The sequence below is a fragment of the Kitasatospora sp. MAA4 genome, assembly GCF_029893355.1.
Lineage (GTDB): Bacteria > Actinomycetota > Actinomycetes > Streptomycetales > Streptomycetaceae > Kitasatospora.
Genome location: NZ_JARZAI010000018.1, coordinates 1 through 56,544, shown reverse-complemented (window position 1 = coordinate 56,544; position 56,544 = coordinate 1). Strand labels below are relative to the sequence as shown.

Genomic DNA, 56,544 nt, shown 5'->3' with positions numbered 1-56,544 from the left:
GTCATGGCCGCGCAACTCTCCGACCAGGCCCGAGCACTTCTCGACGGCAGGAGCTTCGCCGTCGTCGCCACGATCCAGCCCGACGGTGGTCCGCAGGCCTCGGTGGTCTGGGTGAAGCGCGACGGCGACGACATCCTCTTCTCCACCGTCCAGGGCCGCCGCAAGCACCTCAACCTGCTGCGGGACCCGCGGGTCTCGGTGGTGGTGAACCCGCCCGAGGACCCGTACACCTACCTGGAGGTCCGCGGTGAGGCGACGCTCAGCACCGAGGGCGGCCGGGAGTTGATCGACGAGCTGTCGAACAAGTACATGGGGAAGGACTACGGCTTCGACGGGCCGGAGGCCGTCCGGGTGGTCGTCCGGATCACGCCGTCCAAGGTGGCGGGCAGCATCTGACCAGCAGGCGGAGCGAGAGCGTCCGGTTCGCCACGGAGGGCAATCCCGACTCTTTCTCCCGTCACACGGGCGCAGCATCGGCGAAGCAACCCGGGCGCAGCCGCAAATTCGTGACAGCCCCGCGACTCAAACGTCGCGGGGCACTGCCTGCTTCCCACTACGCTTGACGCTGTGAGCCTTCGCCTGTACGACACCAACACCCGCCAGGTACGCGACTTCGTCCCGCTTGTACCGGGTTGTGTCTCCATGTACCTGTGTGGCGCGACCGTCCAGGCGGCCCCGCACATCGGACACATCCGGTCCAACCTCAACTTCGACGTGATGCGCCGCTGGCTGACCTATCGCGGATACGACGTGACGTTCGTGCGGAACGTCACCGACATCGACGACAAGGTCATCCAGAAGGAGCGCGAGCTCGGCACCCCGTGGTGGCAGATCGCGTACGCCAACGAGCGCGCCTTCAACGACGGTTACACGGCGCTCGGCTGCAAGCCGCCGACCGTGGAGCCGCGTGCCACCGGTCACGTCCCCGAGATGATCGAGATGATGCAGGGACTGATCGCCCGGGGCCACGCGTACGCGGCCGACGGCAACGTCTACTTCGACGTCAAGTCCTACCCGGACTACCTGGAGCTCTCCAACCAGAAGCTGGAGAACCTGCTCCAGCCCGAGGGCGAGGGCGAGACCGGCAAGCGGGACCCGCGCGACTTCGCGATGTGGAAGGCGGCCAAGCCGGGCGAGCCGAGCTGGCACACCCCGTGGGGCAGCGGCCGTCCCGGCTGGCACCTGGAGTGCTCCGCGATGGCGCACAAGTACCTGGGCAAGGGCTTCGACATCCACGGCGGCGGGCTGGACCTGATCTTCCCGCACCACGAGAACGAGATCGCCCAGTCCAAGGCGTTCGGCGACGACTTCGCCAACTTCTGGGTGCACAACGCCTGGGTCACGCTGAGCGGCGAGAAGATGAGCAAGTCGCTCGGCAACTCGGTGCTGATCTCCGAGATGGTGCAGCGCTGGCGGCCGATCGTGCTCCGCTACTACCTGGCCGCTCCGCACTACCGCTCGATGATCGAGTACAGCGAGGAGTCGGTCCGCGAGGCCGAGGCCGGCTTCGGCCGGATCGAGGGCTTCATCCAGCGGGTCGTGGAGCGCTGCGGCGCGGTCGAGGCGGCGCCCGAGGTGCCGCTGGCCTTCGCCGAGGCGATGGACGACGACTTCGGCGTTCCGCAGGCGCTGGCCATCGTGCACACCGCCGTCCGGCAGGGCAACAGCGCGCTCACGGCGGACGACAAGGAGAACGCGGTAGCGCGTCTGGCCGAGGTCCGTGCGATGCTCGGAGTACTGGGTCTCGACCCGCTCGACCCGCAGTGGTCCGGCGAGGACCGCGGCGAGGACCTCCACGGGGTCATCGACTCGCTGGTTCGCCTCGTGCTGGACCAGCGGCAGGCGGCCAGGGCCCGCAAGGATTTCGCCACCGCGGACGCCATCCGCGACCAGCTCGGCCTGGCCGGGCTGGCGATCGAGGACACCCCGTCCGGCGCACGCTGGACGATCAACAACCAGTAATCCCTCGGTGGAGGGGTGAGGGTGGGCCGTACCGGCTGATCAGTCGGCTGGTACGGCCCATCCGCATGAGGCAGAGCATGCCGACGACCGTGTCGCGGTCGGGCGTGACGGACAGACAGGAAGAACAGCCATGGCCGGCAACAGCGCACGCAGGAACCGACGCAACCCCGGATCGAAGAAGGGCGCGACTGTCGGCACCGGCGGCCACAGCCGGAAGGCGGTCCAGGGCAAGGGCCCGACCCCTCCCGGTGAGGCGCGCAAGGGCCACCCGAAGCAGCGCGCCGCCAACGCGGCGCTCAAGCGCGAGCGGGACGCCAAGGCGCGGGCCGGCATGCGCCGGGCCGGCGGCGGCGGCCGGGGCGGCCGCGGCGGCGCGGGCGCGGCCGAGCTGGTGGTCGGCCGCAACTCGGTGGTCGAGGCGCTGCAGGGCGGCGTGCCGGCGACCGCGCTCTACGTGCTGCAGTTCATCGACACCGACGACCGGGTGCGCGACGCCTTCCAGGCCGCCAACGACCGCGGCATCCCGCTGATGGAGGCCCCGCGCCCGCAGCTGGACCAGATGACCGGCAACCTCAACCACCAGGGCCTGGTCCTCCAGGTCCCGCCGTACGAGTACGCGCACCCCGAGGACCTGCTGGGCACGGCCGCCGACCTCGGCGAGGACGCGCTGATCATGGCGCTGGACGGGGTCACGGACTCCCGCAACCTGGGCGCCGTGGTCCGTTCCGCCGCCGCCTTCGGCGCGCACGGCGTGGTCATCCCCGAGCGCCGCGCGGCCGGCATGACGGCCGGTGCCTGGAAGACCTCCTCCGGCGCGGCCGCCCGGCTGCAGGTGGCCCGCGCCACCAACCTCACCCGCGCCCTGGAGGCGTACCAGAAGGCCGGTCTGCTGGTGGTCGGCCTGGCCGCCGACGGCGAGACCGAGATCGGCGACCTGGAGGCGCTGACCGGCCCGGTGGTCATCGTGGCCGGCTCCGAGGGTAAGGGCCTGTCCCGGCTCGTCGCGGAGACCTGCGACATCCGGGTGCGGATTCCGATGCCGGGCCAGACCGAGTCGCTGAACGCGGGCGTCGCCGCCGGCATCGTCATGTACGAAGCGGCGCGGCTGCGGGCCAAGAGCTGATTATTGGCCCAAGGGCTGACTGGTTCCGCCCGTAAGTGACGCAAAGAGTCATGATCTCGTACGAGAGCTTGCGGAACCGTCAGCCACGCCCGGCACTTGCACCCGGGAGAGTGTCCTAACCGGGTGTCACCCGGTTAGAGGGGTGTGGACACCAGAACACCTTGGCGCCCAAAGCAGGGCGGAGCGGCAGGGATAGACCCAGAGCCCGGCCTCAGCACCGTCAAGGTGCCGAGCGACCCGGCCCGGCTGAGCAGCACCCAGGTCAGCTTCCGGGTCAGAATGCCCGTGCCGGCGACCCCGATGATCCAGGCACCGCCGCTCTCGACGGCGCCCTACGCGGACGCCTTCGGGCGGCCGTACGCACCACTGGCCTACGCGGGCCGACCCGGGCTCGTCCGGGTCGGCGCCGCGGACACCGCGGCCGGGGCCGTCGCGGGGAGCGCCGTGCTCTCCGGTGGCGGGCTCGCCGGCGGCGCGCCGCGGCGCAAGGCCAGGGTCACCGCCGTCACCTGGAGCGGCCAGACCGCGCCCGGCGACCTGGCGGCCACCCAGCTGCTGGACGCCGTACGGCTGAACACCGTGCCGAGCCCCGCCGGGGCCTCGCTCGGCGGGGGCGGCCTGGCAGAGCCGGGCTCGACCCAGCTGTTGGAGCCGGTGCCGGGCTGGGACTCCGGGCCCGGCAACGGGTACGGACGCGGCTCGGTGCCGCGCCAGCCGAACGCCGCCTCGGGCAGCTCCGGCTCGTCCGGCACGCTCAGCGGAGCCGGCCGCAAGCCGGCCCGTCCCGAGCCGGTCGGGTGGAGGCCGGGCGGCGACCAGCCGCAGGCCGCGGCGCCGGCGCCGGCGGCCGAGTCCAGTCGGCACGCGCGCTACCCGGGCCGCCGGGTGGACCTCGGCCTGGTGCTGCTCCCGCTGCGCCTGCTGCTCGGCTCGCTCACGGTCTACGAGGGCTTCGCCAAGCTCTGCGACCCGGTGTACTTCGACGGCGGCCAGCGCGGCTCGATGATGCGCTGGCTGGCCTCGCTGCACCCGTGGAAGGTCGCCCAGCCGCTGCTCGACTTCGCCATGGCGCACCCGGTGGGGGCCGGCCTCGGGGTCGCCTTCACCGAGATCGTGGTGGGCGTGCTGTCGCTGCTCGGCCTCTGGCAGCGGTTGGCGGCCGCGGCCGCGATGCTGCTCTCCGCCGCGCTGCTCTTCACGGTCAGCTGGCGGGCGGTGCCGGTCTACGACACCCCCGACCTGATCTTCCTGGCCGCGTGGAGCCCGCTGCTGATCGCCGGAGCGCCGTTCGCTTCGCTGGACGGGCGGCTCGCCCTGGAGGCCTGGCGGCGGTACGGCACGGACGCGCCGAAGGCGGTCCGCCGCCGGGTGCTGCGGCGCGGCACGGTGGTCGCCGCGGTGGTGATCGGCCTGACGATGCTGCTCGGCTCGATGCTGGGCGCCGCGGTGCGTACCGGCGGCCGTCCGCAGCCGCTGCCGGCCAAGCCGCCGACCGACTTCGGCACACCGCTCTGGCCGGCCACCGGCGCGCCGCACGCGTCGGGCAGTGCGGCGCCGTCGGCTGCGCCGTCCTCGTCCGCGCCGGCCTCGCCGTCGCCCTCCGCGTCGGCCTCGCCGTCCTCGCACAAGAGCGCCAAGCCGCACACGTCCGCCGGGACGAGCGGCGCGGGGGGCGCCGATGCGACGGGCAACTCGGCGAGCCAGGGCGGCGGTTCGTCCTCCGGGACGGCTCCGGGCTCCTCGGGCTCGTCCGGGAGCGCGGGCACCTCGCCCGGTTCGGGCAGCGGCAACCGGGCGCCCAAGCCCAGCCCGAGCGGTGGCGGCGGGCTGATCGGCGGGGTGCTGGGCAGTGGCCCGCCGGCCGTCCAGCTGCCCACGCTGGGCCTGCAGGCGACGCCTGCGGCCGCGCGGCCGGTGGTGTGATCCGTGTGATCCGGAGCCGGTAGCAGCCGGTAGCAGCAGAGCGGTGGGGTTCCCCTCGGGGAGCCCCACCGCTCTGCTGTGCGCTGTCTCAGCTGCCGGCGGCCTCCTGGCTCGCCTGGCTCGCGGCCAGCTCCTTGGCGGCCTCGGTGAGGTCCTTGGCGGTGTCGATGGCCCGCCAGTAGACGCCCTGCGGGAGCTGGTACCCGGCCAGCCGCTTGGCGCGGGCGAGCTGCGGGAAGGTGGTGCGCTCGTGGTCGCCCACGTCGGGCAGCAGCTCGGCGAAGCCGGCGCTGAAGACGTACAGGCCCGCGTTGATCAGGAAGGGCGAGGGCGGCGCCTCGATGAAGTCCAGGATGTTGCCGAACTGGTCCGTCTCCACCGCGCCCCACGGGATCCGCGGGCGGGCCAGCGCGAGCGTCGCCAGGGCGTCGCGCTCGTGGTGGAAGGCCGCCATCTCGCGCAGGCTGAACCTGGTCCAGATGTCGCCGTTGGTGGCGTACCAGGGCTCCCCGGGGCGCGGCAGGGCCTTCGCGGCGAGCTTCAGCCCGCCGCCGCGCCCCAGCGGCTCGGCCTCCACCACCGTGCTGACGTTCAGTGGGAGGTCGGCCTGGTCCAGCCAGTCCTGCAGCACCTCGGCCAGATGGCCGCAGGAGATCACCACGTCCTTCACGCCTTCGGCTGCGAGCCAGGCGAGTTGGTGCCCCACGATCGGCGTACCGGTGCCGGGGATCTCGACCAGCGGCTTGGGCCGGTCGTCGGTGTACGGGCGGAGCCGCGAGCCCTGGCCGCCCGCGAGGATAACGGCCTGGGTGACGGTGGGCGCGGTGGTGAGGTCGTAGCCGGTCATGCTTGGCAGGATAGGCGCCCGGGGGTTCCGGGGAACGGTAGTTGAGCCTTCGTCAGCCGCCTGCGTCAGCCCGCGATGCCGGCGGCGAACGAGCCGTCGCAGACCGGGCGGGCGAAGGATCGGGCCCGCTGCACGTCGCCCTGGTACTGCTTGACGGCGGCCCGGCCGAGATCCTCGGCGAGACCGGTGCAGAACGGCGTCAGCGAGGGCTGCTCGCGCATCGTGCGGTCCAGCAGGTCCAGCGCGGAGCCCGCGCCCTGCGTGCGCAACTCCTCCATCAGGTCGGCCCGCAGCGCGTCCTGCGGGGCCAGGCCCTGGTGGTCGGCGGAGGTCGGCGCGGCCGCGGTGCGACCGATGCCGCCGTCGCCGCTGGAGGCCGCGACCACCTGCTGGTCCAGGGCGATCGGAGGCGCCCAGGGGACCCGGGTGACGGCGAGCGTGCCGGTGGTCACGAGGATCACGGGCAGGGTGAGGGCGATGGTCTGGCCGATGCGGCGCACGAGCTGCTTCACGCCAGTGAGAGTAGCGCCGGGTGAGGGGTTGAAGACACTCCGTCACACGGACGAGTGACGTGACGAAGCCCCGCCGGAAACCTGTCCGACGGGGCTCCGTTCGCCTGGCGCTCAGCTGTTCGCGCCCGGCGCCGGTGTCACGCGCTGAGGCGGGCGCCCGAGCTGCTGGAGAAGACGTGGGTCTCGCCGCCGGTCGGGACCACGTGGATGGTCTCGCCCTTCGCCGGGATCTGCCGGCCGTGCACGCGCACGACGATGTCCTTGTCCTCGCCGCCGATCTTGGTGGTGCCGTAGACGAAGCCGTCCGCGCCGAGCTCCTCGACCACGTTGACCGTGACGGCCACGCCCTCGATGCCGCCCTCGGTGACGATCTCGAAGTGCTCCGGGCGGATGCCGACGGTCACCGTCTTGTCCAGGCCCGCGCCGGCCAGGTGCTCGCGGTCGATGTTGATCACCGAGCCGCCGAACTTCACGCCGCCGTCCACCAGCGGAACCTCGACCAGGTTCATCGCCGGCGAGCCGATGAAGCCGGCGACGAAGAGGTTGGCCGGGCGGTCGTACATGTTGCGCGGGGTGTCGACCTGCTGGAGCAGGCCGTCCTTGAGCACCGCGACCCGGTCGCCCATGGTCATGGCCTCGACCTGGTCGTGCGTCACGTACACGGTGGTGATCCCCAGGCGGCGCTGCAGGCCGGCGATCTGGGTGCGGGTGGAGACCCGGAGCTTGGCGTCCAGGTTGGACAGCGGCTCGTCCATCAGGAAGACCTGCGGCTCGCGCACGATCGCCCGGCCCATCGCGACACGCTGGCGCTGACCGCCGGACAGCGCCTTCGGCTTGCGGTCCAGGTAGTCGGTGAGGTCCAGGATCTTGGCGGCCTCTTCGACCTTGGTGCGGATCTCGGCCTTGTTGACGCCCGCGATCTTGAGCGCGAAGCCCATGTTGTCCGCGACGGTCATGTGCGGGTAGAGCGCGTAGTTCTGGAACACCATCGCGATGTCCCGGTCCTTCGGCGGCAGGTGCGTGACGTCGCGGTCGCCGATCCGGATGGCGCCGCCGTTGACGTCCTCCAGCCCGGCCAGCATCCGCAGGCTGGTGGACTTGCCGCAGCCGGACGGGCCGACCAGGACGAGGAACTCGCCGTCCTCGACGTGCAGTTCCAGCGCGTCCACGGCGGGCTTGGTGCTGCCCTGGTACAGCCGGGTCGCCTTGTCGAACGTGACAGAAGCCATGATGCTGCTCTCCTTCACCGGCAGGAACGTGCCGGACGATCCGAGTAAAGGGTGGTTGGTGCCTGCGCCGCCCCGACAGTGGTCTGAACCATCGCCGAGCCGACTCCGGCCGAGGCTACCCGCCACTTCGTGCGATTGTCAGCCCCCGGTCGCCCTCCAATCCCGCATCAGTCCGATCACGACCCCACCCGCCCCACCCATCTGCCGCCACAGACCCCACCCCTCCCGGTAGACTTCCCCCGGTGCGTCACGGCCCGCTCGGGCGGCCGCCGGTGCCGCCATGCCTCCTTAGCTCAGTTTGGCCAGAGCAACGCACTTGTAATGCGTAGGTCGTCGGTTCGAATCCGACAGGGGGCTCCAAATCGGACATTGAGGGCGCGTAATCGGCGGTCACCATGACGTCGGTGTGGGTGGCCCAGTTGCGGATCTCCAGGGCGTCGAGCACCTGGCGGGTGTAGCGCTCCACGCTCTTGGCGACCGGATCGTTCGGCGCCAGCGGCTCGTCGTAGTCGTAGATGATGTTGCCGCCGGCGAGCCGGATCTTGTAGTACCGCCAGATCTCGACGGTGTGGTGCCTGCCGTCACGGCTGACCGTGTTGACGAAGTATTCGTCGCCGTCCAGGAACTCCTGGGCGAGCACCACCGTATTGGCTTTCCCGTGGCGGTCGGCGCTGGTCATGATGTTCTCGTGGGCGACGCGCACCTGCTCCGGTGACGAGCACGCCACGACACCCGCGCATCCGGCGCGGCTACCTGGTGGTGGACGGCGAAACGCCGGAACTCGCCCACGAACGGATCGCCCAGGCGCGGCAGGATCTCGTCGCCGACATCCGGCCCTCCCGAGGATGAAGCAGGGCCCGCGGTCAGCCGATCCGGGTGACGCCGCGGGGCCCAACCGGCGGCGCGCCCGGGCACACTGGAGGCTTCGTCCCCGGGAACGAGGAGCAGCCGCCGATGTCCAGCCTCCGCCACGACGGGAACGGCTTCACGCTCGACGGGAGACCCCTGCGGATCCTCTCCGGCGCCCTGCACTACTTCCGGGTGGTCCCCGAGCAGTGGGACGCCCGGCTCGCGCTGCTGCGCGCGATGGGGCTCAACACCGTGGAGAGCTACGTCGCCTGGAACCTGCACGAGCCGAGCCCCGGGCGGTACGACTTCGCCGGGCGGCTGGATCTGGAGCGGTTCGTCGAGACCGCCGCCCGGCACGACCTGTTGGTGCTGCTGCGGCCCGGTCCGTACATCTGCGCGGAGTGGGAGTTCGGCGGCCTGCCGGCCTGGCTGCTCAAGGACCCGGCACTACGGCTGCGCTGCACCCATCCGGGCTATCTGGCGGCCGTGGACCGCTGGTTCGACGTCCTGCTGCCCCGGCTGCTCCCGCTGCTCGCGGAGTCGGGCGGTCCGGTGCTGGCACTCCAGGTGGAGAACGAGTACGGCAGCTACGGCAATGACGCGCAGTACCTGCGCCACCTCGCCGACGGGCTGCGCCGGCGCGGCGCGCAGAGCCTGCTGTTCACCTCCGACGGCCCGGCGCCGGCCATGCTGCGGGCCGGGACGCTGCCGCAGGCGCTGCCCACCGTCAACTTCGGGGACCGGGTCGCCGAGAGCTTCGCGACGTTGCACGCGCACCGGCCGGACGCCCCGCCGGTCTGCATGGAGTACTGGAACGGCTGGTTCGACCAGTGGGGCGAGCCGCACCACACCCGGGAACCGGCCGACGCCGCCAGGGTGCTGGACGAGCTGCTCGCCGCCGGCGCCTCGGTCAACCTCTACATGGCGCACGGCGGCACCAACTTCGGCTACCTGAACGGCGCGAACCTGGAGGACGGCCGACTGCGGCCGACGGTCACCAGTTACGACTACGACGCCCCGATCAGCGAATCCGGGCGCCCCACCGCCAAGTTCTGGGCCTTTCGCGAAGTCCTGGGCCGCTACACGGAGTTGCCGCCACCTCCGGAGCCGGCGGCGCAGTCGCTGGAGCCGCAGGTGCTGGAACTCGGCGCGCCGCTGCCGCTGTTGGAGCTGGTCGAGCGGCTGGCCGAGCCGGTCCGGTCGGCCATGCCGCCGGCGATGGAGGAACTCGACCAGTCGTACGGCTTCGTGCTCTACCGGACGAGGGTCGACGGCCCGCGCGAGGCGGCGCCGCTGGTCGTCGACGGGCTCGGTGACCGGGCTCAGGTCTTCCTGGACGGCCGACCGGTGGGGGTGCTCGACCGCACCGACCCGGAACTCGGCTGCGAGCTGTCGGTCCCGCCCGGCGGCGCTCGCCTGGACCTGCTGGTGGAGAACCTCGGCCGGGTCAACTACGGTCCTGCGCTGCTGGATCGCAAGGGCATTACGGGCGGTGTCCGGCTCGGGCAGCAGCTGCTGATGGACTGGCTGGCCTACCCGCTGCCGCTGGAGCAGCCGCCGCCGGCGCAGGAAACCCCGAGCAGCGGAGCCGACCTCGCCGGGTTGCCGGTGCTGCGGCAGGCGGTGCTGGAGGTCGACCGGCCGCTCGACACCTTCGTGCTGACCCAGGGGCACGGCAAGGGCCTCTGCTGGGTCAACGGCTTCCTGCTGGGCCGCTACTGGGACATCGGCCCGCAGCAGACCCTCTACCTGCCGGGCCCGCTGCTGCGGCCCGGGCGCAACGAGATCACCCTGCTGGAGCTGCACGGACCGCAGCAGGACGGCCTGCCGCTGGTGGCCGAGCCGGTCCTGGACCGGCTGGCTCCGGGCCGTGCGGCAGTGGCAGAGTGAAGGTGTGAAGATCGGGTGGATCACCGTGCCGACGCCCCTGCCCTCCGGGCCGATGGCGGTCGGCGTCACCGACCTGGGAGTGTGCGCGGCGCAGTACGTGCCGTCCGCGCAGGCCGGTGCCCCGCGCTGCGCCGACGAGCGCCGGGTGGCGGCCGTGTTGGGCCGCTTCGAGGAGTACTTCGCGGGCGAGCGCCGCGACCTGGGACTTCCGCTGGACCTGCGGCTGGCGACCGGCCCGCACCGGGTGGTGCTGGAGACGCTGCACCGCACGGTGCCGTACGGCGAGACCGTCACCTACGGCGTACTCGCCGCCCGCAGCGGGGTGTTCGAGGAGGCCGCGGACAGCCCGGGCCTGGCGGCCCGCACGGTCGGCCAGATGATGGGCGCCAACCCGCTGGCCCTGCTGGTGCCGTGCCACCGGGTGGTGGCCGCCGACGGCCTCGGCGGCTTCGGCGGCGGACTGGTGGGCATGGACGTCAAGCGCTGGCTGCTCACCCTGGAGGGCTGGCTGCCGCCCACCCTCGACTGGAACGGACCGCTGTGAGCCAGGGCGTGTCAGGCACGCCCTACGCGGGGACGGGCACCCGCAGCTGCTCCGGAAGCACCGCCTGGACGCCCGAGACGAGCGTGTAGTCCGCCCCCACCGCGAGCGGCTGGATCGGCTCGACCCGCTCGCCCAGCGCCAGCCGGACCGCGGCCCACGGCAGGTTGAGGCCGCAGCGCGACAGCTGGTGCAACCCGCCGGACGGGCGGGTGTTGACGTCCAGCAGCACCGGTCGGCCGCGGTGGTGGCGGAACTGCACGTTGGAGAGGAATGCCACGCCGAAGTGCGCCACCAGCTCCCGGGCGGGCGCCAGGTAGGCGGGGTCCAGGGTGAAGCCGCGCCGCCGTCCCTGCTTGGTCCGCCCGACCGCGGCGATCGGCTCGCCGTCCGGCGTGGCCAGGCAGTCGACCGAGACCTCCGGGCCCTGGAGGAAGGGCATCACCAGCCAGTCCACCGCCGCGCCGGCGCCGCTCAGCGCCCGCAGCACCTGGTCCAGCGGGACCGTCGGATCGGGGCTGCCGTCCAGCCGGTCCAGGGTGAACGGCTGCCGGGAGAGCACCCGGAACCCCTGGCCGCCCGCGCCGGCCACCGGCTTGAGGCAGGGCTTGTCGCCGGCGGCCTCGATCCGCTCGACCGCGTCCACCAGCTCGTCCGCGGCCCGCACCCGCCACCAGGGCGGCACGGGCAGGCCGGCGGCGGCCATCGCGAGGTAGCCGTCCGCCTTGTTCGCCAGTGCTGCCACCGCGTGCGGCGGCGGGGTGGCCAGTGCGGTGCCCAGCGCGGCGAAGGCGTCCCGGTGCAGGCCGATCGCGTGCTGGTGCAGCCGGGGGACGAAGACGTCGACGGCGTTGCGGGCGCAGAACTCCAGCGCGTAGGCGGTGTACGCCTCGGGGGAGAGGCCGTCCGGTTCGAGGGCGGCGTGGTCGGCGGCGGCGAGCACGGGGGAGTCGGGGTCGGTGTGGGTGGCGAAGACCGTGACCGCCCGACTGTCCGGGTTCGACCGCAACTGACCGATGAAGAAGACGTTTTCGGCGTAGGTCCGGTTCAGCCAGACCCGTACGGGCGCGCGCATGGCGGTCTCCCTGCGGAGCGAAGTGGTGGGCGGAACTGTAGCGGGCGGCCGGTGGGCTCGACACGTCGGGCCGGAGGCCGGGGTTCCGCGCGGACCTGATCGTTCCTCATCAACTAGTGACAACTTCTGTCTGGATATGCAGATATTTCTCGAAGGTCTCCAAGGGAATCGCTCAGAATATCCAGTCATACTAATTACCCCGACTCCCCAGTCACCCGAACGAGTGATTGTCTGATCGGCATTCGGGCGTCACGCTGATCACAACAACCTGAATCTTCTTGGGGGGAGTCCGGGCATGACGACTGAGACCAATGTGGGTATTCCCGCACAGGGCGGCCAGCCGCAGGGCCAGCAGCAGCTGAGCCTGGGCACAGCAGCCGCCAAGAACCTCGCGACCACTACCAAGTCCGAGCCGCAGATGCAGGGAATCAGCTCGCGCTGGTTGCTGCGGATGCTGCCCTGGACACAGGTGGCCGGCGGTACGTACCGGGTCAACCGCCGACTGAGCTACGCCGTGGGGCGGGGCCGGGTGAGCTTCGTGAAGACGGGCTCCTCGGTGCGCGTGGTGCCGCCCACGCTCGGCGAGATCCCGGTGCTGCGCGGCTTCGAGGACACGGCACTGCTGGAGGAGCTGGCGGCCCGCTTCGCCCAGCGCGACTTCCAGCCCGGCGACGTCCTGGTCCAGGCCGGGCAGCCGATCAACGAGATCTTCCTGATCGCGCACGGCAAGGTCAACAAGGTCGGCACCAGCAAGTACGGCGAGCAGGCCGTCGTCGGGGTGCTGGCCGACGGCGACCACCTGGGGGACGAGGCGCTGACCGAGGCCGACGGCGTCTGGGCGTACGGCGTCAAGGCCGCCACCTCCGGAACCCTGCTTGCTCTGCCCTGGCCGGCCTTCCAGGAGCTGGCCGACCGCTCCGAGGCGCTGCGCGACCAGGTTCTGCAGTTCCTCGCCGACTCGCAGCAGTCCCAGAACAAGCACGGCGAGCGGGAGATCGAGCTCGCCGCCGGCCACGAGGGCGAGCACGAGCTCCCCGGCACGTTCGTCGACTACGAGCTGGCCCCGCGCGAGTACGAGCTGAGCGTGGCGCAGACCGTGCTTCAGGTGCACAGCCGGGTCGCCGACCTCTACAACCAGCCGATGAACCAGATCGAGCAGCAGCTGCGGCTGACCATCGAGGCGCTCCGGGAGCGCCAGGAGCACGAGCTGATCAACAACCCCGACTTCGGCCTGCTGCAGAACGCCGACTACGACCAGCGCATCCAGACCCACTCCGGTCCGCCGACCCCGGACGACTTCGACGACCTGCTCAGCCGCCGCCGCGGCACCAAGTTCTTCCTGGCCCACCCGCGGACGATCGCCGCCTTCGGCCGCGAGTGCAGCAGCCGGGGCCTGTACCCGGACTCCATCGGGCTGCACGACGAGCAGGTCCCGGCCTGGCGCGGTGTGCCGATCCTCCCGTGCAACAAGATCCCGATCGTGGACGGCCACACCAGCTCCGTCCTCGCGATGCGTGTCGGCGAGGACAACCAGGGCGTGATCGGCCTGCACCAGACCGGCATTCCGGACGAGTACCAGCCCAGCCTCTCGGTCCGTTTCATGGGAATCAACGAGAAGGCGATCATTTCCTACCTGGTCAGCGCCTACTATTCGGCCGCCATTCTGGTGCCCGACGCCATCGGCGTCCTGGAGAACGTCGAAATCGCCCGTCCCAGGGACTGACGGAATCCCGGTCCGCCGCTTCGGGTGATTCCCGGGGCGGCGGGCGAATTCCGACACCATCAGCCGCCCGCGCGTCGCGGAGCCCGGGGCGGGGTCCCGCGGCGCGCGGGCTTCCTTGACGTCCACATCTGGGGGGACCAGCACGATGGGCACGCACACGCTCAGCCGCGACAACCACGACGGGCGCCCGGGCACGACCGGCGAGGAGCGCACGGCAGCCGAGATCCTGGCCCGGACCCGCGCCGCCGTCGACCCCGTCCTGCGCACCGCCGTCGACTCCATGCCGCAGTCGATGGCGCGGATCGGCGCCTACCACTTCGGCTGGCGGGAGGCCGACGGCTCGCTCTCGGAGTCCGACCCCGGCAAGGCCATCCGCCCCGCACTCGTGCTGGCGGCCGCCCAGGCCTGCGCGTCGGCGGTGCCCTCCGCGACGGCGGCTGAGCCGGGCGCCCGCCCGGCCGCGGTGACCGCCGCCGCAGCCGTCGAGTTGGTGCACAACTTCACCCTGCTGCACGACGACGTGATCGACCGCGACGAGACGCGCCGCCACCGGCTCACCGCCTGGCGGGTGTTCGGCTCGACCGAGGCCATCCTGGCCGGTGACGCGATGCACTCGCTCGCGATGCGCACGCTCGCCGAGGACCCGCACCCCGCCGCCGCCGCCGCGATGCGCCGGCTCGCCCAGTGCGTGGTCGAGCTCTGCGACGGCCAGCAGGCCGACTGCGCATTCGAACAGCGCAGCACGGTCACCCTGGACGAGTGCCTGGCGATGGCGGAGGCCAAGACCGGCGCGCTGCTCGGCTGCGCCTGCGCGATCGGCGCGCTGTACGCGGGAGCGGGCGAGGACGCCGCGCGGGCGATGGACGCCTTCGGCCGCGAGATTGGCCTGGCCTTCCAGCTGATCGACGACCTGATCGGCATCTGGGGCGACCCCGAGATCACCGGCAAGCCGGCCGGCGCCGACCTGATGTCCCGCAAGAAGTCGCTCCCGGTGGTGCACGCGCTCTGCTCGGGCACCGAGGCCGGCGCGGAGCTCGCCGCGCTCTACGCGCTCGACCGGCCGCTGACCGACGAGGAGTTGCACCGGGCCGCCGACGCGGTGGACCGCGCGGGCGGCCGGGCCTGGGCGCAGGGCGAGTCCTGTGAGCGGATGGCCGCGGCGATCGAGCAGCTCGCCGCGGCGGTGCCGGAGCCCGAGGCGGCCGACGAACTCCTCGTCCTGGCCGAGTTGGTGACCCGACGCAACCACTGAAGGACCACCACCGAAGGACCGCCCTACATGAGCTTTTCGGACATATCCACCGTCCTGATCGTCCTGGTCGTCCTGGCCGTCGGCCTGCGGCTGCTCCAGCGCTTCGTCCCGCACCACGTGCGCGAGGCCCACAACGACGTCGCGGGCTTCATCTTCGCCGCGGTCGGCGTGCTCTACGCGGTGCTGCTGGGCTTCGTCGTGATCACTGTCTGGACGAACAACGACGCGGCCCGGCAGACCACCTTCAAGGAGGCCGACGCGCTCGCCGGGATCTACTGGATCTCCCGGGACCTGCCGGCCCCGGTCGGCCCGCAGCTGGAGCACGAGACACTCGCGTACGCGCAGACCGTGATGACCACCGAGTGGCCGCTGATGTCCCACCACGAGAGCACCCCGGCCGCCACCCAGCTGGTCTACCAGATCCGCGACACGGTCTTCTCGATCAACCCCGTCGGGGACCAGCAGCAGGTGCTCTACGAGCACGCGGTGAGCCACGTCGAGGACCTGGCCTCGGAGCGCCGCGCCCGGCTGAACCAGGTGGACGACGAGGTGCCGGTGCTGCTCTGGGTGGCGCTGGTCCTGGGCGCGGTGCTCACGGTCGGCTTCACCTTCCTCTTCGGCCTGCCCAACACCCTGGCGCACACCCTGATGGTGCTGTCGCTGGCCGGTCTGGTGGTGCTCTCGCTGGTCGTCATCAAGGAGTTGAACTTCCCGTTCGCGGGCAGCGCCGCGGTCAAGCCGACGGCCTTCCAGGTCTTCCTCGACCGGCTCCCCCCGCCGCGCTGACGGCGGCCCGGCCGACCGGGCGCGCGCACGCATGGCGACATGCTGATCACCCGCTGTGCACGTAGCATCCACCTGTCATCACCTTTGGCGACCGGTGGGAGCGAACGCATGGCTGGCGACACCTGGGACCCGGCCGAAAGCGGCCTCGGCGCGACCAGCTTCACACCCACCGGGCTGCCGCCGGACCGGCGCACCCCGCCGACCCCGGAGGCCGCCCGCCGGACCGCGGCGGAGGGCTGGATCTGGGGCTTCGCCCTGGTGGAGAACTACCGCACGATGTACTCGCAGGCCGTCGACGAAGCGGACCCCCGCTTCGTCGGCGGCTTCGGCACGTTCCGGCACTACCCGCAGCCGTCCTCCCCGACCGACACCGACGTGCTCGCGCCCACCGGCGACACCTCGTACTCCTGGGCCTGGCTGGATCTGCGCGCCGAACCGTGGGTGGTCGAGGTCCCGGCGACCGAGCGCTCCTACCTGCTGCCCTTCCACGACCTCGACACCAGCTACGTCGGCTTCGTCGGCACCCGTGCCACCGGCTCGCAGGCCGGCCGCTACCTGGTCGCCGGCCCGACCCAGGCCGTCGCGCACCCCGCCGCCCCCGAGGGCTTCGACGGCGTGCTGCACGCGGGCAGCCAGCTGGTCGGCATCGTCGGCCGCACCCACCGGGCCGGACCGGAGGACGTCCCGCAGCTGCACGCGATCCAGCAGCAGTACCGCCTGCTGCCGCTCAGCGCCCATCTCGGCACCGAACCGCCGCCCGCGCCCGCCGAGCCCGTCTGGCCGCTCTGGCGCGAGGAGGCCCTGGACACCATCGAGTTCTTCGGCTTCCTGGACTTCCTGCTCGGCTTCTTCCCGGTGCTGCCCGGCGACGCCGACCTGCGCGGCCGACTCGCCGAACTCGGCATCGGCTCCGGCGACTTCGAGCCGTCCGTACTGCCCGCCGCGGTCCGCGAGGCGGTGCAGCAGGGGATCGCGGACGGCCGCGCGCAGCTGAACCGGGCGGCCGCCGCGGCGCACGGCTCGGAGGGCCTCTACGGGACCAGGGCGCAGCTCGGCACGGACTACCTCAGCCGGGCGGTCGGCGTGCTGAAGGGCCTGTACGGCCTGCCCGCCGATCAGTCCCCGCCGCACTGAGGCCGCCGCGTCACCAGTCGTTGTCCCACCGCCGTAAGGACCCCCGCATGCCCGAGCACGACCACGTCGCCCTGTCCGCCCTGGCCGCCGACGCCTACGTCTACGGCTACCCGCTGGTCTTCGACCTCAGCATGGTCGACCGCTTCCTGCGCGAGGGCTTCGGCTCGGTCCGGCCGGTCGCGCCGAACCGTTTCAGCCACGGCGACAAGCTGGCGGGCCCGCAGGACGACTTCGTCTCGGTCAACAACGACACCGTCTACTCCGTCGCCCAGTTGGACCTCTCCGAGGGCCCGCAGGTGCTGCACGTCCCGGACTTCGCGGGGGCCTACTACGTGCTGCAGTTCGTCGACGCCTGGACGAACAACTTCGCCTACGTCGGCCGCCGCGCCACCGGCACCGCCGAGCAGACCTGGCTGATCGTCCCGTCCGGCTGGCACGGCACGCCGCCGGACGGGATGCCGGTGATCACCTCGCCCACCACGGTCGCCAGCATCGTCGGGCGCAGCGCCTGCCAGGGCCCGGCGGACCTGGCGCGGGTGGCCGGGCTCCAGCGGCAGCTGACGCTCAGCGCGCTGGAGCCGGGTGGCGTGCCCGCCGGGCTGCCGCAGCCCGATCCGGCCGTCCCCGAGGAGCTGCGCTTCTTCGAGCGGCTGCGGCTCTGGATGGCGGCCTTCCCGCCCGCCGCGCCGGACGTCGAGTACCAGCAGCGGTTCGCGCCGCTCGGCCTGCTCGACACCGGAGCGTCCCCGTACACCGCGGCCCACGCCGACTGGGCGGACGCGCTGGTCAGGGGCCTGGCTGCCGGGAAGGAGCGGGTCGAGGCGGCGACCAGGCCGCCCGAGGGCCAGCCGGTCGGCGACTGGAGCGCCAACCTGCACCTGTTCGACTACAACATCGACCACCTGGGGCCCGGCACGGTGGACGACCCGCAGTGGCGGATCCCGGACCGCCGCGCGGCCTACCTCACCCGCGCCGTCGCCGCCCGCGCCGGGCTCTGGGGCAACCACGCCTACGAGGCGGTCTACGCCAGCACCTTCGCCGACTCCGAGGGCAAGCAGCTGACCGGCGCCCACGCGTACACCCTGCGGTTCGACGACCCGCCGCCGGTGGAGGCGTTCTGGTCGGTCACCATGTACGCGCTGCCGGACTACTACCTGGTGGCCAACCCGATCGAGCGCTACTCGATCGGCGACCGCACGCCGGGCCTGGTGTACGCCGAGGACGGCTCGCTCACGCTGTACCTCCAGCGCGAGCGGCCGGCTACCGAGGCCACCGCGGCCAACTGGCTGCCCACCCCGGAGGGCGAGTTCCGTCCGATGATCCGCCTCTACCAGCCGAAGTCCGCCGTTCTGGAGGGCGCCTACCGCCTACCGCCGATCCAGGCCGTTCGGCAGGTTTGACGACTTCTCATGCCGGATCTGCAACGCGACGGCTCTGCGGGGAGTCCGGTGGGTAGGGACTGTTCAACGGGCGGGCGCTGAGGAGGCGGTAGCGGTGGGCGTGGCGGACGAGGCGGTCGGTGCGGTCGAGGGCGGCGGAGAGGACGGCGGCTTCGAGGCCGTGCTCGACGGGCTGCTCGGCTGGGCGGAGGCGCTGGAGGCGGGAGCGGAGGCGGACGGGCCGGACGTCGGGGTGGCGCTCGGGCTCGTGCTGCTGCTCGGCCCGCTGCTGGCGCTGCTGCCGGGGCTCGGCGTCTCCGAAGGGGTGTTGCTGGCGCTGCCGCTGGGGTTCGCGCTGGCGCTGGGCGTCGGCGACGCGGAGGTCGGGCCGGACGAGGGCGTCGGGGTCGCCCCGCCGCCCTCCAGGGTGACCACGGCCTCGGACGGGGGCAGCGCGATCTGCGCGGTCCAGTGATCCTGCGGGGCGCGGTCGTCGTCGACCGTGACGGTGACGGTGATCCGCTGGCCGGGCGCCAGGCTGCCTGAGTCGCGGCTGAGGCGCAGCCAGTCGCAGGTGGTGACCGCCTGCCAGGCGAGGGTGCCGTTGCCGGTGTTGGTCAGGGTGAGCACGGTACGGGCGCCGTACGGGGTGGCCTCGACCGTCAGCTGCCCCCCGGCGGGGGAGGCGGGCGGCAGCGGGGGTGCCGGCTCGGCGGTCAGCTGCGGGCTGCCCAGCGGTACGGCGTCGGCGGACGCCACCGGGACGGCGACCCCCTGGACGGCCGGAAGCAACGTTTCTGCAGACGCGGAGTGGACCAGGGCCGCCGAGAGGCTGCCGCTGCGGCCGCCGACCGCGGGCGCGGCTGCCACGGTCCGTCCGGTGCCGGGCAGCGGGACGGCTGCCACCGCGCCCTCCGGCTGCCCATCGGGCCCGCTCCCGTCCACCCGGACCGCGGAGACCGTGGCGGCGGCGTCCGTCCCGCCGCCGTCCCGGTGCGCCACCCAGAGCGCGACCAGGGGTGCCGACAGCACCGCGGCGAGCACTCCGGCGGCCACGGCGCGCTGGCGGACGAGCACGGTGCGCCCGTGCAGGTCGCCGCCCGCGCGGTGGCGGTCCAGCAGACCGGGGGCCCGGTGCCGGGGAAAGCCGCGCTGGTCGAAGTGGACGGGCCGGGGCTCGGGTGTCCCTGCCGTCCCCGCCGGCTCCTGGATGGGGGCGCCGATCACCTCGAGCCCTGACAGCCCGGCGAGCCCCTCGTCCAGCTCGCCGGCCACCCGCTCGGCGGTCCCGCGGCAGGTCGGGCACTCCACCACGTGCCGCACCAGCTCGCGGCGCAGCGCCGGGCTCAGCACCCAGTCCCGCCAGTGCTCGGCCCCCGGGCCGCCGAGCCGGGCCAGCTCCGGGCAGTTGCCGACGCCCAGCACCAGCAGCGCGCCCCTGGTCCGGCCGACCTCGGCGCCGCCGTCCGCGAGCAGCTCCTGGGTCGCCTCGACGCTCAGGCCGAGCACCGCCGCGACCTCCAGCGGGGTCAGCCGGTGGCGGACCGACAGCTCCAGCGCCTCGCGCTGCTCGGCCGTCGTCCCCGCCGCCTCCGGCCAGGCCAGCGCGGCCAGCTCGTCCTGCCGTCGGGCCGCCTCGCCCGGCGCGGGGCGCACCGGCACCGCGAGGCCCTCGGCCAGCCGTCGCATGCAGGCGTACCGCGCCAGCGAGTACAGCCAGGCCCGCAGCAGTCCGGGCGCGGCCAGCCGCGAGCCGTTGCGCAGCGCCAGTTCCCGGGTCTCGTGCACGGCGGCCAGCGCCGCGTCGTGCTCGCAGAGCACCGAGAGGCAGTAGGTGAACAGGCCGTCGGCCAGCCGCCCGTAGGCGGGCAGCACGGTCATCGCGACGTGGTCGGCGGACTGCTGTTCCAGGGCCCGGCCCTGTGCTCTGCTGGTGTTCACGCCTTCGACGGTAGAGAGCCGCGGCGGGCGGCCCCGGCGGATCCCGGCCCTTGTACTTCTTTCGGGTAACAACACCGACCACCGACTGACAAAGCGGTGGCACGGCGTTGTCGTACCCACCCGCTACGGTGGGGCCCATGGCAGCCCGTACCGCGAAGACCACCGCCAAGCCCCGTCCGGCCTACCGCTGCACCGAGTGCGGCAACCAGCTGCCCAAATGGGTCGGCCGCTGCCCGGAGTGCAACGCGTGGGGCACGGTGGAGGAGTACGGCGCCGTCCCGATCCGGACGACGGCGGCCGGCCCGGTCAGCGCCCCGGCCCGGCCGATCGGCCAGGTCGACGGCCAGGTGGCCACCGCCCGCACCACCGGCGTCAGCGAGCTGGACCGGGTGCTCGGTGGCGGCCTGGTCCCCGGCGCGGTGGTGCTGCTCGCCGGCGAGCCCGGCGTCGGCAAGTCCACCCTGCTGCTGGACGTCGCCGCCAAGGCCGCCACCGCCCAGCACCGCACCCTCTACGTCACCGGCGAGGAGTCGGCCGGCCAGGTCCGGCTGCGCGCCGACCGGATCAACGCGCTCTCCGAGCACCTCTACCTGGCCGCCGAGTCGGACCTCGGCGCCGTGCTCGGCCACGTCGACCAGGTCAACCCCGGGCTGCTGGTGCTGGACTCGGTGCAGACCATCGCCTCCGCCGAGCTGGACGGCGCGCCCGGCGGCACCGCCCAGGTCCGCGAGGTGGCCGCCGCGCTGATCCGGGCCTCCAAGGACCGCGGCATGGCCACCCTGCTGGTCGGCCACGTCACCAAGGACGGCTCGATCGCCGGCCCGCGCCTGCTGGAGCACCTGGTGGACGTGGTGCTGAGCTTCGAGGGCGACCGGCACGCCCGGCTGCGGATCATCCGCGGCATCAAGAACCGCTACGGCGCGACGGACGAGGTCGGCTGCTTCGAGCTGCACGACGAGGGGATCTCCGGCCTCGCCGACCCGTCCGGCCTCTTCCTGACCCGCCGTGACAAGGCCGTCCCGGGGACGTGCCTGACGGTCACCCTGGAGGGCCGCCGACCGCTGGTCGCCGAGGTGCAGGCGCTGATGGTGGACTCGCAGATCCCCTCCCCGCGCCGCACCACCTCCGGCCTGGAGTCGCCGCGGATCGCGATGATCCTGGCCGTGGTCGAGCGGCACGGCGGCGTCAAGCTCGGCAAGCAGGACATCTACACCGCCACGGTCGGCGGCGTGAAGCTCTCCGAGCCCTCCGCCGACCTGGCCATCGCGCTGGCCGTGGCCAGCTCCTCCTCTGACACTCCGCTGCCCAACAACCTGGTGGCGATCGGCGAGGTCGGCCTGGCGGGCGAGGTCCGCCGGGTGACGGGAGTGCAGCGCCGACTGGCCGAGGCGCACCGGCTCGGCTTCACCCACGCGCTCGTCCCGCCGGATCCGGGCAAGGTGCCGCGCGGCATGAAGGTGGTCGAGGTGGCCGACATCGGCGAGGCCCTGCAGGCCATTCCGGGCCGCCGCCGGGCCGCCGCGAAGCCGCGCGACGCCGCCCGCAAACCGGCCGCCGTGCCCGCCCCGGCACCCGCGCCGGCCGCCTACCCCGAGGAGCTGATGGCGGGCTGGGAGCCGGTCGACTCGGACGAACTGGCCTGACCGCGGCCCCGGCGCGGCGCCCGCACCGTAGACTTTGCCTGTCCAGCACCAAATCAGGCAGTTTGCGATCGAGGGACCGGGGCCACGGGCCACCGCGGCGAGCGGACCGGGCCGGCCGGAGGAGTCACGTGGCAGCGAGCGACCGGGTGGAGAAGTCCCCCCGTGAGGAGGCCCTGCTCCGCGCCTCCCTCCAGGCCATCGCGCCCGGTACGCCCCTTCGGGACGGCCTGGAGCGGGTGCTGCGCGCCAACACCGGCGGCCTGATCGTGGTCGGCTTCGACAGGACCGTCGACTCCCTCTGCACCGGCGGCTTCGTGCTGGACGTCGAGTTCACCGCCACCCGGCTGCGCGAGTTGTGCAAGCTGGACGGCGCGGTGGTGCTCGACAAGGACATCACCAAGATCGTCCGGGCCGGTGTGCACCTGATGCCGGACGCCTCGATTCCCACCGACGAGACCGGCACCCGCCACCGCACCGCCGAACGGGTGAACAAGCAGACCGGCTTCCCGGTGGTCGCCGTCTCGCACTCGATGCGGCTGATCGCCATGTACGTCAACGGCTCGCGCCGCGTCCTGGAGGACTCCACCACCGTCCTCTCCCGCGCCAACCAGGCGCTGGCCACCCTGGAGCGCTACAAGCTGCGCCTGGACGAGGTGGCCGGCACCCTCTCCGCCCTGGAGATCGAGGACCTGGTCACCGTCCGGGACGTCACCGCCGTCGCCCAACGCCTGGAAATGGTCCGGCTGATCGCGGCCGAGATCGCCGGGTACGTCCTGGAGCTCGGCACCGACGGCCGCCTGCTCTCGCTCCAGCTGGACGAGCTGATCGCGGGTGTCGAACCCGAGCGCGAACTGGTCGCCCGCGACTACTTCCCCGAGCGCGCCGCCAAGCGCGGCCGCACCGTCCCCGAGGTGCTCGCCGACCTCGAAGCCCTCACCCACGCCGAGCTGCTGGACCTCCAGACGGTCGCCAAGGCGATGGGCTACTCCGGCAGCCCCGAGTCCCTGGACTCCGCCGTCTCCCCGGGCGGCTACCGCCTGCTGGCCAAGATCCCGCGCCTGCCCAACACGGTGATGGAGCGCCTGGTCGAGCACTTCGGCGGCCTGCAGAAGCTCCTCGCCGCCAGCATCGACGACCTCCAGACCGTCGAGGGCGTCGGCGAGACCCGTGCCCGCTCGGTGCGCGAGGGCCTCTCCCGCCTCGCCGAGTCCTCGATCCTGGAACGCTACGTCTGACCCTCCGCCGCCTGTGGAGAAACGGTCCCCCCAACGGCCCAACGGCCTGGCGCAGTAGCCACTGCGCCAGGCCGTTCGTGTTGTCAGTGCCGGGCCGTCAGTGCCGGGCCGTCAGCGCGGGGTCGTCAGCGCGGGGTCGTCAGCGCCGGGCGAAGAGGCGTACGAAGTCCGCGGTCGCCGAGCCGACACCGGTGACGTCGTCGTAGCCGGGCGCGGTCCTCAGCGAGCCGTCCCGGTCGAACTGGGACAGGTAGACGTCGATGCCGGACGGGCTGTAGCTGTCCGGTATGTGGGTCACCGCCCAGGGCTCCTGGCCGGCCGGGGCCGGCACGATGTCGCGGATCGCCGCGGTGTTGCGCAGCTTGTAGATCAGCGGGTTGGCGAAGCCGAGCGGGTGGCCGGCGGCCTGGGCGGCGTCGGCCTCCAGCGCGGCGACCAGCGGGGAGGAGCCGCTGGTGCCGCCGCCCATCTCCTCGTGGTAGGCGCCGCCCGGGGTGGTGAAGCCGATCAGCCAGCCGGTGGCGGGGTCGGCGTCGGCGGCGAGGTCGGGCAGCACGCGGTGGGCCGCCGTGCTGCCGCCGGAGGTCGCCAGGGTCGAGGGGACCACGTTCTTCTGGTACCAGGGCTCGCTCACCAGGCTGCTGGGTCCGCCGCCGGACCCCATGAGGAACTGCCCGGGCGGCGGGGTCAGGTACCCGGTGCCCTGCGGGTCGAGCTGCGCCGCGTTGGTGCCCCAGCCGAGTTCGCCGGCCACCTTGCCGTCCTTGCCGATCTCCAGCGTGGTGCCCCCGACGGCGGTCGCCCACTGGTCGGACGCCGGGAAGATCACCATGTGCGGGGCGCCCGCGCTGTCCCCGGACGCGCCGTCACCCTCGTCGCCGGAGGCGTAGTCGAAGCCGATGCCCTCCAGGGCGCCCTGCTGGAACATCTGGTCCCAGGCCGCCACCGTGGCGGGCGTCGTGCCCTGCTCGTTGGTGGCGAAGGAGTCGGTCACCACGTCCGCGAGGTGCTGGTCCACGATCCGGGTGTGGGCGTCGAGGTACTGCAGCGAGCCGCCGGCGTCACCGCAGTCGGCCCCGACGTAGACCACCTTGGCGTCCGGTGCGGCGATGTGGACCGTCTCCACGTCCAGCGGTTCCTCCGGCGCGTTGTCGGAACCGTGGCAGGAGGCGGCGAAGTTCGGGCCGAAGTTCTCGCTGTACTGGCCGGGGGCGAAGCCGGGCACGCCGTGGGCGGCGAAGAACGTGTTGGCGTCGGCCTCCATGGTGGGCAGCGAGCCGTCCAGCACGACGGCGACCGTCCGGCCCTTGCCGGTGTACTGGCTGTTGGTCACCCCGTAGGCGTCGCGCAGCTGCTGCGGGGTGTAGCCGCAGACCTGGTCGATGGCGCTGGTGCGGCCGTTGACCGCGGGGATCGGGGAGCTGCTCTGGCCCCACCACTGCGAGCAGGGCGGGGTGGTGGGCGCTGCGGCCAGGGGCGCTGCCGCCCGGGACATGGCGGTCCGGGGCGCGGGGGCCTGAGGCGCCGGTGTGGCGGGGGTCTTCGGAATGGTGGGGTTCAGGTCGTCCAGGCCGATCACCGTGCTGATGTCGTGGCCGAGCGCGGCCGGCACCGAGGCCCCGCTCACCGGGTAGACCATCCGGGGAGGAAACCCGGCCACCCGGGCGTAGGCGTGCAGCGAGGTGGCGAAGGCCTGCTGGACCTGGTCCACGGTCGCGGTGACCGCCAGGTAGTGGGCGGTGGTGCCGGTGACGTGCATGCCGAACCCGCTGAGCCAGCTGCTGACCTTCGCCGTCTGGGCCGGGGTGGTGCCGTAGCGCTGGTCGAACTGGGCGGGCGTCAGATAGTGGGCGTAGTCGTGCCCGGCCGGGTCGGAGACCTGCCGCGCGGCCCTGGCCATGCCGACCGGGTCCTTACCGTCCAGGTAGACCCGCAGCGACATCCCCCAGTCGCCCGGGGCCGCACCGGTGTCCACCGGTCCGTTGCTGCCGCCGCCCGAGAACCAAGCGCCCGTACTGGACGGCAGATCGGTGCGCGCCGGGCTCGCGGCCTCGGCGGCCGGTGCCGCCATACCCGTCGCGACCAGGGCGGCGGCGGCCGCGGCGGCGGCCAGCCGCCCGGTCCGAAGCCGCCGTGCGGCGGGGGAAGTGGACTGCTGGGACAAGGCCACACGCTCCATCAGTAGGCGTCGGGCCGACCGGAGACGGACGGCCCGGCAGCCGGACCACCGGGGCACACCCGGCGCACCACGACCGCTCACCCGGATGGGACGTGTCGAGGAGACGCTTCGGTCGCAACCGAACAGGCCCTAACCGTCCAGGCGGGTGGAGGTGCGGGCGGGGACGGGGCCTCCGGCGGGGCCGGTGAGTTCGGCCTGGACGAGGTAGTTGCCGGCGGGGGCGGGCGTGGTGTCCGTCGGGGTGGGGCACTGGGGCTTGCTGCGGGTGCGGTCCCAGACGAAGGTCTCGGTCAGGGCGGTGGCGGGGGTGATCTGCACCCAGCGGCCCTGCTTGTCCGTGACGCAGTCGGCGGAGGACCAGATCCGCTCGCCGCTGGCCGAGTTGACGGTGATCGCGGAGGCGGCCTGGCTCAGGTCGACGCGGCAGGGGGTGCCGGAGGCGTTGCGGACCTTGAGCTCGAAGGTCGGCTTCTCCTTGGGCTGGTAGGCGTTCTGGGTGCCGGCCAGTTCCAGGGTGAGCTGGGAGGCGGTGCAGACCGGAAGGGCCATCACGTCACCGGTGTTGATCGGCGGGGCGCCGCCGGCGGTCGAGCCGGTGCTGCCGGTGCCGGTGCCGCCCGAGGCGCCCCCGGTGGTGGTGTCCGTGCCGCCGGTGGTGTCCGAGGCGCCGGTCGGGGCAGCCGTCGGGTTCGTGCCACCGGTACCGCCGACCGAGGTGCCCGTACCGCCGCCGCCGGTGCCGCCCGGGTGGGTGCTGATGGCCGGGCCGGTCGGGGTGGCGCCGGGGGTGATCGAGGTGACCGCCGAGGGGGCGGGTGCGGGGTGTGCGCTGGTGGGCTTCGTCCCGCCGCCGTCCTGACCGAGCGTCAACCACGCCACCAGGAGGGCCACCACCGCCACGGCGGCGAGCATGACGAAACGCCGCCGCCAGTAGATCGAGGCGGGCAGCGGTCCGACGGGCTGACGCAGAGAAGGCACGATCAAACTCTACGAGAGTCGGAGCACCGCCTGACGCAACAACACCATCCTCGGGCACCTTCTTTCACATGATCCGCCATTTGGTCCGTCCGAGCGAGCCTGTCGACACACCCGCCCGTCCGGCGACTGTGCGAGGATCGGAGGTGCTATGCCGACCGTTACCCGCACCCCCGCCCCGCTGCTGCACTCCATCGTTCTGGACTGGTACCGGGAGAACGCCCGCGACCTGCCCTGGCGCACCCCGGACGCCACGCCGTGGGCGGTGCTGGTGAGTGAGTTCATGCTCCAGCAGACTCCGGTGAAGCGGGTGCTGCCCGCCTACGCCGCATGGCTGGAGCGCTGGCCGACGCCGGCCGCGCTGGCCGCCGACGCGCCGGGCGAGGCGGTCCGGATGTGGGGGCGGCTGGGCTACCCGCGCCGTGCGCTGCGGCTGCACGCCGCCGCGACCGCGATCACCGAGCGGCACGGCGGCAGCGTCCCGGACGATCACGCCGAGCTGCTGGCGCTGCCCGGGGTCGGCGAGTACACCGCCGCCGCCGTGGCCTCCTTCGCGTTCCGCCAGCGCCACGCGGTGCTGGACACCAACGTGCGCCGGGTCTTCGCCCGTGCGGTCAGCGGCGTGGAGTACCCGGCCCAGGCGACCACCGCGGCCGAGCGCCGGACCGCCGGCGAGCTGCTCCCGGCCACGGCGGCCACGGCGGCCGAGTGGGCGGTCGGCGTGATGGAGCTGGGCGCCCTGGTCTGCACGGCCCGCAGCCCCGAGTGCGGCGGCTGCCCGCTGCGCGCGCACTGTGCCTGGCAGCAGGCCGGCCGACCGCCGTACGAGGGTCCGGCCCGGCGCGGCCAGACGTACGAGGGCACCGACCGCCAGGTCCGCGGCAAGCTGCTCGCCGTCCTGCGCGACGCGCACGGCGAGGTGCCGCGGCACCGTCTCGACGCCGTCTGGCCCGAGCCGATCCAGCGGGCCCGGGCCCTGGACGGCCTGGTCGCCGACGGCCTGGTGGAGCCGGTCGCCCCGGGCGTCTACCGCCTCCCGCAGTAGGGGTGCGAACGCCGCTGCCCCGCCCGGACGGATCCGGGCGGGGCAGCGGCGTCAGGGGCGGGGGCGGCTCAGATGGCCGCCGCCTCCATGGAGCTCTCGGACTTCGGGCCGCCGCGCAGCGGGATGTCCCGCAGGAAGACGGCCGCGGCGATCGCGATCACGGTGATCCCGGCGCCCCACAGGAAGACCGAGTGGATGCCGTTGGACACCGCGTGGTGGAACGCGTCCTGGAACCCCGCCGGCAGCTTCTTGATGGTGGCGGGCGTCAGCTGCTGGGTGTCGCCGCCGCCCGTGATGTGGCGGGCCGCCATGGTCGAGGTGACCTGGTGGTTGAAGAGCGAGCCGAAGAGCGCCACGCCGAACGAGCCGCCGATGGTGCGGAAGAGCGTCGCCGTCGAGCTGGCCACGCCCATGTCCTTGAGCTCGACGCTGTTCTGCGCCACCAGCATGGTGATCTGCATCAGGAAGCCCATGCCCGCGCCGAGCGCGACCATGTAGCAGCTGGAGGTGAAGCGGGTGGTGTCGGTGGACAGGGTGGAGAGCAGCAGCGCGCCGCCGCCCATCACCGTGGTGCCGATCAGCGGGAAGATCCGGTACTTGCCGGTCTTGCTGACGATCTGGCCGACCACCAGCGAGACCACCAGCATGCCGAACATCATCGGCATCAGCAGCAGGCCGGAGTTGGTGGCCGAGGCGCCCTGCACGTACTGCTGGTACTGCGGCAGGAAGGCGACCGCGCCGAACATCAGGAAGCCGACGATGAAGCCGATGATCGAGACCATCGAGAAGTTCAGGTTCTTGAAGAGGCCGAGCGGCAGCATCGGCTCCTCGGCGCGCTGCTCGGTGTAGCAGAAGCCGATCAGCGCGGCGACGGCCAGCACGCCGAGACCGATGATGTGCTTGGAGCCCCAGGCGTACTGCCCGCCGCCCCAGGTGGTGATCAGCACCAGCGAGGTGATGCCGGTGGTGAGCAGCGCCGCGCCGAGGTAGTCGACCTTCGCGGTGGAGCGGACCTTGGGCAGGTGCAGGGTGACGGTGACCACGGCCAGCGCGATCAGGCCCAGCGGCAGGTTGATGTAGAAGATCCAGTGCCAGCTGAAGTGGTCGGTGATGAAGCCGCCGAGCAGCGGGCCGCCGACCGTGGCCAGGGCCATCACGGCCGCGAACATGCCCTGGTACTTGGCTCGCTCACGCGGCGACACCAGTGCGCCCATGATCGACATCACGCCGACCATCAGACCGCCGGCGCCCAGGCCCTGCAGGGCGCGGAAGCCGATCAGCTCGGTCATGTTCTGCGAGAGCCCGGACAGTGCCGAGCCGACCAGGAAGATCACGATCGAGGTGAGGAAGGTGCCCTTGCGGCCGTACAGGTCGCCGAGCTTGCCCCAGATCGGCGTGGCCGCCGCGGTCGCCAGGGTGTACGAGGTGACGACCCAGGAGAGGTGGTTGGCGCCACCCAGGTCGCCGACGATCGTCGGCATGGCGGTGCCGACGATCAGGTTGTCGAGCATCGCCAGCAGCATGGTGATGACCAGACCGATCATCACCAGCGTTATCTCGCGGTGGGTCCGCGTCTGCGCCGGAGTTCCGGCCTCCCCCTCGACGCCTGACGGCGGGGTGTCCGCCTTAGCGTCGGCCTGTTGTTGTGCCATGGTGCGTCTCCCGGAAGCGCAGTGCGGACCGCGGCTCGGTGGCTCGGCGGGCCTTGGGGGCGGGTACTTACTTGCCGCCCGGCTAGTTTGTTGTCCGTTGGCACGGTAAGGTCTGTGTAAGCCGGGCGTCAAGCCGGTTTCGGCCATGTCGTCCCCGTCGGCGAGAATGGGGCGGAACCGGCCGGCGCCGGGCGGTGCCCCCGGGCATCGGCGCCCCCACTCCAGCGCAGCTATCAAGGCAGGCCGTGAAGCCATGAGTACGACACTGAGCCCCCGCAGTGACACCCGGTCACGCATCATCACGGTGGCGCTGGAGCTCTTCGCGGAGAACGGTTACGAGAAGACCTCGCTGCGCGAGATCGCCGACCGGCTCGGTGTGACCAAGGCCGCGCTCTACTACCACTTCAAGACCAAGGACGACATCGTCCACGGCATCGTCGAGGCGATGGCCCAGCCGATCGACGAGGCGATCGCCTGGGGCGAGAAGCAGCCCTGGTCGCCGGAGGTGCGCGACGAGCTGGTCCGCCGGTTCGCGGCGGGCATGGTCGAGCGGGCTCCGCTGCTGCGCTTCTTCCACGAGAACCAGCCGGCCCTGCGCGGGAGCCCGTCCGGGCACGAGTTCAAGCAGCGGATGATCGGGATGATCCGGCTGGTGCACGGCCCGAACGCCTCCTTCGACGACCGGCTTCGGGCCACCATGGCACTCTTCTCGGTCAACTCGGCGCTCTTCCTGCTCAAGCAGGACCTCGACGACGACGGCGCGCACCCCGCGCAGTGCGAGGAGACGGCCACGCTGGAGCAGGCCGTCGCGGCCTCGCTCACCGTGGCGCTGGAGATCGCCGGACGGATCGAGCCCGGGGCCGCCTGACGACCCCGAGAACAGAGCAGCAGGCGCGGCCGGGTGAGGTGACCCCGTCCGCGCCTGCTGCCGTTACGGCCCGTATGGGCTGCGGATAAGTCCTCCATAGCGGTGCTTCGCATGCTGGTTCGGCGAGAGAGAACCGACCGAACCTGGAGGAGGCACCAGAAGCATGACGATCCTCGACGAGCGCCCGATCGAGGCCGAACAGGCCCCGACACCCGTCCCCGTGATTCCCGAGATTCCCGAGCTCCTTGAGATCCCCGCGCCCACTCCGTCCCCGGACCTGCGGGCCAGAACCCGTGAGCTGCACCGCACGCGGACCGAGGTGCAGGACGGTCCCGGTCCTCGGGCCACCGCCGCGCAGCACGCCAAGGGCAAGCTGACGGCGCGCGAGCGCATCGAGCTGCTGTTCGACGAGGGCACGTTCATGGAGTTCGAGGCGCTGCGGCGCCACCGCGCCACCGGCTTCGGCCTGGAGGCGAAGAAGCCCTACACCGACGGTGTGGTGGTCGGCTGGGGCCTGGTGAACGGGCGGACGGTCTTCGCCTACGCCCACGACTTCCGGATCTTCGGCGGCGCACTGGGTGAGGCCCACGCGCAGAAGATCCACAAGATCATGGACATGGCCGAGACCTCCGGCGCCCCGCTGGTCAGCCTGAGCGACGGCGCCGGCGCGCGGATCCAGGAGGGCGTCACGGCGCTCGCCGGGTACGGCGGCATCTTCCAGCGCAATGTCCGGGCCTCCGGGGCGATCCCGCAGATCAGCGTCATCCTGGGCCCGTGCGCGGGCGGCGCGGCGTACTCCCCGGCGCTCACCGACTACGTCTTCATGGTCCGCGGCATCTCGCAGATGTTCATCACCGGACCGGACGTGGTGCAGGCGGTGACCGGCGAGCGGGTCAGCATGGACGAACTGGGCGGCGCCGACGTGCACTCCCAGGTCTCCGGTGTCGCGGCCTTCGCCTACGACGACGAGGAGAGCTGCCTGGCGGACGTCCGCCACCTGCTCTCGCTGCTGCCGCAGAACAACCGCGAGCTCGCGCCGTACGAGGCGACCGCGGACCCGGTGGACCGGCGCTGCGAGGCCCTGCTGGACCTGGTCCCCGCCGACCCCTCGCGCGGCTACGACATGCGGGCCGTCCTGGAGGAGCTGGTGGACGACGGCGACCTCTTCGAGATCCACTCGGACTGGGCGACCAATGTGGTCTGCGCGCTGGCCCGGATCGGCGGCAACGTGGTCGGCCTGATCGCCAACCAGCCCATCTCGCTGGCCGGCGTGCTGGACATCCACTCCGCGGAGAAGGCCGCCCGGTTCGTCTCGCACTGCGACGCCTTCAACATCCCGCTGGTCACCCTGCTGGACGTCCCCGGCTTCCTGCCCGGCGTCGACCAGGAGCACAACGGCATCATCCGGCACGGCGCCAAGCTCCTCTACGCCTACTGCAACGCCACCGTGCCGCGCATCCAGTTGATCCTGCGCAAGGCCTACGGCGGGGCGTACATCGTGATGGACTCCCGCTCGATCGGCGCCGACCTGTCCTTCGCCTGGCCGGGCAACGAGATCGCCGTGATGGGCGCAGAGGGCGCCGCCAACGTCATCTTCCGCCGCGAGATCGCCGGTTCCGACGACCCGGACGCCACCCGGGCCCAGAAGATCAAGGAGTACAAGACGGAGCTGATGCACCCGTACTACGCGGCCGAGCGCGGCCTCGTGGACGACGTCATCGACCCGGCCGAGACCCGCCAGGTGCTGGCCCGGGCGCTGTCGATGCTGCGCACCAAGCACCGGCCGCTGCCGCGCCGCAAGCACGGGGTGACTCCGCTGTGACGGCCGCGGAGCCGGTTCTGCGGGTACTGCGCGGGCAGCCCGACCCGGCCGAGCTCGCCGCACTGATCCTGGTGCTGCGTCAGGCGGAGGCGAGGGCGGCAGCGGCGGCGTACGACGGCCGGAAGGATCCGGACCGTTCCCGCGGCCGGCACGCCGACTGGGACCGGCCGGAGCCCGAGCACCGGCCGCCCGGCTCCTGGCTCGGCGAGCCGGCGGCGCCTCGATACAGCTGACATATAGACCAACCCGCTTCAATCATCAGTAAGTTCAATCTCTCAGAAGGAGACTCCGCATCATGTCCTCGACCGACTACATCATCTCGGCCGTGCTCGTCCTCCTGGTGATCCCGCAGATCCGCGGGACCAAACTCACCTTTCGCAATCTCGTCATCCCGCTCGCCCTGGTCGCGGCCGCCGCCGCGTACTACCTGAAGGGCGTGCCCACCACGGGCAACGACGTCAAGCTCGACGTGGTGACCGTGGTGCTCGGGGCGGCCATCGGTATCGGCTGCGCCGTCACCACCCGCCTGCAGCGCGCCGACGGCGGGGTGGTCGCCAAGGCCGGCCTGCTCGCGGCGGCGCTCTGGATCGTCGGGATGCTCTCCCGGACCGGGTTCGTGTACGCGGTGAACCACGGCTACGCCAAGCAGATCGCCGACTTCAGCCGTACCGAGCTGATCACCGGTGCCGAGGCGTGGACTGCGGCCCTGGTGCTGATGGCGCTGGCCCAGGTGGTGGCCCGTCAGCTGGTGCTGCGTGTGCGGGCGCTGGCCGTCAGCGCGTGACACCTGTGAGAGCGGAGACAACTGGCCGGGTCCGGGCGGTATCCACCGTCCGGACCCGCCCGCTGCCCGGCCGGACCGTGCTCGCGCACTCATGCGGCGATCGCGGCCTGCGAGGACAGCGGAGCGAGTGCGTACAGCGCCTGGTCCGAGTACTCGCACAGCTGGACCCGGCCGGCGGCCGGGGCAGGCCGGGCGACGGCCGCGAAGCGGCCCGGGCCGAGCGGCAGGTCCTGGACGGTCCACTCGCGGGGGCTGCTGCCGACGCCGAAGCGCACCCGCACCGGACCCGGGCGCTCCGGCGCCACCTCGATCTGGCGCAGGTCGGTCACCAGGCCGACTCCGACCGCCTTCACCACCGCCTCCTTCCGGGTCCAGGCCCGCAGGAAGAGCGCGCGGCGCAGCTGCGGATCGGTCAGCCGGTGCAGCCGGTCGAGCTCCTGCGCGGTCAGGGCCAGCGGTGCGGCGCGTTCGGGGTCGGTGCCGGAGGCGATCGCCAGGTCCACCCCGAGCGGCTGGCCGTGGGTCACCGCGAGCAGCCAACTGCCGCCCGAGGCCGTCAGGTTGAAGCTCAGTGTGGTTCTCGGCCAGGACACCGCGGGTGCTCCGTGCAGGGGATCGGCGCACTGCGGGCAGACCCGTCGGCCGAGCTGGAGCTCTGCCGGATCACGATCCAGGTAGCCCGCCAGGATCCGCCGCGTCGCCACGTGCGAGGCGAGGTAGAGCCGGGCGGTGTCGGGAGCGAGCAGGCTTGCCCGGTCGAGTTCGCCGGGGGAGAGCAGCCCGACCCGGTCGTGGTCCCGATCGGCCTGGGCGGAGGCGGCGGCTCCCTGCCAGACGTGCGTGCCGGCCTGGTCCATGGGGGTCATGACGTTCACGACGCCTCCTTCTCGGCGATCGCGCGGGTGACCGCGTCGGCCAGCCGCTCGACGGTGTTGAGCTCGTCGAAGAGCCCGGCTGCGGAGATCTCGACGCCGAAGGTGTCCTTGATGCCGCGCAGCAGGGTGACCGCGGAGACCGACTCGCCGCCTGCGGTGAAGAAGTCCTCGTCGAGACCGCCGAGCGTGCCGCGTTCGAGGGCGTACGCCCAGAGGCCGGCCATCGCCGCCTCCACCGGCGTCTGCGGGAGTGCCACCCGCGCCGCCGGGGTGGCGGTGACGGCCGGCGGGGCTTCGGCCGCGTCGGTGAACTCCCGTGCGAAGTCGGCCCGTACGAGCTTGCCGACGGCGTTCACGGCGAGCTCCTCGCGCACCATGATCCGGGCCGGCACCTTGAACGGCGCAAGCTGGGCCACACTGTGAGCGCGCAGCACCGGCTCGTCCGCCGAGCGGCCCTCGTGCAGGACCACGAGCGCCACCACCTTCTCGGTGAAGACCTCGTCGGGAACACCGAAGGCCACGGCCTGGCGCACCGCGGGGTGCCGCAGCAGGGCCTCCTCGACCTCGTACGGGGAGACCTTCTCGCCGCCCCGGTTGATCATCTCCTTGACCCGGCCGGTCACCTGGACCGAGCCGTCCACGGCGATCCGGCCGAGGTCGCCGGTGCGCAGCCAGCCGCCGGTGAACGCCGCCTCGCCGTCCTCGGGATTGACATAGCGCTCGATCACATTGCTTCCGCTGACCACCAGTTCACCGCTGCTGCCCGGCTCGGTGCGGACCGTGCCGTCGCTGTCGAGCACGCCGACCCGCGATCCGGTGGGGACCATCCCGATCGCCCGCGGCGAGCCGTCCGGCAGCAGGGTGGAGGCGATCTGATGTGCCTCGGACATCCCGTAGGTCTCCAGAATCGGTACGCCGTACGCGACTTCGAGCTCCTCGCGGAGTGCGGACGGCAGCGTCGCCGCACCCGAGCGGGCGAATCGCAGGCTGGTGCAGTCGGCCGGCTCCTCGCGCAGCCGGTCCAGCAGCAGCCGGTGGATGGTCGGGCTGGCGGAGAACCAGGTCGCCCGGGTGTCCTCCAGCGAGCGCAGGGTCTGCTTGGCGTCGAACGCGGGGAGCAGCACGACGCTCGACCCGGCCACCAGCGAGGCGACCACCGAGCCGACCAGGCCCTGGATGTGGAACATCGGCATGACGTTGAGGCAGCGGTCGGCGCGGTCCAGGCCGAAGGCGCGCACCGATGCCGTGGCGCCCGCCATCAGGTGGCTCATCGCCAGCGGCACGAGCTTGCCGGCCGAGGTGGTGCCCGAGGTGCGCAGCAGCAGCGACTCGTCGGCCACCGGCTGGGTCACCACCCGGGCCGGGTCCAGTTCGCCTCCCTGGAAGAGGAGTTCGAGGGGGTCGCCGAACAGGTGCGGAACCGCCTCGATGACGGCGGTCTGCCGCCGCTCGGCGGCGCGCAGGAGCTTGGCTGAGCTCGTCCCGAAGGTGATCACCGCCGACGGCTGGAGCAGGTCCAACGCGTGCTCGAACTCGTCCTGGGCCAGCAGCGGGTTGACCGGGCAGCACACCGCCGTACTGATGACCGCGAGTTGGAGGATCACGCCGTCCATGTCATTGGGAGCGCAGACCACCACGCGGTCCTGCCGTGTCACGCCGAGATCGATCAGCCGGGCCACGGTCGTGCGGACCAGTGCGTCGAGCCGGCTGTAACTCAGGCTCTGGCCTTCGGGGGTGAGCAGGGCGGGCGCCTGCGGCATGGTCGCGGTGCGCTCGGCGAGCAGGTCCAGCAGCTGGGTGCGGTTCATCGGGAGGCCTCCTGGTAGGCGAGCTGCAACTCGGGGACAGTGCCGACGCGGGACTCCACCCAGGCGTCGGAGTAGATCGTTTCGGCGTACCGGTCGCCGCCGTCCGGCAGTACCAGGACGCAGACGGCGCCGGCTTCGAGCTGCCCGCGCAGCTGGGCGAGGGCTGCGACCACCGCGCCCGAGGAGCGCCCGGCGAGCAGGCCCTCGCGGCCGAGCAGGCGCCGGCAGCCGGCCACCACGTCCAGCTCGTCGACGGCCACCACCAGGTCCGCGGGGCTGAGCCCGAAGCTCGCCGGGTGCGGGGCCGCCGGGTCGTCGGCCACCGCGACCACCGTGGTGGCCAGCCGGTTCACCCGGATGTGCGCGATCACGTTGCGCAGTGCGACGGCGCTGCTGGTGGGGCAGAACACGTAGTGCGGCTCGGTCGTCAGCCCTTCGCGGATCTCGCGCATCAGCACCCCTTCGGGGCTTGTCCAACGGCCCCGCGGCGGCCGGTAGGCGCCTGGCAGGGTGGCCGCCAACGCGTCTGCCAGCCTGCTGAGTTGCGCCTGGTCGTGGGCGGCGTGGACCAGCTCGACCCGGGCCCCGAAGGCCTTCAGCATGGCCCGGTGCCAGGCCGTCGCGGTGTCGGCCTCGACCACCAGGTGCAGGTCGATCCCGTAGTAGCGGCAGGTCTGGGCGAGTGAGATGGCGAGGTTGCCGGAGTCCGCCTCCAACACCACCGGCTGGCCGGGGACGATCTCACCGGATCGGATCGGTGCCACCAGCAGGTCCAGTGCGGTGCGGTCCTCGATGCTGCCGGTCGGGTTGAAGCGTTCAAGCTTGGCGTGGACCTCCAGGTCGCCGGAGGGTTCGAGAGCGGTGAGGCGGACCAGGGGGGTCTGGCCGACGGTGGCCAGGATGCCGTGCCGTACGGGGTTCTTCATGGGGACTCCTTAAAGGGAACTGGTCAGCTCGTCGGCGACCAGGCTCAACAGTGCGTCGGCCTTGGACGCCATCCCGGCGCCGCTGCGGCAGGACAGGCCGATCTCCACCCAGCCGGGCAGCTGATACATCGTCAGAAACGTCGGTGCGTAAGGGATGTACATCGGAAGTGAGTAGACGGTGCGGGCCTCGAAGCCGGCGCCGCCGAGCGCGGCGAGGTCGGGCCGGCCGAGTTCGGAGATGATCCCCGAGGTCGGGTAGGTCGCCCGCTGCTCGCCGGCCGAGAGCGCCTGGTTGAGGCCCGGCGCCAGACCGGCGAACGAGGAGAGCCGGGTGTCACCGGCGTTCGGGCCCCGGGAGTCCAGCTCCTTGCCCTCCATCATGGCCTGCACCAGCTTGCCCTGGATCCTGCGCCAGGCGGCGTCGACCGGAACGTCGAGCAGGATGGGCAGCGTGAGGTTGGCGGTGGAGAGCACGGCCGGGTCGTGGCGGCGCAGGTTGATCGGCACCATGTACTGCGCCGCGGCGCCGGAGGCCCGGGTGATCGCGACGGCGGCCTTGGCGACCAGGCCCGCGTGGATGCCGGGGACGGTGCGCCGGCGCCAGATCCAGGCCGCGCCGGTGGCCTCGTCCCGCGACGTGCCGTGATCGGGCAGGGCGTCGAGCGCCGAGGGCCAGTCGCCCGTCGACTTCGGGGCGGCGGCGGCGCCGTCGTTCTTGGCGAACCGTGCGACCAGGCTCTCGTCGGTGTCGGTGTCGGTGGCGCCGAGCACCGTCTCGCCGCGCAGGGCACGGAAGACCTCGGTGATCCAGGTCATCACGCCCTTGCCGTCCATGACGGCGTGGAAGGCCCGGAAGACCACGGTGGGCCGCTCACCGGTGATCAGCAGCACCTCGCAGTTGGGGCCGCGGGCCACATCGAAGGGGCGCTTGAGCGGCTCGCTGTCGTAGCTGTCGAAGTCGATCAGGGCGCCGTCCACGACGGTGACCGGCGGGGCCTGCCCGCTGTCCACCCAGTTCGATCCGCGGCGGACCACCCGGGCACCGGGGCAGGCCGCCGAGGCGGTGGCGACCGCGCGGGCCAGCTGGTCGGGGTCGATGGTGCCGGCGCCCTCCACGAAGACCTGGATGGCCATCGGCGGGGCCAGCAGCGCCCCCATCAGGTAGCTGCGCTCGGTGAGCGAGATCCGGCGGCTGTAGGGGGCGTTGGCAGTGCGCGAGCGGAGCTGGACGGGACTCATACGAGACTCCCTTCGGTGAGTCGGGGGCGTAGGGCGCGGTAGCTGGTGAGCGGGCCCGGGTCCGCCTCCCACTGGAGGGCGAGCGGTGCCCGGGCGGCGAGGGCGAGGTAGATGCCCCCCGGGGCGGCCGGGCTGCTGTGCAGCCACCAGCCGTCCCCGGTGGGCCGCCAACCCGGCTGCCATGGCGGCAGGGTCACGTGAGTGGGGCGGATGCCGGCGATCCCCTGGGCCTTCAGCAGGGCCTCGGTCTCGGCCCAGTGGCGCATGGTGACCTGCTCGACCGGCTGGTCGAGCACCCGGGCCAGCCAGCCGATCGCGGCCGGCCTCGGGCGCTGGTCCTGGATGTCGACGCCGATCCAGACTCCGCGGGTCAGACCCGCCAGGGCGAACTCGCCGACGTGCGAGACGGATCCCCGCCAGTCGCCGTCCTGCCGGTTGCCGTCCGGCCAGTGCCACCGTCGGTCGGTGCCCCGGACGGGCGGGGTGGTGAGGCCGGCCACCCGCCGGGCCGCGTCCAGCAGCAGAGCCCGCCCCGAGGGGCTGGACCTGCGGCCGAACACGTCCCGGGGGAGGCGAAGGGTGGCGCTGGGGTACAGGTGGAGCGTGCTCATCGGACGAACCGGAAGCGGGGCAGGGCCAGGGCGAACATCCCGACCGCGACGGCCAGCAGGATCCCGGCGCCGGGGAGGATCGCGGTCATCGACTCGCCGCGGACCAGAACGTCCTGGTAGGCGTTGAGGGCGATGCCCTGCGGGATGAAGTGGGTGATGTGCTGCATGAACTGGGGCATGAACACCCCCGGCACCATGCACCCGCCGAGCGCCGCGAGGACCAGCACCGCTGCCGTCCCCATGCCCATCACCTGCGACTCGCTGCGGGCGACCGAGGCCAGCAGCAGCCCGAGGGCGACCGCGCAGGAGGCCAGCGCCAGGCTGATCGGCAGCAGCGCCAGCGGATGGGCGCCCAGGCTCATCCCGAAGACGAACCTGCCGAAGCTGAGCAGGATGCCCACCTGGACCACCGCGACCAGGAGGTACGGGGCGACCTTGCCGAGCAGCAGTTGCCAGCGCGGCATCGGTGCGGAGAGCAGCCGGCGGAAGGTGCCCTCCCGTCGTTCGACCATGATCGAGCCGGCCATGATGGTGACGATGAAGAAGACGTACATCACCGTGTAGCCGGGCACTTCCTGCTGGTAGACCGAGGGGTACTTCTTCGCCCCCTCGCCGTTCGGGAAGCTGACGGTCGAGTCCACCTGGTGGGTGGTGCTGTCCAGCGCGGCCACCTGGGCCTGGATCGCGGCCTTGACGCCCGGATCGGACTGGGCGTCACCCAGCTTGGTCAGCGCGAGGGTGGTGCCCTCCTGCGAGGTGACCGTGACGATCAGGCTGCTGATCGCCGACTCCACCGGGTCGACGACCTGCCGGGAGGAGGACGGGTCGACCACGAAGTCGACCTTCGGGGCGCCGCCGCCCGCCACCTGCTGCTGGAAGCCGGCCGGCAGGACCACGGTGAAGGCGTCGGTCTGGCTGTGCACCCGGCTCTGGGCCTGGGCCGCGCTGAGCGGTACGCCGCCCAGCGCACTGGTGACCTGGAGCTCGCCGCTGCTGGAGAGCGCCTTGACCACCCCCTGGGCGGCCGCGCTGTGGTCCTCGTCGACGATCGAGATGGAGAGCTTGCCCGGGGAACCCAGACTGTGGAACGAGTTCCCCAGGGCGAAGCTCATCACGGTCATGAAGAGCACCGGTGAGATGAACAGGGTGATCAGTGAGGCACGGTCCCTGAGCAGGACCAGTATCTCCTTGCGGACCATCGCGAGCATCAGGCACCGTCCCGAATCTGTCGACCGGTCAGGTCGAGGAAGAGTGACTCCAGGTCGGGGCGGCCGAGCCGGATGCCGCCCAGTCCCAGGCCGTGCTCACAGGCCAGGTCGGAGACCTTGCGCAGCGTGGCCGGCATGTCCTTCACGCGGACCCGGAGGGTGGGCGTGTTGTCGCCCGAGGTGGTCACGGTGGTCTCGCCGTGCGCGGTGAAGGCGACCGCGAGGGTCTCGATGCCCTTCTTCAGCAGGCCGGCCTCGACGGCGTTGAGCGACCATTCGAGCAGGCCCTCACCCAGCGGCTCCAGCAGCTCCTGCTGGGTGCCCTCGGCGAGCACCCGGCCGCCGTCCACGATCACGATCCGGTCGCAGAGCTGCTCGACCTCCGGCATGTAGTGGCTGGTGTAGACCACCGACATGCCGAACTCGGCGCGCAGCTTCAGCACGGTCTCGAAGATCTGGTTGCGGCTCTGCGCGTCCACGCCGACCGTGGGCTCGTCCAGGAAGAGCAGCTGCGGCTGGTGCAGCAGCGCCGCCGCGATGTTCACCCGGCGCTGCATGCCGCCGGAGTAGGAGGAGACCTTGTCGCCGGCCCGGTCGGTCAGACCGGCCACCTCCAGCGCCCAGTTGATCCGCTCCTCGCGGACCTTGCGGCCCAGCTTGTACGCGCCGGCGAAGAAGGCCAGGTTCTGCCGGGCCGTCAGGCTCGGGTAGAGGGCGATCTCCTGCGGGACGACGCCGATCAGCGCCTTGGCCCGCATCGGGTCGGCTGCGAACTCGACCCCGTTGACCAGGATCGAACCCGCGTCGGGGGCCAGTGCCCCGGTCAGCATCGCGATGGTGGTCGACTTCCCGGCCCCGTTGGGGCCGAGGAAGCCGAGGATCTCGCCCTTGCCGACGTACAGCGAGACCCCGTCCACCACGGCCCGGTCGCCGAACTTCTTGACCAGGCCGTCTGCGGTCAGCACGTCCTCGGCCTCGATCTCGGTCTCCGCCGCGGGCGCCGTCTCGACGTCCCGCGGTGCCACCAGATTCGTCGTCACGACTCCCACCTCGAGACCACCAGCGACAGGTAGCTGCCGCCGTAGGCGAAGCTGGAGACCAGCGCGTGGTCCACGGGCCCGGGCCGGCCGCCCTGCGGCACCAGGCCGGGGAGCTCGTCGGGGGCCACGTCCACACCCCAGGTGCCGGGCAGGAAGCCGTCCTGGATCGACTGGAGGGCGGCGAGCAGGGCCAGTCCGGGGGCCGATCCGTAGGTCTCGCCGAAGATCGACTTGGTGGCGGTGACCGGACGCCGGTCCAGTCCGCTGCCGCGCAGGGCCGCGATCTCGGTGTTGTCGACCACCTCCCGGCCCATCGCCGCCGCAGCGACCAGACCGATGTCGTCGGGGGTCAGCCCGGCGGTGCGGACGGCCTCGGTCATCGAGCGGCCCCAGGCACTGCCGTCCTGCCTCAGGCCCGAGATGCCGCTGTCGTCGCCGGTGAGGCCGAAGCCGGCCACCTTGGCGAGCACCGTGGCCTCGTTCTCCTTGGCGCTCTTCGCGGACTCCAGGACCACCGCGACCGCGCCGGCCGCGAGCACCGTACCGCCGCCGCCGTACGGGTGGACGCCCTTGTCGCTGAGGAAGCCGGGGATCTTGACGTGCCCCGCGAGCAGGGCGTCCGGGCACTCGTCCGCGACCACCACGACGATCCGCTCGGAGGCGCCGCGGGAGATCAGCCGGTAGGCGTAGTGCAGGGCGCTCAGCGCGCTGGCGCCACCCGCGCAGACCGTCGCGGTGATGCCCTTGAAGCGGTGCAGGATCGCCACGTGCCCGGCGGCGGCGTTGACCACCGTGTTCGGGAAGAACTTCGGGTTGGCGCCGGACGGGCCGCCCGCCAGGACGATCCCCTCGTTGAAGTCCTTGACCGGGGTGATCGGGGCCAGACCGGTGGCGAAGATCAGACCGGTCTGCTCGGCCTGCTGCCGGCTCGGCTTGCCGTACACGCGGTGCAGCTCGTTGACCGCGGCCGCGGCGAGCCGGCTGGTCGGGTCCATCTTGCGCAGCACGGCCGGGTTGATGCCGGCGGCTATCGCCTTGTAGTCGATGGTGCCGGCCGGGCGGCTGCCGTAGCCCTCCACCTCGACCTGCTCGCGGTAGGCGGGTTCGCCGCTGGCCAGGGTCTCCAGCAGCTCGGCGTGGCTGTGGGCCGAGCCGGCGATACCCGCGATGCCGGTGATCACGACGTCCCGGCCGACGGCCGCCGCGACGGCTGCCGGGGGCGGCGTGTCGGTCATCGCGGCGTTGCGGATCACCAGGGCGGCGTTGTTCCCGCCGAAGGCGAAGGAGTTGGAGACCACCACGTCGATCGCCTCGTGGCGGGCCTTCTCCGGCACGATGTCCAGGCTGCTCGGTGCCGCCAGGCCACCGGTGTTCGCGGTGGGCGGCAGGATGCCGTCCCGCACGGCCATCGCGCAGACCACGGCCTCCACCGCGCCGGCCGCGCCCAGGGTGTGACCGATCATCGACTTGGTGGAGCTGACCGGCGGGGGCGTCTTGAAGAGCGTCCGGATCGCCTTGGGCTCGATCTTGTCGTTGGTCGGGGTGCCGGTGCCGTGGCCGTTGATGTAGTCGACCTGGTCGACGGTGTGTCCGGCGCTGCGCAGGGCGGCGGCCATCGCACGGGAGGCGCCGTCGCCGCCCGGGTCGGGTGCGGTGAGGTGGTAGGCGTCGGCCGACAGGCCGTACCCGGCCACCTCGGCGATCGCCGGGACGCCGCGCCGGGCGGCCGCGTCCGCGTTCTCCAGGAGGAGGAAGCCGGCGCCCTCACCGAGGTTGAGGCCGGCCGAGCGGGTGTAGGGGGAGCAGGCGTCCGAGTCGAGGGCGCCGAGCGAGTGGAATCCGTTGAAGGAGAGCCCGGCCAGCGGGTCGACCCCGCCGACCAGGACGACATCCGCCTCGCCGCTCCAGAGCAGCTCGGAGGCGTAGCCGATGGCCACGGCGCCGGCGGCGCAGGCGTTGGAGAGGGTCGAGCGCGGTCCGGTCAGCTGGAGCTTCTCGGCGACCAGGTCGGCGACGCTGTGCAGGGCGTAGCCCATCAGCAGCCGGCCGTCGGCCTTGCGCAGTCCCTGCTTGATCCACTGCTCGTGGAACTGCTCGGCGCTGCGGCTGGTGCCGAGGCTGCTGCCGATGACCACGGCCACCCGCGCGGGGTCGTAGCCGGCCTCGGCGAGCCGTCCGTGCTCGATGGCCTCGGTGGCCGCCTTGACGGCGAGGGTGAAGCAGCGGTCCACGCCCGGCTCGTCGACGATCGCCGACTGGCCGCCCTTACTGGTGATCAGGCCCGTGGTGTCGACCACGCTGACCTCGCCGACGCCGCTGCGGCCTGCCTTGATGGCGGTCCAGCACTCGTCCGCGGTGGTGCCGACGGCTGAGATCATGCCCAGCCCGGTGATGACGATGCGCATGGTGATCAGGCTCCGATTCGCTCGGTCCAGGACTGCGGGACGACCACCGGGGAGGAGACCGTGGTCAGGGTGACGGCGCTGCCGTCCGCGGCGGTGGTGTGCAGCTCCAGGCCGGGGACGTCGAACGGCTTGGCCAGCAGGCCGAGGGCCAGCTCGCCGGCGTCCGGGGCGCTCGGGAAGACCACCCGCACCTCGCCGACCTGCACGTCACCCGCGAGGATGGCCGCGCCGGCGGCGGGCAGCTGTCCGGCCTCTGCGCGCAGCGTGATCAGGCCGCGCTCCGGAGCGGACGACGCAGCCAGCGCGGCACTGCCGCGGAACTCGTCCTCGCGGCCCCAGCTGACCAGCCACTCCAGGTTGGCCTCGCGGACCGTCAGGCCGGCCGCCTGCTCGCTGACCTGCGGGTGGCGCACCTCGGCGCGGGCCCGGGCCAGAGCCTGGTCCTCCACCGTGCCGCCGCCCAGCTCCTCGGCGTGCTTCAGGACGCTGCCGAACGGGTCGGCGGAGGTGGGGGCGAGCAGCAGGTAGCCGTACTCGCCGGTGGTGCCGATGCGGGTGAGCACGCCGGACTCGCCGCTGTCGCCGGGCAGGTCGACCGCGGTGACGCCGTGCAGGACCAGGCTGGAGATCTCGAAGTCGACCAGGTTCTCGGCGATCTTCCAGGCCTTGGGACCCTCGAAGGCGACGGCGGTCTGCTCGCCGGAGGCGTCCACCACCTGGACGTCGTCCAGGTCCGCGGCGGCCTCGCGGACCAGGTCCGCCAGGTCGGTGCGGGACTGCGAGATCAGCCAGCTGGTGCTGTCGAGCTCGATGTGGATGACGGCGTCCCAGATGCCGCCCTGCTCGTCCAGGATCAGGGTGTCGCGGGCGGTGTCGGGCTCGACGTACTCGCTGTCCTTGGCCAGCACCCGGCCGAGGACGACGCTGCGCTCCAGCCCGGAGATGGCGACCAGGCTGGCCCCTGGGGTGTACACGGCGACGGTGGAGCGGATGTGCGCGTACTGCTGGGCGATACTGGTCATGACGTGAATCTCCTTGTGTACAGGGCTGATTGGTTTGGGTTGCTGGGCCGTTCGGTCAGCTGACCGCTCAACGGCTGAGTGCTTCGGCTCCGGTGCGGAGCCGCTGTTCGGCGGCCGAGGCGTCGGCCAGGACGGTGAGCTGCCAGCCGGCGGTGCCGGGCAGGCCGTGCGGGTGGCGGGTGGCCAGGGCCAGCAGTGGCCCGGCCGGGGTGGTGCGCAGCAGGATCTCGGCGCCGCCGTGCTCCTGAGCGGGCCCCTGTGGTACGACGGCCAGCCAGCGGCCGTCGGGCAGCCGGACGGCCACCCGGTCGGTCCAGCGCTGCCAGGCGCCGGGCTTGCTGAGGTGCCAGACCTCGCCGGGCCCGCCGGGAACCAGGAACTCGGCGGACTTCGGGCTGGCCGGGGTCAGCCAGACGACGAGTTCGCCGTCCTTCGGCCCGATCGGAGCCTGCACCGAGACCGTGATCCCCTGCTCCGCGGCCTCGATCGACCAGGAGAGTTCCGGGGAGTCGAGGGTGCCGGTCGCCGGGTCGAAGAGCCAGGGCGTCGGATCACCCGTGCTGCCCCAGCCCAGACCTCGGTTCTCGTCCTCGCGGACGCCGTGGCCGCTCACCCAGAGCCCGCCCCGCCAGGACGGATTGCGGGCGAACGCACGGGACTTGGGGAACGGGGTGGCCAGCACCGGCTTGCCCGCCGACTGCCAGGAGGCCAGTGCGCCGGCCGTGGCGTCGACCAGCAGCGTGTCGCTGCCGGTGGTCAGCCGGTGGACCGGGCGCCGGGCCACCTCGCGTTCGTCCCAACTGCCCAGCACCGGTTGGGCGGTGAGCGGTTCGGTTGTCGTGTCAGCGGGTCGCAGGGCGATGCCGGTGACCGCCGCCGGGCGGATGCCCGGGACGACCTGATCGGGACCGTCCGCCTGGCTCAGCTCGATCCGGTAGGCGTAGTCGGCCGGGTGGTCGAGGTTGAGCACGGAGTCGGTGACCAGGCCCGCCGAGGCGCCTTCCGGCCATCGCAGCCGGGTCGCCAGGCCGGTCCGGGCGTCCCACCAGGCCACCGGGTGGCCGGGTGCCAGTCGGGTACGGGCTGCGCCGAACTCGGTCGCGTCGATCGGAGCGAGTCCGCGGCCGGCCGGGAGGTAGCCCGATCCGTCCAGCAGCAGGGCGGCCCGCAGGCCGTTGACCAGGACGGTCCGCAGACCCTCGGCCGGTGTCGGGCCGCCCGTCCACCAGGTGCGCTGGTGGAGGGTGGCGTCGATCAGCCGGCTCTCCCGGTGCAGGGTGCCGTGCGGGTGCCGCTCGCTGACCAGCCACCCGTCGGGCAGGCCTTGTACGGTCAGTTCGCGCGGCAGTGCGTGGCGCCATCCGGTGAGGTAGCCGGGTCCGAAGACCGGCCAGGTCTCCTGGAGCACCGGTCCGATCTGGTCGTCGTGGAACACCCTGATGGCGCCGTCGAGATGACGGACCGTCAGGCGGAGGTTCCGCTCGCGATACTCGAACACCGGCTCCGGTGCAGTGACCGGCTTGGCCGGCAGGTCGGGGTCGGGTCCGAAGTCCGGACCGACCGCGGTGTGCAGGATCTCGCCGGTCTCCGGGTCCAGGATCGCCCTGAACGTCAGGTCGCCGACTGCCAGTGCGGTGCGCAGGACGGTGCGTCCCGAGATCTCCTCGGTCTCCTTTCCCAGTTCCTGGCCGGCGATGCCGTCGACCTGGTAGCGCCAGGCGGCCATGGTCCGCAGATCGGTGGGGACCAGGTGCTGGTGGTCGCGCCGCATCCGAGTGACGATCTTCGGCATGTAGCTGACCATCTCGATGTTGCCGTCCTCGCCGGCCTCGGCCGGTCCGCTGACGACGCAGCCCAGCTGCCGGTATAGCGGCAGGGCGAGCTGGTTGGCCGGGTTGACGGTGAGTCGGATCGCCTCGACGCCCTGCTCCCGCAGCGTGCGGAAGGCCTGGGAGAAGAGTCGTCCGGCCAGCGGTCCGCCGCGGGCGCGGGGGCTGAGGAAGAACATGTCCCCGACCACCTCGCCGTCGGGAACGGCCCGCCGGCCGGTGCTGCGGAACATCCCGATGGTGCCCAGGACCTCGCCGCCGTCTTCCACGACGAGGAACAGAACCGTTCCCCGTTCGGCGAGTTCCGTGCACACCATGGCCGCGTCCAGCTCCCGGTCCACCCAGTTGGGGGCGTCGGGGTACCGGTTGAAGAGTTCGGCGATCGCGGGCGCGTCGTCGTCCCTGAAGGGGCGGATCAGAAGGTCACTGGAGCCCATTACCGCCTCCGCTGCCCCGCTCGGTGACCGTCAGCGAGCCCTTGGCGACCAGCTCGTTGCCGACGCTGGCCTGCACGGTGACGGGGGTCAGGGTGCCGAACGCCTTGCCCAGTTCGGCCTTCAGGATCAACTGGTCGCCGGGGACGACGAGCCGGTTGAACTTCATCTGGCGGATCGCTCCCAGGTAGCCGACCCGGCCGGCGGTGTCCACCTCGTCGGAGTCGGCGACCTCCTCCTTCCACGCGGATGCGTAGACCACGGCGGTGAGTTGGGCCATCGCCTCGACGATCAGCACGCCGGGCATGATGGACTGGTCGGGGTAGTGGCCGGCGAAGTACGGCTCCGACACGGTGACGTTCTTGATGCCGTAGCCGGACTTGCCGGGGATGACGTCGTAGGCGCGGTCGACGAAGAGCATCGGCCAGCGGTGCGGCAGGAGGTCGCGGATCTGGTTGGCGTCGAAGGTCAGCTTGCGGCCGTCGGCGCCGATGAGGTCGTCGCTCATGCCAGGGCCTCCACACGCGGGATCTCGCCGAGGGCCGCGACCACGAAGTCGACCAGCTTGTTGACCGAGCCGAAGGCCGCGCGGTCGTCGTCGGAGATGGTGACGCTGAGGTGCTCCTCGAACATGACCACGATCTCCAGGGTGTCCAGCGAGTCCAGCTCCAGCCCGCGGCCGAAGAGCGGCTGGTCGTCACCGATCAGCTCGGCCTGGATCTCCAGGCCCAGGCTGTCCACCAGCAGGACCTTCACGCGCAGGTTCAGGGACGCGCGGGCCTGCGCCTGGTCGAGCAACTCGTCATAGGACTGCGACATTTCGATTTCTCCTTGGTGAGAATGAGTGGGGTGTGCGGTGTGCTGCTAGGTGGTCAGGCCGCCGTCGACGGTGAGCACCTTGCCGGTGATGTAGCTGGCGGCCGGGGAGGCGAGGAAGGTGACGGCAGAGGCCACCTCGTCGACGCTGCCGGTGCGCTTCATCGGGACCATGCCGACCAGCTGCTCGCGGGCCCGCGGCTCCATGCCGCGGAGCATGTCGGTCTCGGTGAAGCCGGGGGCGACCACGTTGACCCGGATCGAGCGGTCGGCCACCTCGCGGGCCAGACCCTTCGCGAGGGCGATCATGCCGCCCTTGCTGGCGGTGTAGTTGAGCTGGCCCGGCTGCCCGACGATGCCGCTGGTCGAGCCGATCATGACGATCGAGCCGCCGGCCCGGTGCATCTGCTTGACCGACTCGCGGCAGGTCAGGAAGGCGCCGGTGAGGTTGGTGGTGATGACCTTCTGCCACTTCTCCAGGCTCATCGTGGCGAGGAAGCCGTCCGCCGTGATGCCGCTGTTCACGACCACCACGTCGAGCTTCTTCCAGGTCGTGCGGATGGTCCGGAACATCTCCTTGACCTCGGCCTCGACGCCGACGTCGGCCTGCACGGTCAGGGCCTCGCGGCCCATCGCGCGGATCTCCTCGGCGACCTCCTTGGCGGCGCTCTCCTGGGTGGCGTAGTGCACCACCACGTCGCAGCCGGCCGCGGCCAGGGCCAGGGCGCAGCCCCGGCCGATCCCTCGGGAGGCGCCGGTGACCAGGGCCACCGTCCCCGGGGCGAATGCGGGTGTCGTCATTTGTCCTCTGCCTCCAGCCGGCGCACAAAGGCCTCCAGCGATACGGGTGTGTTCACGAGCGTGAGAGCGGGCTTGTCAGGGAAGTGCTTGGCCAGTCCGACCAGGGCCTGGGCCGGGCCGAGCGCCACCAGCGGCGCACCGTTCTCGCTGCCCAGTTCGGTCATCAGGTCCTGCCAGCGGACCGGAGCGCAGAGTGCGGCGGTCAGGTCCTTGGCGAGGTCGTCCGCGGCGGTGCTGAACGAGCCGGTGGCCACCAGGCCGACCGGTACCGTCGCGTCGGTGATCTCCGCCGCTCGGACGGCCTCGGCCCAGCGGTCGGCGACCGGCGCCATCAGGCGGCTGTGGAATGCGTGCGAGACGTCCAACAGCTTGGCTCGCGCCCCGAGTTCGGCGGCGAAGGCCCGTACGGTGGCGAGGTCGCCGGCGGCGACGAACTGCCGCGGGCTGTTGTCGGCCGCGACGTCCAGGCCGAACCGCTCGACGGCGACCAGCGCCTCCATGCGGTCGGCGCCGGTGGCGACGACGGCGCACATGCCGCCCTCACCGGGTGCACTGGCCATCAACTCGCCGCGCAGGCGGATGAGTTTGATGGCCTGATGGAACGACAGGCTGTTCGCGGCGACCAGTGCGGCTACCGCGCCGACACTGTGTCCGGCGGTCGCGGTGAGTTCGACTCCGCGCTCCTCCAGCACCCGCCAGGTTGCCACGGCGGCGGTGAGCAGGGCCGGTTGGGCGTTCTGGGTCTCGGCCAGGCGGGCCGGCGGCGCGTCCCAGCAGAGTTCGCGCAGGTCCAGGCCGAGGGCCTCGGAGGCCTCGTCGAAACAGGCGGCCGCCACCGGGTGGGCCAGTGCCAGCGCCTTGCCCATGCCGGGCGTCTGACTGCCCTGGCCGGGGAACAGGGCGCGGATCTTCTTTCCGGTACTCATCAGGAATATACCTCCCTCGGGGAAATGGCAGGATTGGGGATTTCTCTTGGAGCGATCAGAAGCCCACCGGGGTGGGAGTGATCGGGTCCTCCTTCCAGAGGTGGGAGATCTCGCCGAAGTTGTCGAGCACCCAGCCGTCGTTGTAGACCGTGTCGAGATAGCGGTCGCCGCCGTCGGGGAAGATCAGGACGCAGGTCGAACCCGCGGGGATTCGGTCGCGATAGGAGAGCAGGGCTGCGGTCACCGCGCCGGACGAACCGCCGGCCAGGATCGCCTCGTGCTGCACGAGCTTGCGGCAGCCGACCACGCTGTCCAGATCGGAGATGTGGAGGACCTCGTCGACCAGCGAGGTGTCGGTCAGCGGCGGCCGGATGCTCGCGCCGTGCCCGGGAAGCAGGCGGGGGGCGGGCTGCTGGCCGAAGATGACACTGCCGATCGCGTCCACCCCGATGATCCGGGTCTTCAGGCCGCGCTCACGGATGTACTCGGCACAGCCGCGCATCGTGCCGAAGGTGCCGACCGAGGCGAACAGGTAGTCGATCCGGCCGTCCAGCGCGAGGTCGATCTCCCGCATGGTCCGGTGGTGGGCGCGGGGGTTGTTGGGATTGGCGTACTGATTGGGCCAGTACGCATGGGGGGTGGCGGCGATCAGCTCGCGGACCCGGCGCAGCCGGGCCGGCAGGTACTCGCCGGAGTCCGCGTCGGGATGGGCGACCACCTCGACCTCGGCCCGGTAGGCGTGCAGCAGTTCGAGGTTGCGGGCGGTGGTCTTGGCGTCCACCACGCAGATGAAGCGGAGCCCGAAGTACCGGCAGATCTGCGCGAGGCCGACGCCGAGGTTTCCGGAGCTGGACTCGATCACCACCGAGCGATCGGGGTCGAGCTCGCCGCTCTCGATCGCGCCGAGCAGCATGGAGAGGGCGGTGCGGTCCTTGATGCTGCCGCCCGGATTGAACCGCTCCATTTTTACCAGAACACGGGAGCGAAAATCCGGGGCGATGTGCTCAAGTTCGATCAGTGGTGTCCCCCCGATGATGCCCGGAAGTCCTTCCAAGGGTCTGCGTGCCATGAGTCCGAACCCTTCTTGTCGACTCGGCGTGTACTGGTGAGCGATTCGTTCTGAGGAGGACTATTCGGGTGGGCCCTATGCATCGTTCATGCGTGGCATATACGTGCTGATCGACAACGGTCCGGCTGCTCTTGGAGGCGGTCGGCGGGATCTCGTTTATCGGTCGAACAGAGCGCCCGTATAGGTGTCTGAGGGATGGTTGTAGAGACGGCTACTACGGAAGGCGGGAGACATGGAAACCGCGATGGACGAGTTGGACGCCTGGCAGGCCCGGGTGTCGGACGTGGGAGGGCGGGTGGTGCGCGAGGCGCTCTCCCACGGGACCGCGCAGGCGGGGCGCGCGGGCGCTCTGGTGGCGGCGGCGGAGGCCACCGCGCTCCTCGGACGCCGCTCCGCGCGCCTGCTCGCGGGGGAGGCGGCCGTGACGGCGGCGGTACTGAACGCGGTGCTGCCGCGTCTGCTGGGGGAGGCGCCTACGCCGGCGTCCGACCTGCTGGTGCAGCAGTTCCCGGTGCTCGTGCACGGGTTCGCGGGCGAGCTGGCGGATACGGCCGGCCTGTCCGCCGCCGTCCGACTGGACGCGGCGCTGCCGGCCGCCTCGGTCCGCCCGGCCCGCGGTGGGTGCAGCGTCGTCCAGGCCCTGCCGGCCACCGTCCGCAGGCTCCCCGAGCTCGATGCCCCGGCCGCCGTGCGGGTCGCGGCGAGTGCGGTGCTGGCGGCCGGTGACGAGCTGCACCGCCGGATGGCCGAAGTCCGCTCCGAGCGCGAGCCGGGCGCGGCGACCCTCGCGGAGGCGTACGGGACGCTCTACGCCGCCGCCGCCGCACTGCACCTGTGGGCCGAGCAGGCCGGCTTCGCCGAGGAGCCGCTCTGGCAGGACGCCGGCTGGCTGCACGCGGCCCTGGCCGAGCTGGCCGACCGGCTGACCGCCCTGCTGGGCCTGCCCGGGCCGGCGTCCGACGACATCGCCGAGGCCTACGGCAAGCTGCTGGCCACCGCTGCCGAGGCCCGCTCACCGCTCACCCCGTTCGGCTCGACGGCGGCAGTCGCCGAGCAGCCCGCAGCTGCCGAGGAGGACCGTGATGTCTGAGCACACCGTCGCCGTACCGCAGAACGCCCGCGAGATCGGGGACTGGCTGCTCGACCGGGTCGCCCACTACCTGAACCGCCCGGCCGCCGAGCTCGGGAGCACCGTCCCGCTGAGCCGCTACGGCCTGGAGTCGATGTACGCCTTCGCGCTCTGCGGCGACATCGAGGACCTGCTGGGGGTGTCCGTGCACCCGGCGGTGGTGTGGAACATCGAGACGGTGGACGGCATCGCCGCCCACCTGGCCGCGCTGCCGGGGCGTCGCCGTTGAGGGCGCTACGGAGTGTGGCCAAGGGGCGGGTGGCAGGCCGAGGAAACTCGGCCTGCCACCCGCCCCTTGGCTGCGTCCCGGCTCAGTGCACCAACTGGTGGGGCATCAGGGTCCTTACCTCGCCGCTGAGTACGGCCTCGTACGTGCGGGCGAGCAGCCGACCGGGCTCCACGCCGAGCTCGTCGGCCAGAATGCGCCGGCCGTCGAGGTACGTCGACAGCGCGTCGGCCTGGCGCTCGGAGCGGTAGAGGGCGGTCATCAGCAGCGCCCGGAAGCGCTCACGCATCGGGTACTGCGCCACCAGCCTGGTGAGCTCGGGGATCAGCTGCCGGTGCCGACCGAGAATCAACTCCGCCTCGATCCAGCCCTCCAGGACCTCCAGCCGCTCCTCCTCCAGCTGCGGCCGCTCGGCGTCGATCAGATGGTCGGTGGCGTCCACCAGCGCCTCTCCGCGCCAGAGGGCGAGCGCCGTGCGCAGCTGCTGGGCCGCCCGTTCGTACTCCTGGCCGCGCAGTGCCTGCAATCCGGCCTGCGATCGGTGCGTGAACTCGGTGTAGTCGCACGGAATCTGATCTGCCATCAAGCGGTACCCGGATCGGATTCTGACCAGTGGCACCTCGGCGCCGAGTCGTCGGCGGATCCGCGAGGCGTACGTGTGGATCTGTGCCCCGGCGGTGTTCGGCGGGTTGTCGTCCCAGAGCATCCGGCTCAGGTGCTCGTCGGACAGTGTCCGGCCGCCCGCCAGTACGAGGGCCGCGAAGGTGGTGCGCTGCTTGGTGCCGCTCAGGGCGTCTTCCTGGCCGTCGGTCCAGATGCGGACCGGCCCGAGGATCCGGAACTCCATGATGCCGCCTTCTCTCCTGTCACCGTCGTGGGCGCTGCCCCGACGCGGGTGGCCAACATGTCTGCGGGTCCGCTTCCGACCCGACGAGAGAGAGGCTATGAATCGCCTGCATCGACCGGATATTGACTCGATATCGGTCGCTGACCAGGCGTTATGCGCGCTGCGCGGCACCGGATCGGCAGCCGGCGCGGCCCGCCGCCCGGGGTGGACCGGACAGACCTTGGCCAGATTCGCCCGAACGGGCAGCGGCAAGGTGCAGTGGATTTTCACGGGATCCGGGTACTCTGGCCCTTCCACAGGGCCGACGGGGGCGGGAACCCAGCCGTCGTTGCCCTGTCGCAGCTGTGTGGACGCGCTTCGCCGGCTGCTCGGACGTGCATCAGGGGGAATGGGCGTCGGGATCCGGGGGGACTCTTGAACGGGCAGCTTGACTTCGGTGTGCTCGGCCCACTGTCGGTGACGGCAGGCGGTCGACGCATCACGGTGGGGGGCGCACGCCAGCGCACGATTCTCGCCACGTTGCTGCTCGCTCCTGGCCGGATCGTGTCGGTGGACGTCATGGTGGAGGCGGTCTGGCTCGGCGAGCCGCCGGCCACCGCCCGCACGCAGGTGGCGATCTGCATCGCCGCCCTTCGCAAGACCTTCAAGGCCGAGGGCTTCGGCGACGACCTGATCAGCACGGCCCATCCCGGGTACCAGCTCAACACGGCCGGTCACCGGGTCGACCTGCTGGAGTTCGCCGATCTGGTGTCCGGGGCCGAGCGCTCAGCGGCCGAGGGGCGCACCGCCGAGGCGGCGGAGAGCTACGAGCGGGCGTTGAAGCTCTGGCGCGGCCCGGTGCTGTCCGGGGTCACCGGACGGCTGGTCGAGGACGAGGCCGAGCGGCTGGAGGAGCTGCGCCTGGTCACCCATGACGAGGCGATCGCGCTGCAACTGGCGCTCGGCAACCACCAGGAGCTGATCGGCCAGCTGGTCCCGCTGGTCCGCGAGCATCCGCTGCGCGAGCGCACCCGCCACTCGCTGATGCTGGCTCAGTACCGGGCCGGCCGGCGGGCCGAGGCGATGGAGACGTTCCGCGAGGGGCGTCGGCTGCTCATCGACGAGCTGGGTATCGAACCGGGGCCGGCCCTGCAGGAGTTGCACGACGCGATCCTTCAGGACGATCCGGCGCTCACCCTGGCGGTGCCGACCGCGCCGGAGACCGGTGTCCAGCCGGTCCAGCAGCCCGAGCCGCGCGAGTTCCGGGTGACCCCCTCGGACCTGCCGCCCAACATCCCGGCGTTCACCGGGCGGGCTGCCGAGCTGGAGGCGCTGGACGCCCTGCTCGGCGACCGTTCGGAGAACCAGCCGCCCGCGATCGGCTTCGTCACCGGGGTGGCCGGCGTCGGCAAGACCGGCCTGGCGGTGTACTGGGCACACCGGGTGGCCAGCCAGTTCCCGGACGGCCGGCTCTTCGTCGACCTGTGCGGTCACGACGAGGTGAACGAACCGACCGCCACAGCCGACGTACTGAGCCGTTTCCTGCGCTCGCTCGGGGTGCCCAGCGAGCAGATCCCGGGCGATCTCGCGGACCGGGTCTCGCTCTACCGCAGCATGCTCGCCGACCGCCGGCTGCTGGTGGTGCTCGACAACGTCCGCTCGATCGCCCAGATCACGCCGTTGCTGCCCAGCAACGGACAGTGCTGTGTGGTGGTCACCGGCCGGGAACCGATGGAGCAGCTGATGCTCCGCTACGGCGCGATCCGGGTCCAACTGAGCGTGCTGTCGCCCCCGGAGGCGATCGAGCTGCTGGCCAGGATCGTCCACCCGGAGCGGATCGCCGCCGACCCCGAGCACTCCGCCCAGCTGAGCGAGCTCTGCGACCGGCTGCCGCTGGCGCTGCGGATCGCCGCCGCGCGACTGGCGTCCAAGTCGCACTGGACGGTCCGCCACCTGGTCGCCCGACTGGCCGACGAGCGGCGCAGGCTGGACGAGTTGAGCCAGGGCGAGTCCCAGGTCCGGGCCGGCTTCGCGCTCAGCTACCGCTACCTGCCCGCGGACGCGGCCGAGATCTACCGCAGGCTGGCGTTGCTGCCCGTCCCCGACTTCACCGTGTGGGTGGGTGCCGCGCTGCTGGACTGCGATGTGTTCGAGTCCGAGCGGCTGCTGGAACACCTGGTGGACGTGCAGTTGCTGGAGGCGGTCGGCACCGACGCCACCGGGCAGCTGCGTTATCGCTTCCAGAACCTGCTGCGGCTCTTCGCCCGCGAGCGCGCCAGGGAGGAGGAGAGCGCCGAGGAGCTGGACCGGGCCAGGGACCGGGCCTTCAGCGCCTGGCTGACCATCGCCGAGCAGGCCCACCAGCGCGAGGTCGGCGGCGACTACTCGATCATCCACGGCAGTACGCCGCGTTTCCCGGTGGACCCGGTCCTGCTGGACGAGCTGATCGCCTCGCCGCTCGACTGGTACGAGGCCGAGCGGCTCTCGCTGATCGCCGTGGTCGAGCAGGCCGCCCGGCTGGGCCTGGACGAACTGGCCTGGGATCTCACCGGGTCGTCGCTGGTGCTCTTCGACATCCGCAACTACCTGGAGGACTGGCAGCTCTGCTGCGAGCGGGCGCTGGCGGCGACCCGGGCGGCCGGGAACCTGCGCGGAGCGGCGTTCATGCTCACCGAGCTGGGCGGCGCCAGGATGCGCGCGGTGCGGCTGGCGGAGGCCGGCGACTACCTGCGGTCGGCGCTGGAGCTCTTCGAGCAGGTCGGCGAGGAGCACGGCCGGGCGCTGACGCTGCGACATATCGCGTTGACGGACCGGTTCCGCGGTGATCTGGAGGTCTCCGGCGAGCGGCTGCGCGAGGCTGCGGAGATCTTCCGCCGGGTGGGTGATGCCTCCTCCGAGGCGCACGCGCTCGGCTATCTGGCGCAGAACGCGCTCGATCTCGACGACGCCGCCGAGGCGGTCCGGCTCGGCCTGGAGTCGGTCCGGGTCGCGCGGGGGACCGGCGAGACCCGCTGCGCGGCTCAGTCGCTCTACCGGCTGGCCCGCGGCTACGTGATCCAGGGGGAGCTGAGCCGAGCCGAGGAGGCGTTCCTGGAGGTGGAGCGCATCGTCAAGGTCAAGGGTGACCTGATGGGCGCCGCCTACGCGCTGCTCGGTCTCGGGCAGAGCCGGGCCGGGCTGGGCCGGCTCGGCGAGGCCGAGGCCGACCTGCTGGCCTCGCTGGATATCGTCCGGCGGATCGACAGCCCGCTGACCGAGGGCCGGGTGCAGCTCGCGCTCGGCCAGCTCCAGCGGGACCGGTCGCGTACCGCCGAGGCACGCGGTCACTTCGAGCAGGCCAGCGAACTCTTCGCCCGGGTCGACTCGCCCCCTTCGCGGCTCCAGGCCGAGGCCGCGCTGGCCGAGCTGGACGCCCTGGCCGACGGCTCCGATGTCCTGGCGATATAGCGCCGCCAGGCGTTACGCATAGTTCTTCTCACTACGTTTCAGGTCCAGAAGTCACTCGGAAAGTCACGTCTCGTCCGACCAGCCTCTTACCAGCAGCGGAGTACCTCATGTCGCAAAAAATACCGGTCCCCCCGTTCGCAGTGATATCCGGCGCTCAGGTCCACTCGGTGCTGGACGGGCGGCAGAAGGAGGTGGTCGGGATCGTCGAGCAGGCGTACCGCATCCACGGCGCGGGGGAGACGGTGAACCCGCCGTCGTACTTCCTGCGCTTTCCCGACCGGCCGAACTCGCGGATCATCGCGCTGCCCGCCTCGATCGGCGGCGAGGTACGGGTCGACGGTATGAAGTGGATCTCCAGCTTCCCGGACAACGTGGCAGCGGGCATCCCGCGCGCCTCCGCCGTGCTGATCCTCAACGACCACGAGACCGGCTATCCGCTGGCCTGCCTGGAGAGTTCCATCATCAGCGCGGCCCGGACGGCGGCCTCCGCGGCCCTGGCGGCGGCCCGGTTGGCGGACGCCCGCCCCGGCGGCGGTCGGCCGCGCCGGATCGGCTTCATCGGCGTCGGTCTCATCGCCCGCTACCTGCACAGCTATCTCGCCGGTACGGGCTGGGAGTTCGACTCCGCCGGGGTGTACGACCTCTCGGCCGAGCACGCCGCCGGATTCGCCGGCTACCTCGAGCAGGCCCCCGGCACCGGGAAGATCACCGTCCACGACAGTGCCGAGGAGCTGATCCGCTCCAGCGACCTGGTGGTCTTCGCCACCATCGCCGGTGCGCCGCACGTCCACGAGCCCGCGTGGTTCTCGCACAACCCGCTGGTGCTGCACGTCTCGCTGCGCGACCTCGCACCCGAGGTGGTGCTCGGCGCGACCAACATCGTCGACGACGTGGAGCACTGCCTGAAGGCCGACACCTCACTGCACCTCGCCGAACAGCTGGTCGGCAACCGGGACTTCGTCGACGGCACGCTCTACGACGTGCTCACCGGCCAGGTGGAACTGCCGGCGGACCGTCCGGTGGTGTTCTCGCCGTTCGGCCTCGGGGTGCTGGACCTGGCGGTCGGCAAGCACATCTACGACGTGGTGAGCGAAGCCGGCGAGCTGGTGGTCGTCGAGGACTTCTTCCACGAGCTGCGCCGGTATGGCTGAGGGATATAACCGCAGGTCAGAGGCGAAAAGGAGACGATAAGGAATCGAAGTCGCAGCTTTCTACTGTCTTCCATGTCAGCAGGAAACGCCCGGTACTTCGACTGGAAATGGGTTGAGATGCGCCTCTCTGGTAGCACGTTCAAGCAGCAGATCGTCCTCGCCGTGCTCGTCGCCCTCACCGCGATCCTCGGCGTGACGGCCGGCCAGGACATGCTCGCCGCTCCCGCCCAGCACGCCGCGGTCACCGTCCTCGCGGACGCCCCCACCGCCGCCGACGGGACCCCGATCGTCGCCCCGGGCACAGTGCTGTGCGGGGTCAGAAGTCGCGGACTCCGTGTCCGGCGAGGTAGCCGATCGGGTCGATGACGTCCCCGTAGCTGTTGCTGG

At 72.0% G+C, this 56,544-nt stretch carries 49 protein-coding genes and 1 tRNA gene; 26 read left to right on the top strand and 24 right to left on the bottom strand.

Features of this window, described 5'->3' with window-relative positions; all coding sequences use genetic code 11:
- The first annotated feature begins 3 nt into the window (after positions 1 to 3).
- From P3T37_RS23650 to P3T37_RS23635, 4 genes are all read left to right on the top strand, one after another.
- A complete protein-coding gene (locus P3T37_RS23650; RefSeq protein ID WP_280725817.1) occupies positions 4 to 396 on the top strand; it encodes a PPOX class F420-dependent oxidoreductase in 393 nt (130 codons plus the stop codon).
- A 171-nt stretch (positions 397 to 567) separates the two neighbouring features.
- Positions 568 to 1,962, top strand: a complete 1,395-nt coding sequence (cysS, locus tag P3T37_RS23645) for a cysteine--tRNA ligase (protein ID WP_280725816.1) — start codon at positions 568 to 570, stop codon at positions 1,960 to 1,962.
- 130 nt (positions 1,963 to 2,092) lie between these two features.
- Complete coding sequence (gene rlmB / locus P3T37_RS23640) at positions 2,093 to 3,085, top strand: 23S rRNA (guanosine(2251)-2'-O)-methyltransferase RlmB (RefSeq protein WP_280725815.1); 993 nt, start codon at positions 2,093 to 2,095, stop codon at positions 3,083 to 3,085.
- Between the two features lie 225 nt (positions 3,086 to 3,310).
- A complete protein-coding gene (locus P3T37_RS23635; protein ID WP_280725814.1) occupies positions 3,311 to 5,008 on the top strand; it encodes a DoxX family membrane protein in 1,698 nt (565 codons plus the stop codon).
- An 88-nt stretch (positions 5,009 to 5,096) separates the two neighbouring features.
- On the opposite strand, the gene P3T37_RS23630 is transcribed toward P3T37_RS23635, so the two are convergent.
- The 3 genes from P3T37_RS23630 to ugpC form a co-directional block, all read right to left on the bottom strand.
- On the bottom strand, positions 5,097 to 5,855 hold the full coding sequence (locus P3T37_RS23630) for a nucleotidyltransferase family protein (protein WP_280725813.1): 759 nt from the start codon (positions 5,853 to 5,855) through the stop codon (positions 5,097 to 5,099).
- Positions 5,856 to 5,920: 65 nt separating this feature from the next.
- On the bottom strand, positions 5,921 to 6,367 hold the full coding sequence (locus P3T37_RS23625; protein ID WP_280725812.1) for a hypothetical protein: 447 nt from the start codon (positions 6,365 to 6,367) through the stop codon (positions 5,921 to 5,923).
- A 137-nt stretch (positions 6,368 to 6,504) separates the two neighbouring features.
- On the bottom strand, positions 6,505 to 7,596 hold the full coding sequence (gene ugpC / locus P3T37_RS23620; RefSeq protein ID WP_280725811.1) for a sn-glycerol-3-phosphate ABC transporter ATP-binding protein UgpC: 1,092 nt from the start codon (positions 7,594 to 7,596) through the stop codon (positions 6,505 to 6,507).
- Positions 7,597 to 7,878: 282 nt separating this feature from the next.
- Between ugpC and P3T37_RS23615 the strand changes: the two genes are divergently transcribed.
- The 5 genes from P3T37_RS23615 (at position 7,879) to P3T37_RS23595 (ending at position 10,879) form a co-directional block, all read left to right on the top strand.
- A tRNA-Thr gene (locus P3T37_RS23615) sits at positions 7,879 to 7,956 on the top strand.
- A gap of 46 nt (positions 7,957 to 8,002) precedes the next feature.
- Complete coding sequence (locus P3T37_RS23610; RefSeq protein WP_280725810.1) at positions 8,003 to 8,311, top strand: hypothetical protein; 309 nt, start codon at positions 8,003 to 8,005, stop codon at positions 8,309 to 8,311.
- The gene (locus tag P3T37_RS23605) at positions 8,308 to 8,445 is read left to right on the top strand and encodes a hypothetical protein (protein ID WP_280725809.1); all 138 of its coding nucleotides are present in this window, start codon (positions 8,308 to 8,310) and stop codon (positions 8,443 to 8,445) included. The genes P3T37_RS23610 and P3T37_RS23605 overlap by 4 nt, the downstream gene beginning before the upstream one ends.
- Before the next feature lie 105 nt (positions 8,446 to 8,550).
- Entirely contained in the window at positions 8,551 to 10,335 is a 1,785-nt protein-coding gene (locus P3T37_RS23600) for a beta-galactosidase (protein ID WP_280725808.1), read from the top strand.
- A gap of 4 nt (positions 10,336 to 10,339) precedes the next feature.
- The gene (locus P3T37_RS23595) at positions 10,340 to 10,879 is read left to right on the top strand and encodes a methylated-DNA--[protein]-cysteine S-methyltransferase (RefSeq protein ID WP_280725807.1); all 540 of its coding nucleotides are present in this window, start codon (positions 10,340 to 10,342) and stop codon (positions 10,877 to 10,879) included.
- 22 nt (positions 10,880 to 10,901) lie between these two features.
- Here P3T37_RS23595 and P3T37_RS23590 read toward each other — a convergent pair whose 3' ends face one another.
- Positions 10,902 to 11,951 (bottom strand): ATP-grasp domain-containing protein, encoded by a 1,050-nt coding sequence (locus P3T37_RS23590; RefSeq protein ID WP_280725806.1) that lies wholly within the window; start codon positions 11,949 to 11,951, stop codon positions 10,902 to 10,904.
- Positions 11,952 to 12,246: 295 nt separating this feature from the next.
- Between P3T37_RS23590 and P3T37_RS23585 the strand changes: the two genes are divergently transcribed.
- From P3T37_RS23585 to P3T37_RS23565, 5 genes are all read left to right on the top strand, one after another.
- A complete protein-coding gene (locus tag P3T37_RS23585) occupies positions 12,247 to 13,674 on the top strand; it encodes a family 2B encapsulin nanocompartment shell protein (protein ID WP_280725805.1) in 1,428 nt (475 codons plus the stop codon).
- A 145-nt stretch (positions 13,675 to 13,819) separates the two neighbouring features.
- Entirely contained in the window at positions 13,820 to 14,926 is a 1,107-nt protein-coding gene (locus P3T37_RS23580) for a family 2 encapsulin nanocompartment cargo protein polyprenyl transferase (RefSeq protein ID WP_280725804.1), read from the top strand.
- Positions 14,927 to 14,953: 27 nt separating this feature from the next.
- Positions 14,954 to 15,712: a DUF4239 domain-containing protein gene (locus P3T37_RS23575; protein ID WP_280725803.1), complete on the top strand. Its 759-nt coding sequence runs from the start codon at positions 14,954 to 14,956 to the stop codon at positions 15,710 to 15,712.
- Positions 15,713 to 15,820: 108 nt separating this feature from the next.
- Positions 15,821 to 16,846, top strand: a complete 1,026-nt coding sequence (locus P3T37_RS23570; protein ID WP_280725802.1) for a DUF1254 domain-containing protein — start codon at positions 15,821 to 15,823, stop codon at positions 16,844 to 16,846.
- 47 nt (positions 16,847 to 16,893) lie between these two features.
- Positions 16,894 to 18,246 carry a DUF1254 domain-containing protein gene (locus P3T37_RS23565; RefSeq protein WP_280725801.1) on the top strand — a complete coding sequence of 451 codons (1,353 nt, stop codon included), beginning with the start codon at positions 16,894 to 16,896 and terminating at the stop codon, positions 18,244 to 18,246.
- A 63-nt stretch (positions 18,247 to 18,309) separates the two neighbouring features.
- Here P3T37_RS23565 and P3T37_RS23560 read toward each other — a convergent pair whose 3' ends face one another.
- Positions 18,310 to 20,166: a sigma-70 family RNA polymerase sigma factor gene (locus P3T37_RS23560; RefSeq protein ID WP_280725800.1), complete on the bottom strand. Its 1,857-nt coding sequence runs from the start codon at positions 20,164 to 20,166 to the stop codon at positions 18,310 to 18,312.
- A gap of 137 nt (positions 20,167 to 20,303) precedes the next feature.
- On the opposite strand from P3T37_RS23560, the gene radA reads away from it, so the two are divergent.
- Together radA and disA are read left to right on the top strand one after the other, a co-directional pair.
- Positions 20,304 to 21,809, top strand: a complete 1,506-nt coding sequence (gene radA / locus P3T37_RS23555) for a DNA repair protein RadA (protein ID WP_280725799.1) — start codon at positions 20,304 to 20,306, stop codon at positions 21,807 to 21,809.
- Between the two features lie 128 nt (positions 21,810 to 21,937).
- Positions 21,938 to 23,044, top strand: coding sequence for a DNA integrity scanning diadenylate cyclase DisA (disA, locus tag P3T37_RS23550; protein ID WP_280725798.1), 1,107 nt, complete (start codon positions 21,938 to 21,940; stop codon positions 23,042 to 23,044).
- 139 nt (positions 23,045 to 23,183) lie between these two features.
- On the opposite strand, the gene P3T37_RS23545 is transcribed toward disA, so the two are convergent.
- Both P3T37_RS23545 and P3T37_RS23540 read right to left on the bottom strand, forming a co-directional pair.
- Positions 23,184 to 25,208 (bottom strand): S53 family serine peptidase, encoded by a 2,025-nt coding sequence (locus P3T37_RS23545; protein WP_280725797.1) that lies wholly within the window; start codon positions 25,206 to 25,208, stop codon positions 23,184 to 23,186.
- A gap of 144 nt (positions 25,209 to 25,352) precedes the next feature.
- Positions 25,353 to 26,201 (bottom strand): hypothetical protein, encoded by an 849-nt coding sequence (locus tag P3T37_RS23540; RefSeq protein ID WP_280725796.1) that lies wholly within the window; start codon positions 26,199 to 26,201, stop codon positions 25,353 to 25,355.
- Between the two features lie 148 nt (positions 26,202 to 26,349).
- Here P3T37_RS23540 and P3T37_RS23535 point away from each other — a divergent pair, with 148 nt between their 5' ends.
- Positions 26,350 to 27,243, top strand: a complete 894-nt coding sequence (locus P3T37_RS23535) for an A/G-specific adenine glycosylase (protein ID WP_280725795.1) — start codon at positions 26,350 to 26,352, stop codon at positions 27,241 to 27,243.
- Between the two features lie 68 nt (positions 27,244 to 27,311).
- On the opposite strand, the gene P3T37_RS23530 is transcribed toward P3T37_RS23535, so the two are convergent.
- Positions 27,312 to 28,895: an MDR family MFS transporter gene (locus tag P3T37_RS23530; RefSeq protein ID WP_280725794.1), complete on the bottom strand. Its 1,584-nt coding sequence runs from the start codon at positions 28,893 to 28,895 to the stop codon at positions 27,312 to 27,314.
- A 253-nt stretch (positions 28,896 to 29,148) separates the two neighbouring features.
- Between P3T37_RS23530 and P3T37_RS23525 the strand changes: the two genes are divergently transcribed.
- The 4 genes from P3T37_RS23525 (at position 29,149) to P3T37_RS23510 (ending at position 32,369) form a co-directional block, all read left to right on the top strand.
- On the top strand, positions 29,149 to 29,763 hold the full coding sequence (locus P3T37_RS23525) for a helix-turn-helix domain-containing protein (protein ID WP_280725793.1): 615 nt from the start codon (positions 29,149 to 29,151) through the stop codon (positions 29,761 to 29,763).
- 163 nt (positions 29,764 to 29,926) lie between these two features.
- On the top strand, positions 29,927 to 31,585 hold the full coding sequence (locus P3T37_RS23520) for an acyl-CoA carboxylase subunit beta (protein ID WP_280725792.1): 1,659 nt from the start codon (positions 29,927 to 29,929) through the stop codon (positions 31,583 to 31,585).
- Positions 31,582 to 31,818: an acyl-CoA carboxylase subunit epsilon gene (locus tag P3T37_RS23515; protein ID WP_280725790.1), complete on the top strand. Its 237-nt coding sequence runs from the start codon at positions 31,582 to 31,584 to the stop codon at positions 31,816 to 31,818. Before P3T37_RS23520 ends, P3T37_RS23515 begins: the two co-directional genes overlap by 4 nt.
- A 62-nt stretch (positions 31,819 to 31,880) precedes the next feature.
- Entirely contained in the window at positions 31,881 to 32,369 is a 489-nt protein-coding gene (locus P3T37_RS23510) for a hypothetical protein (protein ID WP_280725789.1), read from the top strand.
- A gap of 89 nt (positions 32,370 to 32,458) precedes the next feature.
- Here the strand turns inward: P3T37_RS23510 and P3T37_RS23505 are convergent, their stop codons facing one another.
- The 15 genes from P3T37_RS23505 to sbnA all read right to left on the bottom strand — a co-directional run bounded on the left by P3T37_RS23505 (position 32,459) and on the right by sbnA (position 49,378).
- A complete protein-coding gene (locus P3T37_RS23505) occupies positions 32,459 to 33,235 on the bottom strand; it encodes a 4'-phosphopantetheinyl transferase superfamily protein (RefSeq protein WP_280725929.1) in 777 nt (258 codons plus the stop codon).
- 5 nt (positions 33,236 to 33,240) lie between these two features.
- On the bottom strand, positions 33,241 to 35,052 hold the full coding sequence (locus P3T37_RS23500) for a non-ribosomal peptide synthetase (RefSeq protein ID WP_280725788.1): 1,812 nt from the start codon (positions 35,050 to 35,052) through the stop codon (positions 33,241 to 33,243).
- A complete protein-coding gene (locus P3T37_RS23495) occupies positions 35,049 to 35,978 on the bottom strand; it encodes a pyridoxal-phosphate dependent enzyme (protein WP_280725786.1) in 930 nt (309 codons plus the stop codon). Before P3T37_RS23495 ends, P3T37_RS23500 begins: the two co-directional genes overlap by 4 nt.
- 9 nt (positions 35,979 to 35,987) lie before the next feature.
- Positions 35,988 to 37,217, bottom strand: coding sequence for a hypothetical protein (locus P3T37_RS23490; protein WP_280725785.1), 1,230 nt, complete (start codon positions 37,215 to 37,217; stop codon positions 35,988 to 35,990).
- Entirely contained in the window at positions 37,214 to 37,828 is a 615-nt protein-coding gene (locus tag P3T37_RS23485; RefSeq protein WP_280725784.1) for a hypothetical protein, read from the bottom strand. The genes P3T37_RS23490 and P3T37_RS23485 overlap by 4 nt, the downstream gene beginning before the upstream one ends.
- The gene (locus tag P3T37_RS23480) at positions 37,825 to 39,036 is read right to left on the bottom strand and encodes an ABC transporter permease (protein ID WP_280725783.1); all 1,212 of its coding nucleotides are present in this window, start codon (positions 39,034 to 39,036) and stop codon (positions 37,825 to 37,827) included. The genes P3T37_RS23485 and P3T37_RS23480 overlap by 4 nt, the downstream gene beginning before the upstream one ends.
- Positions 39,036 to 40,076 carry an ABC transporter ATP-binding protein gene (locus P3T37_RS23475; protein WP_280725782.1) on the bottom strand — a complete coding sequence of 347 codons (1,041 nt, stop codon included), beginning with the start codon at positions 40,074 to 40,076 and terminating at the stop codon, positions 39,036 to 39,038. Before P3T37_RS23475 ends, P3T37_RS23480 begins: the two co-directional genes overlap by 1 nt.
- Positions 40,073 to 42,481, bottom strand: coding sequence for a beta-ketoacyl-[acyl-carrier-protein] synthase family protein (locus P3T37_RS23470; protein ID WP_280725781.1), 2,409 nt, complete (start codon positions 42,479 to 42,481; stop codon positions 40,073 to 40,075). Before P3T37_RS23470 ends, P3T37_RS23475 begins: the two co-directional genes overlap by 4 nt.
- Positions 42,482 to 42,486: 5 nt before the next feature.
- Entirely contained in the window at positions 42,487 to 43,503 is a 1,017-nt protein-coding gene (locus P3T37_RS23465) for an aminomethyl transferase family protein (RefSeq protein ID WP_280725780.1), read from the bottom strand.
- Between the two features lie 67 nt (positions 43,504 to 43,570).
- On the bottom strand, positions 43,571 to 45,769 hold the full coding sequence (locus P3T37_RS23460) for a GNAT family N-acetyltransferase (protein ID WP_280725779.1): 2,199 nt from the start codon (positions 45,767 to 45,769) through the stop codon (positions 43,571 to 43,573).
- Entirely contained in the window at positions 45,756 to 46,274 is a 519-nt protein-coding gene (fabZ, locus tag P3T37_RS23455; RefSeq protein ID WP_280725778.1) for a 3-hydroxyacyl-ACP dehydratase FabZ, read from the bottom strand. The genes P3T37_RS23460 and fabZ overlap by 14 nt, the downstream gene beginning before the upstream one ends.
- Positions 46,271 to 46,585: an acyl carrier protein gene (locus tag P3T37_RS23450; RefSeq protein WP_280725777.1), complete on the bottom strand. Its 315-nt coding sequence runs from the start codon at positions 46,583 to 46,585 to the stop codon at positions 46,271 to 46,273. The genes fabZ and P3T37_RS23450 overlap by 4 nt, the downstream gene beginning before the upstream one ends.
- Before the next feature lie 45 nt (positions 46,586 to 46,630).
- On the bottom strand, positions 46,631 to 47,383 hold the full coding sequence (locus P3T37_RS23445; protein ID WP_280725776.1) for a 3-oxoacyl-ACP reductase family protein: 753 nt from the start codon (positions 47,381 to 47,383) through the stop codon (positions 46,631 to 46,633).
- Positions 47,380 to 48,309 (bottom strand): ACP S-malonyltransferase, encoded by a 930-nt coding sequence (locus tag P3T37_RS23440; protein WP_280725775.1) that lies wholly within the window; start codon positions 48,307 to 48,309, stop codon positions 47,380 to 47,382. The genes P3T37_RS23445 and P3T37_RS23440 overlap by 4 nt, the downstream gene beginning before the upstream one ends.
- Before the next feature lie 55 nt (positions 48,310 to 48,364).
- The gene (gene sbnA, locus P3T37_RS23435; protein WP_280725774.1) at positions 48,365 to 49,378 is read right to left on the bottom strand and encodes a 2,3-diaminopropionate biosynthesis protein SbnA; all 1,014 of its coding nucleotides are present in this window, start codon (positions 49,376 to 49,378) and stop codon (positions 48,365 to 48,367) included.
- A gap of 232 nt (positions 49,379 to 49,610) precedes the next feature.
- Between sbnA and P3T37_RS23430 the strand changes: the two genes are divergently transcribed.
- Together P3T37_RS23430 and P3T37_RS23425 are read left to right on the top strand one after the other, a co-directional pair.
- The gene (locus tag P3T37_RS23430; RefSeq protein WP_280725773.1) at positions 49,611 to 50,468 is read left to right on the top strand and encodes a hypothetical protein; all 858 of its coding nucleotides are present in this window, start codon (positions 49,611 to 49,613) and stop codon (positions 50,466 to 50,468) included.
- The gene (locus tag P3T37_RS23425) at positions 50,461 to 50,736 is read left to right on the top strand and encodes an acyl carrier protein (RefSeq protein ID WP_280725772.1); all 276 of its coding nucleotides are present in this window, start codon (positions 50,461 to 50,463) and stop codon (positions 50,734 to 50,736) included. Before P3T37_RS23430 ends, P3T37_RS23425 begins: the two co-directional genes overlap by 8 nt.
- An 82-nt stretch (positions 50,737 to 50,818) precedes the next feature.
- Here the strand turns inward: P3T37_RS23425 and P3T37_RS23420 are convergent, their stop codons facing one another.
- A complete protein-coding gene (locus P3T37_RS23420; protein ID WP_280725771.1) occupies positions 50,819 to 51,580 on the bottom strand; it encodes an AfsR/SARP family transcriptional regulator in 762 nt (253 codons plus the stop codon).
- Between the two features lie 438 nt (positions 51,581 to 52,018).
- Between P3T37_RS23420 and P3T37_RS23415 the strand changes: the two genes are divergently transcribed.
- The 3 genes from P3T37_RS23415 (at position 52,019) to P3T37_RS23405 (ending at position 56,523) form a co-directional block, all read left to right on the top strand.
- Positions 52,019 to 55,006 (top strand): AfsR/SARP family transcriptional regulator, encoded by a 2,988-nt coding sequence (locus P3T37_RS23415; RefSeq protein ID WP_280725928.1) that lies wholly within the window; start codon positions 52,019 to 52,021, stop codon positions 55,004 to 55,006.
- Positions 55,007 to 55,113: 107 nt separating this feature from the next.
- Positions 55,114 to 56,157 (top strand): 2,3-diaminopropionate biosynthesis protein SbnB, encoded by a 1,044-nt coding sequence (gene sbnB, locus P3T37_RS23410; RefSeq protein WP_280725770.1) that lies wholly within the window; start codon positions 55,114 to 55,116, stop codon positions 56,155 to 56,157.
- 72 nt (positions 56,158 to 56,229) lie between these two features.
- The gene (locus tag P3T37_RS23405) at positions 56,230 to 56,523 is read left to right on the top strand and encodes a hypothetical protein (protein WP_280725769.1); all 294 of its coding nucleotides are present in this window, start codon (positions 56,230 to 56,232) and stop codon (positions 56,521 to 56,523) included.
- Positions 56,524 to 56,544 lie beyond the last annotated feature (21 nt).

Bases quoted from the DNA above. Each gene is read 5' to 3' on its own strand.
- P3T37_RS23650 (WP_280725817.1), top strand. From the start codon at position 4: ATGGCCGCGCAACTCTCCGACCAGGCCCGAGCACTTCTCGACGGCAGG.
- rlmB (WP_280725815.1), top strand. From the start codon at position 2,093: ATGGCCGGCAACAGCGCACGCAGGAACCGACGCAACCCCGGATCGAAG.
- P3T37_RS23630 (WP_280725813.1), bottom strand. From the start codon at position 5,855: ATGACCGGCTACGACCTCACCACCGCGCCCACCGTCACCCAGGCCGTT.
- ugpC (WP_280725811.1), bottom strand. From the start codon at position 7,596: ATGGCTTCTGTCACGTTCGACAAGGCGACCCGGCTGTACCAGGGCAGC.
- P3T37_RS23600 (WP_280725808.1), top strand. From the start codon at position 8,551: ATGTCCAGCCTCCGCCACGACGGGAACGGCTTCACGCTCGACGGGAGA.
- P3T37_RS23590 (WP_280725806.1), bottom strand. From the start codon at position 11,951: ATGCGCGCGCCCGTACGGGTCTGGCTGAACCGGACCTACGCCGAAAAC.
- P3T37_RS23585 (WP_280725805.1), top strand. From the start codon at position 12,247: ATGACGACTGAGACCAATGTGGGTATTCCCGCACAGGGCGGCCAGCCG.
- P3T37_RS23580 (WP_280725804.1), top strand. From the start codon at position 13,820: ATGGGCACGCACACGCTCAGCCGCGACAACCACGACGGGCGCCCGGGC.
- P3T37_RS23575 (WP_280725803.1), top strand. From the start codon at position 14,954: ATGAGCTTTTCGGACATATCCACCGTCCTGATCGTCCTGGTCGTCCTG.
- P3T37_RS23570 (WP_280725802.1), top strand. From the start codon at position 15,821: ATGGCTGGCGACACCTGGGACCCGGCCGAAAGCGGCCTCGGCGCGACC.
- P3T37_RS23565 (WP_280725801.1), top strand. From the start codon at position 16,894: ATGCCCGAGCACGACCACGTCGCCCTGTCCGCCCTGGCCGCCGACGCC.
- radA (WP_280725799.1), top strand. From the start codon at position 20,304: ATGGCAGCCCGTACCGCGAAGACCACCGCCAAGCCCCGTCCGGCCTAC.
- P3T37_RS23535 (WP_280725795.1), top strand. From the start codon at position 26,350: ATGCCGACCGTTACCCGCACCCCCGCCCCGCTGCTGCACTCCATCGTT.
- P3T37_RS23530 (WP_280725794.1), bottom strand. From the start codon at position 28,895: ATGGCACAACAACAGGCCGACGCTAAGGCGGACACCCCGCCGTCAGGC.
- P3T37_RS23525 (WP_280725793.1), top strand. From the start codon at position 29,149: ATGAGTACGACACTGAGCCCCCGCAGTGACACCCGGTCACGCATCATC.
- P3T37_RS23520 (WP_280725792.1), top strand. From the start codon at position 29,927: ATGACGATCCTCGACGAGCGCCCGATCGAGGCCGAACAGGCCCCGACA.
- P3T37_RS23510 (WP_280725789.1), top strand. From the start codon at position 31,881: ATGTCCTCGACCGACTACATCATCTCGGCCGTGCTCGTCCTCCTGGTG.
- P3T37_RS23505 (WP_280725929.1), bottom strand. From the start codon at position 33,235: ATGACCCCCATGGACCAGGCCGGCACGCACGTCTGGCAGGGAGCCGCC.
- P3T37_RS23500 (WP_280725788.1), bottom strand. From the start codon at position 35,052: ATGAACCGCACCCAGCTGCTGGACCTGCTCGCCGAGCGCACCGCGACC.
- P3T37_RS23495 (WP_280725786.1), bottom strand. From the start codon at position 35,978: ATGAAGAACCCCGTACGGCACGGCATCCTGGCCACCGTCGGCCAGACC.
- P3T37_RS23490 (WP_280725785.1), bottom strand. From the start codon at position 37,217: ATGAGTCCCGTCCAGCTCCGCTCGCGCACTGCCAACGCCCCCTACAGC.
- P3T37_RS23485 (WP_280725784.1), bottom strand. From the start codon at position 37,828: ATGAGCACGCTCCACCTGTACCCCAGCGCCACCCTTCGCCTCCCCCGG.
- P3T37_RS23480 (WP_280725783.1), bottom strand. From the start codon at position 39,036: ATGCTCGCGATGGTCCGCAAGGAGATACTGGTCCTGCTCAGGGACCGT.
- P3T37_RS23470 (WP_280725781.1), bottom strand. From the start codon at position 42,481: ATGCGCATCGTCATCACCGGGCTGGGCATGATCTCAGCCGTCGGCACC.
- P3T37_RS23465 (WP_280725780.1), bottom strand. From the start codon at position 43,503: ATGACCAGTATCGCCCAGCAGTACGCGCACATCCGCTCCACCGTCGCC.
- P3T37_RS23460 (WP_280725779.1), bottom strand. From the start codon at position 45,769: ATGGGCTCCAGTGACCTTCTGATCCGCCCCTTCAGGGACGACGACGCG.
- fabZ (WP_280725778.1), bottom strand. From the start codon at position 46,274: ATGAGCGACGACCTCATCGGCGCCGACGGCCGCAAGCTGACCTTCGAC.
- P3T37_RS23450 (WP_280725777.1), bottom strand. From the start codon at position 46,585: ATGTCGCAGTCCTATGACGAGTTGCTCGACCAGGCGCAGGCCCGCGCG.
- P3T37_RS23445 (WP_280725776.1), bottom strand. From the start codon at position 47,383: ATGACGACACCCGCATTCGCCCCGGGGACGGTGGCCCTGGTCACCGGC.
- P3T37_RS23440 (WP_280725775.1), bottom strand. From the start codon at position 48,309: ATGAGTACCGGAAAGAAGATCCGCGCCCTGTTCCCCGGCCAGGGCAGT.
- sbnA (WP_280725774.1), bottom strand. From the start codon at position 49,378: ATGGCACGCAGACCCTTGGAAGGACTTCCGGGCATCATCGGGGGGACA.
- P3T37_RS23430 (WP_280725773.1), top strand. From the start codon at position 49,611: ATGGAAACCGCGATGGACGAGTTGGACGCCTGGCAGGCCCGGGTGTCG.
- P3T37_RS23425 (WP_280725772.1), top strand. From the start codon at position 50,461: ATGTCTGAGCACACCGTCGCCGTACCGCAGAACGCCCGCGAGATCGGG.
- P3T37_RS23420 (WP_280725771.1), bottom strand. From the start codon at position 51,580: ATGGAGTTCCGGATCCTCGGGCCGGTCCGCATCTGGACCGACGGCCAG.
- sbnB (WP_280725770.1), top strand. From the start codon at position 55,114: ATGTCGCAAAAAATACCGGTCCCCCCGTTCGCAGTGATATCCGGCGCT.
- P3T37_RS23405 (WP_280725769.1), top strand. From the start codon at position 56,230: ATGTCAGCAGGAAACGCCCGGTACTTCGACTGGAAATGGGTTGAGATG.